This is a genomic window from Candidatus Pelagibacter sp. (assembly GCF_052049815.1).
In the GTDB taxonomy this organism is placed as follows: Bacteria; Pseudomonadota; Alphaproteobacteria; order Pelagibacterales; family Pelagibacteraceae; genus Pelagibacter.
This window is the reverse complement of sequence record NZ_JBNGZG010000003.1, coordinates 1-54820: the sequence shown is the minus strand read 5'-3', so window position 1 is coordinate 54820 and position 54820 is coordinate 1. Positions and strand designations below refer to the sequence as shown.

The following is a 54820-nucleotide window of genomic DNA, read 5'->3' as shown; positions in this document are numbered from 1 at the left end:
TTCATTTGGTCCCGTTACTATTGCTTTTTTAAGAGTTTTTTTTGGTGCTCTACCTGTATTGTTAATTTGTTATATTAACAAAATAAAGATAGAAGCTTTTTCTAAAGATTGGCAGTGGTTTGCATTAATAGGTTTTATAAACCTTGTTGCGCCTTTTTTCTTAATCGCATATGGCGTTAAATCTGTTCAAAGTAATTTAGCTGCAATTTTAATGTCTTCAACAACTTTAAGCTCAACTGTTCTTGGTCATTTTTATACCAAGAATGAAAAATTTAATTTTACTAGAACTATAGGAGTGTTAATTGGTTTTTCAGGTATCGTATATTTATTTTCTGATAATTTTTTAATCAATGAGAATAATTTTGGTTCTGCATTATTAATCTTATTAGGATCTACTTGTTATGTTATTGGAGGAGTTCTTACTTTAAAAATTAGTAAAAAGAAAAATGAAAATGTAACAGGTTCAATATTAATTTGGGCTACGATAATTTTAATACCTTTGGTATGTTTTATTGAACAACCTTGGAAAATTGTTCCAAGATTAGACTCGACTATCTCTGTAATTTATTTAGGTCTTGTTTCAACTGGAATTGCATGGTTATTAAGATTTAGAATTTTAACAACTAACGGATTAATCTTTCAGTCTCAAGTTTCATATTTAATTCCAATTTTTGGTGTTATTTTGAGTTACATCTTTTTAAAAGAATTAATTACAGTGAAAGTTTTAGTGGCATTAGTTGCTGTTATTATTGGAATTTATTTTGTAAAAAAAGCTGGGTTAACTAAAAGCTAAATTATTTTTTTAATAGCCTCTATGTGAGCAGGTGTTGTTTCACAACAGCCACCAAGTATTGTAGCACCACTCTCTTTGAATTTTTTGGCTATTTTAGCAATTACTTCTGGAGTTAAATCTTTTCTTTGTCCTAAAAATTCATTTGGATTACCATTACTTTTTCCATAACTAGCTGTGTATCCGTCTTTTGGTTGAGTTGTTTCAAAAGCATTAAACTTAAAACCACATGGGATATTTAAATTTTCAAGTTCATTAAAATTTTGTTCAAAGTTTTCAGGAGAAATACAAGTTAAAATTACTCCTAATAAATTTTCATCAAATACTTTTGTAATATCTGAAATTTTTTCTCCACTTGGAAGTTTAGTACCTTCAGATATATGTATTCCAATTAAATATGGTTTTTTAAATTCTTTGATAGCTTCTATCGCACATTCAAATTCTTTAATACTACTTAATACATGTAAGATAAAAAAATCTACATAAGGGTTAAGTATTTTTGCCTGTTCATTAAAACTTTTTGTAATTAAATCAGTCTCACGATTATCAGCCTCATAAGTAAAATTTTGTGGAGGTAACTCACCAGCAATTTTGATATGAGGATATTTTTCTTGAGCCTTTTTTGCTATTTCACCAGCTTTTTTATTAAGATATTCAAACTTATCTTCAACGCCATTATCTCTCAATCTTACTCTTCTTGTTGTGAATGTTGTTGTGCAAATTACATCGGCTCCTGATTTAATATAATCTAGATGTGTATTTAACAATAATTCATGATAATTTTTATCCAATAAAGCATTTGCACTCCATAAAGTTCCATTGGGCTTCATTCCTCTTGCTAAAAGTTCTTGACCCATACCACCATCAAGAATTCTTACTTTTTTAAAATAATCTATTTCCATTTATCTTTTATAAATTATTGAAGCATTAAATGAAAAAGACCTTCGCTCACCATCAACATTAAAAGGATATGCGGTGTGCATTAAATAATTTGGAAAAATAATTAAGTTTCCTACTTTCGGCACAAAGTTGAATATACTTTTATTCAAAAAACCTTTTTGTCCGTTAATAAAATCAATAGTTCCATTAGTTCTAATCTTCTTATTCTTAACATTCCTATTGATTGAAAAATTTTTAGGAAGTTTAAGATAACCAACCCCAGACAAGTCACCTTGATGATAATGAATAGGATTATATTCCCCTTTAAATTGTCTTACAATCCATAGAGATTTTATCTTAATATCTTTTACATTTTTCACATTTTCTTTATGGAGAAAATTTTTGATAATTTTTTTTAGTTCAGATGAAATATTTTGTTCAACAAATTTTTTTGAGAGAAGAACTTCATTTTTAATTTGGCTTGCAAGTTTTGATGAATAATCAATTTGTTTATATGAAGATTTTTTATCTAATTGATTATTTAACTTATTAATCAATCCTCTTGAAATTTTTGTTATCCCAATAGACGGTCCGAATGGTTTAATATTTTTCACACGTTTTAATTATAGTACTTTTTCGTATTATCAACCTTAACTTAATAATCTTAAACCTAATCTAATTGCCACAAATATAACTAATAGAGAGGTCATTACAGCAAGAATTTTATTGGATAAAAATCTAAGATTTAAGAGGTTCCCAAGTTGACCACCTATTAAAACAACAATAAAAAGAGGCCAGTAATTTAAAATCTCATTTATTACGTTTTCTTTTGTTAATTGACCCAATATTCCCGAAATAGAATTTATTAAAATAAAAAGAGATGCTGTTGTTGCAATTTGTTTTGGATACCCAGCTTTCATTAAAAAAAGTATTGGGCTTAAAAAAATTCCACCTCCTATACCGACTATACCTGAGATAAAGCCGAGCATTGAACCAATTAAGATAGATATAAAGTTATTAATTTTATTAATTTTTATATTTTCAGACTTAAAAGAATTACTATTTATTAATAGCAATATCCCAGCAACACTTAATACAAAAAATAATAAAATTTCAAAAATGTATTTATCAATATTTATTGAACCACCTAAGAAAGCAAACGGAATAGAACCTATTAAATAAGGAATTATTAATCTTCGATTTAGATTGCCAGCCCGCACATAATTAATTGAGTTTCCGGAAACAACGATAACGTTACAAAACAATGCTATTACTGGAAAGATATAATAAGGAACATCCCAAATAAGTAGAAGTGCTAAGTATGTTGAGCCACCGCCAAAGCCAACACTAGAGTACAAAATTGCAGTTACAAAGAATAATATAGATAGTATAAACATATTTATTTTATGAAAGTTAACATAGCATTATTAACAGTTACAGACACCAGAACTTTTGAAAATGATAAATCTGGTGGAATACTTGTAAAAAAAATTGAAGAAGCAAATCACAATCTAGCTGATAGAAAAATTTGTAAAGATAATAAAGAAGATATTAAATCAATAATTAATGAATGGATAAAAGAAAAAGATATAGATGTAATTATAACAACTGGTGGCACAGGTCTTACAGGAAGAGATATAACACCTGAAGCTTTAAATGATATTGCTGACAAACATATACCAGGATTTGGTGAAATGTTTAGATACATAAGTATTAAATCTGTGGGAACTTCATCTATTCAATCTAGAGCTTGTGCAGTATTAGCTAAAGGTAAATATATATTTGCTTTACCAGGTTCATCGGGTGGAGTTACTGATGCATGGGATGAGATATTAAAATATCAATTAGATATTAATCACAAGCCTTGTAATTTTGTTGAATTATTTCCTAGATTAAAAGAGAAATAAATAAGTATCTGGCAATTTTTCCAACACTTACAAGAATTATAAAAGTTAAAAATTTAGTTTTCATTGTCCCAGAAACAAATGTCAGCGGATCTCCAATTAATGGGACCCAAGCAAATAACAATGACCATTGTCCATATTTTTTAAACCATAAAGTAGATTTAGAAATTTGTTCATTGTTAAATGGAAACCAACTTTTACTTTGTAGTTTAATGAAATAAAATCCTAATAACCAATTAAAAACTGAGCCAAGAATATTTCCTAAGCTTGAAAATATAATTAACAAAGTTCGATTGTAACCTTCAATAGATAGCATTGAAGCTAACATTAATTCTGAAGAGAGAGGTAATATAGTTGCTGCTAAAAATGATATAGTAAATAAACTAAGATAACCAATTATCACTTTTAATTAGAAAATTACTTTTGATATTTCTCTTTCCACTCAGAGTAAGGCATTCCATAAACATGTTCTCTAGCATCTGGATCTGAAATAGTGATACCTTTTTTTTCTGCTTCTTCTCGGTACCATTTTGATAAACAATTTCGACAAAAGCCTGCAAGGTTCATTAGATCTATATTTTGAACATCTTTTCTGTTTCTTAAGTGATCTATCAATCTTTCAAAAGCGGCTGATTGAAGTTCTTTTTTTGTGTTCTCGTCCATAAAAATTATATATAAATACTTTATGAAACTTTCTGGATCTTATCAAATTAATTTACCTAAAGAAAAAGTGTGGGAAGCTTTAAATGATCCTGAAATATTAAAACAAGCTATACCTGGATGTGAAGAGTTTACAAAAAACTCTGACACAGAATTTACTGCAAAAGCTACAAATAAAATTGGCCCTTTTAATGCCAGCTTTACTGGAGATGTAGAACTAAAAGATTTAAATCCACCAAATAGTTACAAAATTTCAGGATCTGGAAATTCTCCAGTTGGTTTTGCATCAGGGGAAGCAAGCGTAAAGTTGGAGGATGAAAATGGAGGTACAAAATTAATATACGAGGTTGAGGCAAATGTTGGTGGAAAGATTGCACAAGTAGGCGCTAGACTGATTGATATGACTGCAAAAAAAATGGCTGATATTTTTTTTGGTAAATTTTCAGAACTAATTACACCTTCAGATAGCGAAGAAAGCGCAAATCAAAAACAATCTGATGAAAAAAATTTAACAGATTCATCCAACAAAAAATCATCAAACCAAAAAATATACATTTATGTTGGTATTGGTTTAGCTGTGGCAATTATCGCTTATTTAATTTTCTAATTAGTTAATATTTCCTCAATTTTTTAATATTTATCTCTACCCTAGGTAGTAATGCATCCAATTTATCAATTGCTTCTCTATATTAGTTATGATCAGATGTCTGTTAGGGAATAAGGTAATAGAGAAGGAGTAATTAATGACTAAAGTAACTTTAGAAGTTAATGGCAAAAAGGTAACAAAAGAAGTACCAGACCATACGCTTTTATCAGTGTTTTTAAGGGATAACCTAAATTTAACAGGAACACACGTTGGCTGTGATACAAGTCAATGTGGAGCTTGTGTTGTTCATGTAGATGGAAAATCTATAAAAAGTTGTTCAACATTAGCAGCAGATATTGATGGTTCGAAAGTAACCACAATTGAAGGTTTAGCTAAGGATGGAAAAATGCATCCAATGCAAGAAGCATTTAAAAAAACTCATGGGTTACAATGTGGGTATTGCACACCAGGAATGGTTATGAGTGCAGTAGATTTGTTACAAACAAAAAAAAATCCTAGTGAAAAAGAAATTAGAGAGTGGTTAGAAGGTAACATATGCAGATGCACAGGTTATCAAAATATTGTTGCTGCAGTTAAAGAAGCATCAACAAAAATGTAATTAAGATAAGGAGAAAATAAAATGCCAAGTTTAGTAGGATCAAGAGTTGAAAGAAAAGAGGATAAAAGATTTTTAACAGGAAAAGGAAGATACACAGCTGATATCAATATAGCTAATCAGACTTATGCTGTGTTTGTTAGATCTCCACATGCGAGAGCAAAAATTAAAAAAGTAGATACATCAAAAGCATTAAAGTCTTCTGGTGTCGTGTCTGTATTAACAGGAAAAGAAATAGCAGAAGATAAAATTGGAGGACTAATAGCAGGTTGGGCTATTAGAAGTGAAGATGGTTCAGAAATGAAAGTGCCTGCAAATCCACCATTAGCAGGTGAAGTTGCAAACTTTGTTGGTGAACCTGTTGCTGTAGTTTTTGCTGAAACATTAGATGAAGCAAAAGCAGGTGCAGAAAAAGTTGAAGTTGATTACAAAGTTTTAAAAGCAGTTGTAGATCCAGCTGAAACAATGAACAGTGAGGCTATTCATGATGGAATAGATAAAAATCTTTGTTATGACTGGTTGTTAGGAGATAGAAAAGCTGTTGATGAAGCTTTTGCAAAAGCTGACAAAATTATCAAAGTTGATTTAATTAATAATAGATTAGTTCCAAATGCAATGGAACCAAGAGCTTGTGTTGTTGATTACAATACAGCATCTGAGGAAATAACTTTGTATACGACAAGTCAAAACCCTCATCTATCAAGATTAGTAATGTCTGCATTTGGTGGTGTTGCTCCAGAAAACAAATTAAGAGTAGTTGCACCAGATGTTGGAGGTGGATTTGGTTCTAAAATTAATGTTTACAATGAAGAGATAGTTTGTAGTTGGGCATCAAAAAAAATTGAAAGACCAATTAAATGGGTTGCAGAAAGAACTGAGTCTTTCTTGACTGATACTCACGGAAGAGATCACGTAACACATGCTGAACTTGCTGTAACAAATGATGGTAAGTTTTTAGGTTTTAAAAATGAAACTATTGCAAACCTAGGTGCTTATGCAAGAGTGTTTGGAACAGTAACCCCAACATATCTATTTGGACCTTGTGCAACAGGTGTATACGTAATTCCAGCTGCATACTCAAATGTAAAAGCAGTTTATACAAACACAGCACCAGTTGATGCATACAGAGGTGCTGGAAGACCAGAAGCAACTTACACTATCGAGAGATTAGTAGAAAAAGCTGCAATGGAACTTGGAATTGATAAAATTGAGTTGAGAAAAAGAAACTTCCCAACTGAATTTCCATTTAAACAAACATTAGTTCATACAGTAGACTCAGGTGATTATGTTGCTGGTATTGAAAAAGCAAAAGAGATGGCAGATTATGCTGGCTTTGAAGCCAGAAGAAAACAATCTGAAGCTAATGGTAAGTTACGAGGTATTGGAGTTTCTTCTTATTTTGAAGCTTGTGGTATTGCGCCTTCAGCAGCAGTAATGTCACTTGGATGTGGAGTAGGTTTATGGGAATCTGCAGAAGTAAGATTTAATCCTACAGGTCAAGTCTCTGTATTTTCAGGTTCACACAGTCATGGACAAAGTCATGACACTACATTTGCTCAAATTGCAGCAGATGAATTAGGTGTACCAATTGAAAATATTGATCTAGTTCACGGAGATACAGATAAGAGTACATTTGGTATGGGTACTTATGGTTCAAGATCACTTGCAGTAGGTGGTATTGCAATTGTAAATGCTTGTAAAAAGATAGTTGCAAAAGGTAAAAGAGTTGCAGCTAAAATGCTTGAAGTTAGTGAAGACGAGATCGAGTTCAAAGATGGAGAGTTTATTGCTCTTAAATCTAATAAAAAGAAAACTATTGGTGAGATTGCTTTTGCATGTTACGTTCCAGGTCAAAGAGATGAAATGAAGTCTCCAATCCCTGAAGGAGATGAGCCAGGTTTAATTGAGTCTGCATTTTATGATCCACCAAACTTTTCTTTTCCAGCAGGTTCACACATTTGTGAAGTAGAAATAGATCCTGCAACTGGAAATGTGAAAGTTGAGAAATATACAGCGGTTGATGATTTTGGAAGAATAGTAAATCCAAATATCGTTGAAGGACAAGTTCATGGTGGATTAGCACAAGGAATTGGTCAAGCTTTGTATGAAAATACTAAGTACGATGAGACTGGTCAGTTAGTGACAGCATCTTACATGGATTATACAATGCCTAGAGCTGATAATTTCCCAGAGTTTAATCTAGGATTTACTTGTACACACGCAACATCAAATCCTTTAGGTGTTAAAGGATGTGGAGAAGCAGGTGCTATTGCTTCACCTCCAACTGTAATGAATGCAGTCATTGATGCATTGGGTGGCCAAGAAATTACAATGCCAGCTACACCTGAAAAAGTTTGGAAGGCTTGTAAGGCTCTTAAAAAATCTAACTCTAAAGCAGCTTAAGGAGGTTAATTATGAAATCATTTAATTATCACGCACCCAAAGATGTAAAAGAAGCATCTAAACTTGCATCTTCTAATTCTGCTTTTTTAGCAGGAGGAATGACTTCTATTCCTTCAATGAAGTTAGGGTTAGCAACTTATAAAGATGTAATTGATATAAAGAAAATAAGTAAACTTTCTGGCATCAAAGTAAGTGCTAAAACAGTTAAAATCGGAGCTACAACTAAGCATGCAGATGTTGCTTCATCAAAAGATGTTAAAAAAGCAATTCCTGCTCTAGCAAAACTTGCAGGTAATATTGGTGATGCACAAGTTAGGAATAGAGGAACAATAGGTGGCTCTATATCAAACAACGATCCATCAGCTTGTTATCCATCAGCTTGTATGGCTTTAAATGCAGTTATTCATACCAATGAAAGAAAAATTGAAGCAAGTAAATTTTTCAAAGGCATGTTTGAAACTGCTTTAAAAAAAGGTGAAATAGTTGAGGCAGTGGAGTTTGCTATTCCAGAAAAAGCTGATTATCAAAAACATCCTAATCCTGCATCAAGATATGCGATAGTGGGTGTGTTTGTTGCTAAACATAAAGATGGAGTTAATGTAGCTGTTACAGGAGCAAAATCTTGTGTTTACATTGATAAAGACTTATCAGGAAAACTTTCATCAGACTTTTCATCAGGTGCTATTGAAGGAATGGAACTTGATGATAGTGAAATGAACTCTGATATGCATGCGTCATCTGAATACAGAGCAAACCTAGTTTCATTATACGCTAAAAAAGCTGTTGAAGCTTGCTAGTATAGTTTTATATTTCATCAGATGAAAAATTCATTTGATGAAAAAATACTAGAAGAAGCGAATGATTGGATTAATACCAATCAAAAAGTTGTATTAGCTACAGTAATCCAAACTTGGGGATCATCCCCAAGACCTACTGGAAGCAGAATGATCATAAATGAAAAAGGTGATTTTTCAGGATCTGTTTCTGGAGGATGCGTAGAGTCTGCGGTAGTAAGAGAGTCTATGTCTTTAATAAAAGACAACAAACCATTCAAAAAATTAGATTTTAAAGTTTCTAATGAAAGTGCTTGGGAGATTGGTCTGGCTTGTGGTGGTGAAATAGCTGTTTATTTAGAGCAATTTAATTAATGCAAGTAGAGCTTAACAATTATTTTAAGTGCAAAATAGATAAATCTATTCTCAAAGAACTTTCACAAAAATCTGATATCAAAGGATTATTACATGTAAGTGGATACTTTATTATTTTATTAACTGTGGGTTTAGTTGCTTATTTTACATGGGGTACATATTGGTCAATTTTTTGGTTTTTAGTTTACGGAAATATATATAATTTTGTAAATGCAATTTGGCATGAAACTAGTCACAATACCGCTTTTAATTCAAAAGTTTTAAATTCAATTTTTTTTCATTTATCATCGTTTATGGCTATGTTCGAACCAACAAGGTGGAAGTTTACTCATTTTGTTCATCACAAAAATACATATTCAACAAAAGATCCCTATGATCATGAAATTTTATATGGCAATGATTTAAAAAAAACTCCAAAAAGTTTTTTAATTAACTGCATACCTTTTGCAGACTTGTTATATTTAAAAAATCACATTTCTTTTGAAATAATTAAGCATTCATTAGGTATTGAAACCAGAGTTATGAAAGAGTGTATTCCAGATAATGCAAAACCAAGAGCTATTTTAATTTCTAGGATTTATTTAACAATTTGGCTTTTAATAATATTTAGCTCAATAGTTTTTAAAACTTGGTTGCCTGTTTTGTTTTTGTTACTTCCAATATTTTATGGAAAAACTATGCATAGAATTGTTGCATTTGCCCAACATGCTGGCCTTGCTAGAAACGTAAAAGATCACAGATTATCTTCAAGGGATATGCATTTAAATCCAATATTGAGTTTTTTATATTGGAAAATGGAATATCATTGTGTTCATCACATATATCCAACTATTCCATCTTACAATTTAAAAAAATTGTATCATCATCTTGAAGATCAACTACCTAAAGCCAAAAATGGTTTAATTGAAACTTATAAAGAAATAATACCAGCATTATTGAAACAAAGAATTGATCCTAATTACAGCATCAATGTAAGATTAAATAAAAATGAAACAGTCACTGCTTAAAGAAATTATTAACCTAAAGAAACAAAAAAAAGAATTCGCAATAATTACAAATCTTGAGAATGGAAATTCTACAATTTACCATAATGACAATGAATTAACTGGAGAGTTTGAAAGTTATAAAGATCAGATAATAAATTTCTATAAATCAAAAAATAATGGTGTAATTGATGGAACAAATATTTTTGTTGAATCTTATGTAAGACCAATAAAAGTTGTGATTGTTGGAGCTGTACATATCGCACAATATTTAGTTGATTTTGCAAAAAGTTTAAATTTTGAAATTTCTATCATAGATCCAAGAGGATACTTTGCGTCTGAAAAAAGATTCCCCAATATGAAAATAATTAATAAATGGCCAGATGAAGCTTTTGAAGAATTAGATACAAACGAAAATACAGCACTAATTGCTTTAACACATGATCCAAAAATAGATGATCCTGCATTACAATATGGATTGAAAAATAAATTTTATTACATTGGTGCATTAGGAAGTAAAAAAACACACGCAAATAGATGTGAAAGATTGAAAGAAGCTGGATTTACTGAAGAGCAAATAAATTCAATACATGGACCAATAGGAATTAAACTTGGAGGTAAATCTGCACCTGAAATTGCTTTATCTATAATTGCTCAACTTGTCTCTGAAACTTACAAGAAATGATTACAGCAATCTTACTTGCTGCTGGTCAATCAAAAAGAATTCCTAAAGAAAATAAATTACTTAAAAATTTTAGAGGCAAAGTTCTAATAAATCATATTTTGAATCAATTAATAAAAAGCAAAGTAAAAAGAATTATAATTGTTTTGGGTCACGAACATTTATTAGTTAAAAAAGCAATAATAAAGAACAAAAAAATTCAATTTATATTAAATAAAAATTATAAATCTGGAATTGCATCATCAATAAAAACTGGCATTAAAAAAATCAATAAATTTTCTAAAGGTTTTTTAATAGTTCAATCTGATATGCCTTATATTAAAAAAACTCATATAAACAAAATCTATAACTCTATTGATAAAAAAGATAACCCTGTTCATCTACTTAAATATAAAAATAAAATTGGCAATCCAATTGGATTTAACTCATCAATAATGTCAAAATTTAAAAAAATTAAGGATGATGTTGGAGCAAAGTTTATGGTTAAACGATTAAAAAAAGATGCAGCTATAATTAATGTTAAGTCTGAAAAAATATTTAAAGATTTCGATAAATTAACTGATTTTTGAGAATAATTTAAAATTTATTCTAAATGCTAGTAAAACTAAAATTATAAATAGATAAATCAAAGGTTCTGTAAGATCCCTTTTTACCAACCAAATAAAATGAACTACAGCAAAAATTGCAATTACATAAGTTAATCTATGTAGTTTTTTCCAGTTATGTTTCAAAATACCCATCATTTTTTTTGATGATGTAATTGTAAGAGGAACTAATAACAGCCATGCAGCAAAACCTATGAAGATAAATTTTTTTGTAAGTATATCTTTTGAGATATTTTCTAAATCAAAACGATAATCTAGACCAACATAAGTCATTAAATGCAAAGATGCATAAAAAAAAGCAAATAAACCAAACATCCTTCGAAATGAAATCCAAATGTTTAAATTAGTAATTTTTTTTAATGGCGACATTGCAAGTGTAAATACAATAAACAATAATGCCCATTCACCAGTATGATGTGTAATTTCCTTAATTGGTTCAGGTCCTAAATTATTAGTGAATATTTTATAAACAATAATTATTAGTGGAATTAAACTAAGAAAAAATAATGACGGCTTATATATTTTTCTCATTAAAAGTTTTTCTTTAAATCCATACCGGAATAGAGATGAGCAACCTCATCGCCATATCCATTGAACATTAAAGTTTCTACTCTTGGAGAAAAAATATCACCATTAATAACTCTTTCAGTTGCTTGCGACCATCTTGGATGATTAACATTTGGATTTACATTAGAATAAAATCCATACTCCCTAGGTGATGCCCACATCCAGGCAGTCATTGGCATTTTTTTTACTAATTCTATTTTTACTAAAGCCTTTCCACTTTTAAATCCGTATTTCCATGGAATAAATATTCTTAGAGGAGCTCCATTTTGATTTGGTAATGGTTTTCCATATAATCCAGTTACAACTGTTGTTAAAGGGTGCATTGCTTCATCTAATCTTAATCCTTCAACGTATGGCCAATTTAAAACTGCTCGTCTTTGACCTACCATATTTTCAGGATCATAAACACTTGTGAATTTTACAAATTTAGCTTCTGGTTTAATCTTTACTTTTTTTAATAATTCACTTAGAGAAAAACCCATCCAAGGTATAATCATTGACCAACCTTCAACACATCTTAATCTTTGCACTCTTTCTTCTGATGGAAAAGAATTTAGAATTTCTTCTATAGATAAGTCTATAGGTTCTTCAACTTCACCTTCAATTCTTACAGACCATGGTCTTGTTTTAAAATCTTGAGATTTTTTATAAGGATCTCCTTTACCAGTACCAAACTCATAATAATTATTGTAGGTAGTTATATCTTTATATGAGGTTGGCTTAGATAAATCTGTATTAGCTAAAGCACTATTTGCAAAAGCAATACCACCAATTCCATAGCCTAAATTTTTTAAAAATTTTCTTCTATTATTATAAATTTTTTCTGGTGTGATTTCTGAATATTTAAATTTTTTCATTATTTATTGGATTACCTTTCAGCCATTTACTATCTTCATTTTCATAATGTTCTTTTTTCCAAATTGGTGATCTTTTTTTAATTTCCTCAATTATATATCTTGATAAGACATATGCTTGATCCCTGTGTTTACAAGCAACAGCGATAATAATACTCATCTCACCAAGTTTTACGTAACCTTTTACATGTTCAATATATACTGCTTTGTCTTTAATATTAAGTTTTTGTTCAGTTTCTTCATAGATTTCTTTAAAGCTTTTAATAACCATAGCATCATGGCTATCATATGTTATTCCTGTGACTTTTTTATTTTCATTAAAATCTCTGACTGTTCCAGTAAAGAAAATTGATGCCCCAAATTTTGATGAGGCAATAAATTTTTCAGCATTAGAAATTTCTATTTTTGCTTTTTCTGTGTCTATGATTTTAGTGTGAAGCATTAACCTCCTCCGATTGGAGGGATAATACCAATTTTTTGATCTTTTGTGATTTTATAATTGTCGCTTATAATTTCATTATCCTCAGAACAAAAAGCAGATGAATTAATTATTTTCTTAAAATTTTCATTTCCATTGAAAGTTTCATCAATAAAATTTAAGAGAATACCTTTAAAATCTTTAATTGTTATTTGAGATTTTAAATCAAATTCTAAAATATTTTTGTCACTGAAGTCTCTACTAGCACCAAATAATTCTAATATTATTTTCATTTCTTTAATTTAGATGAAAATTTTAAATTCTCATTAACAAATCTTGATTGATTTTTATTTATAAACTCATTCATTATTTTTAATTTTTCTTCTTCAAATTCTGAAACTTTACGAGTATTTAAATTCACATAAAGCGCTAGTGCTTCAAAAGTTGATGCTAAATACCCTTCTTTTTTGTTTATCATTTCCATTTTGTATTGAAGTCTTTTTTTATCATGATCAAAATATAATAAGTTTATGTCTACTTCATCATCAAGCTTAAGTTCTTGATTGTAAGTTATATTTGTTTCAACAATCATAGTGCTCATACCTGTATTTTTTGCAGACTCTTCACCCATCTTAAAAATTCTATTTAAATTATCTGCTCCAAACTTATCAAAAATTAAAAGATAATAAGCTACATTCATATGATCATTATAATCTATCCAATCTTTAATAATTTTTTGAGAACTAAGATGAACTGACATTTAAATTAAAAAATGTTTTCAAGAAATTTAGGTAATCCATCAGGATTGGTCCATAAACCACTTTTTCCACCTTCTTTAATAAGAAGCTTAACATTATCAATTTTTAAATGAGGATTTACAATTTTACTTAAATCATAAATTGTTGTTAATGCAGCATTCACACCCATTATCGCTTCCATTTCAACTCCAGTTTTTGCAACTGCAGACACCACACAAAATACTTCTAAAGAGTTATCTTCTTCATTCATAATTATTTTTGTAGCGGTATGATCAATTGGAAGTGGGTGGCATAAAGGAATTAATTCGCTAGTTTTTTTTACACCTAATACAGCAGAAACTTCAGCTAAAGTTATCGGATCACCTTTTGGCATTTCTTTGTTTTTGATTAATTCAAATACTTCTTTGCCTACATAAATTTTCCCTGAAGCTAATGCTCTTCTGAAAGTTTCTTTCTTTGAAGATACGTCTACCATGTTAAAAGAGTTTTTTTGAAATATCTCTTTTGCCCAATCTTTTAATGATTGTTGGTCTACAACTTTAAGATTTTTCATTATCCTCCAGTAGTTGATAAATTTTTAGTTAAACCTGTTTCACCAAGTTCTAAATAATGAGACTCTTTTTTAAAATTTAATTGTTTTAAAATTAAATCTTTTAGCTCTTCAATTTGTTCATCAGTTTGCATTAAATGTCTTATGTTTATTCCTGTATTTCCAAATAAACATAATCTTAAGTCACCTTTTGCAGTAATTCTTAATCTGTTACAGCTTTTACAAAAGTCTTTTGAGTAGGGCGCAATTACTCCAAACTTTCCTTTGAATTCTGAATTAATATAATTCTTAGAAGGTCCAGCATCTCTTCCTAGTGTTTGTATTATCCAATTATTTTTATTTAAATAATCAGTAAACTTTGTTGCAGGCACATGGTATTTATTGAAATAATCTAAGTTGTCTCCAGTTTGCATTAATTCAATATATCTAAAATCAATTTCATTGTTTTTTATAAATTGAGACCATTCATTAAAATCTTTTTCACTATCATTAACACCTCTTAGAAGAACAGCATTTACTTTAATATTTTTAAAATTAAGTTTTTGTAATTCTTCAATACCTCTTAATATTTCTGGTAATCTGTCATGACTTGTAATTTTTTTAAATGTTTCTCTATTTAAACTATCAATACTAATGTTAATTCCATCAAGACCACTTTCTTTAATTTTAGATGCAATTTTATCTAGATGATAACCATTAGTGGTAATCACAGTTTTCTTAATTCCAGAGTTTGATTTTATTAATTTTACTATATCAAAAAAATCTTTTCTTACAGTTGGTTCACCTCCAGTTAATCTAATTTTACAGACACCTAATTCGGATAAAGCTTTTGACAGTCTCCCAATTTCTTCTGCTCTTAAAAAAGTTCGATTGTCACTTTTATCTACTTGGTATCCATTTGGTAAACAGTATCCACATTTAAAATTACAAACATCTGTTATTGATAGTCTGATGTAAGGAAAGGATCTTCCAAAACTGTCTTTTAGAGTATTCATTTTTGATATAAGGTTAGCATAATTTAATTAAATTATCATGAATCAAATATTAGAAAAAAGCCTTATTGATGAGTATAACCAAAATGGCGCAGTCTTAATTAAAGGAAAATTTGATCATTACTGGATAAACAAATTAAAAGAGGGTTTTAAAAAAGCAAAATCCAATCCTAGCCCAAGGTTTGTTAATCATACAAAAGATAAAAACTCTCCAAGTTACTATGAAGATTTTTGGACATGGAATTTAATTCCTGAGTTTAATGATTTTGTTTTTAATTCGCCAACACCAAAAATTGCATCTGAACTTCTTAATGCAAAAGAAATAAATCTAGTTATGGATAATTGGTTTTATAGAGAAGCAGGCTCTAAATCGAAACCACCTTTTCATCATGATATTTCTTATTTTGATTTTGAGGGCTCAATGTGTGTACTATGGTTACCTTTAGAGCCAGTTAAAAAAGAAGAAGGAATTGCTTGGGTCAAAGGTTCTCATTTATGGAATAAATTATTTTTAAGAACAAGATTTAACGATGGCCATATGGTTGATGGTAAAGCTGGTATAGTTAATGGAAAAAAATATGAAGATACGCCTGATATTTTGAAAAATAAAAATGATTACGAGTTTTTAGAGTGGGATCTTGAGGTAGGAGATTGTGTTTATTTTGACATTAGAACTTTGCATGGAGGATTACATGAAAGTTCTCCAAAATCAGATATTCATAGGTTCACTCTTAGAATGGCTAAAGAACAATCAAAAATTGAATATCGAGGAGATTGGGCTCGTGATGAAAGAGCAATTATGGAGCAAAATGGCTACAAAAATGGGGATGATTTAGCTGGCAAAATGTTTCCAACTTTATTTAAAAATTAATAAAAAAAGTCTTCACATTTTATTTAAAATTAGTAAATAGAGCTCAAAATTTTTAATTAAATTTTTATTTTTTCTCTACCCTTATTCCCCTTTTGTTTCTTCAAAAGGGGAATTTTTTTTAACTAAATTATTTACCTACAGGTCTGTATGCAGATGCAGCTTTTGCAGCTTTCTCTGCAGCTTTATTGAAATCAACAGCTTCCATTATATTCATATCTTCAATTGTGCCAGTTGATTGCATCAACATTTTCATTCCAGCCATGGTTTCGAAATCTGGTCCTTCTATAATAGCGATGAAATCATATGCTCCTCTTAGAGTCATCATATCAATTAGTTTTCCACCAGCTGCTTCAGTTATTTTTTTTGCAGCTTCTTGTCTATTATCAGAAGGGTTCTTTACAAAACCAGCAAGACCTTGAGTTGAGTATTTACCTAATACAACAAACTTCATTCTACCTCCTTTTTTTAAGAATTTATTTTAACATTGTTACAAAAATATTATTATGTTTTAATTGCAAATCTGATACAACCTCTGTTATTAATTCTTTTATGTACGAAAAATTTGGTCAGTTTATTGATGGAAAATGGTCTCCTTCTTCAGACAATAACACGTATGAAGTGATTAATCCTGCAAATGAAGAAGTTTTGGGAAAAGCATCTAAAGCAACACCTGAAGATGTTGATAAAGCATTAAAAGCTGCAGAAAAAGGTTTGGAAGTTTGGAAAAAAACTCCACCTTGGCAACGTTCATATATTATAAGAAGAATTGCTGACAAGATGAGAGAAAAACAAGATGTGTTGGCAAAATGGATGACACTAGAAGTTGGTAAACCTTTTGCAGAAGCAAAAGGTGAAGTAGGTGCAGCTGCAGATATTTTTGAATGGAACGCTGAAGAAACAAAAAGAATTTATGGTCAAACAGTAGAAAGTAGATTTGAAGATACAAGAGTTCATGTTTACTATCAACCAGTTGGAGTTGTTGCAGCATTAACTCCTTGGAATTTTCCATTAGTTTTATCTTCGAGAAAAATTTCTACAGCATTAGCTGCAGGCTGTTCAGTAATAGTTAAGCCGGATACAATCACTCCAGGAACTGTAATGGAACTTGTTGATATTTGTAGAGAGTGCGGAGTTCCTCCTGGTGTTGTTAATTTATTATCAGGTGATCCACCAGCTATTGCTTCTCAATTGATATCATCTGATATTATAAAAAAAATTTCAATAACAGGCTCAACAAGAGTTGGTAAATTAATTTTAAAACAAGCTGCTGATAAGGTTCAAAGAGTGACTATGGAATTAAGTGGTCATTCACCATTCATAGTTTTTGATGATGCTGATTTAAATAAAGCAACAGATATGGCTATTGCTGCTAAATTTAGAAATAATGGGCAGGTGTGTATTTCTCCTAATAGATTTTATGTGCAAGAAAACAAAAAAGATGAATTTACCAATTTGTTTATTGATAAGATTAAAAAATTAAAAATTGGTGATGGTATGGATCCAGAAACACAACTTGGACCTTTAACAACACAAAAAAGATTAAATGAAGTTGAAGCGCTAGTTGAAAAAACAAAACAAGAAGGTGCTAAAGTTTTATTGGGAGGAAAAAGACCATCAGGTTTTAACAAAGGTTTTTATTATGAGCCGACTGTTTTTGATAATGTAAAAGATGATTTTACTATTATGAGAGAAGAGCCATTTGGACCTTTGGTTCCAATGTTATCATTTAAGTCATTTGATGAAGTTATTGAAAGAGCAAACAATAATGATTTAGGTTTATGCAGTTATATTTGCACCAACTCAATGGAGAAAGCTCACAGAACATCAGAGCTAATGGAAACTGGAACTGTAGCTGTGAACACACCGTTAGTTGCAATTGCAGAAGCACCATTTGGAGGAATTAAACAAACTGGCTACGGTCGAGAGGGCGGATCAATGGCTATTAAAGATTATTTAAATGTAAAGTATACGCATCTTGGTATTAAAGGTTGAAGAAAAGAGACTTATATTACGATAGAATTCCCACAAAGTTTTTAAGAGATGATATCAGGCTCCTAGGAAAAATACTTGGAGATGTTTTAAAAGAGCAAGAAGGTGATAAATTTTTCAAATTAGTTGAAGAAATTAGACTATTATCCAAACCAAATTTAAACAATTATGGTTCAAAAAATCCCCATGAAAGACTCTCAAAAAAGATAAAAAGTTTAAATTCAGAAACTATTTTTAAATTAACAAGAGCATTCAATCATTTTTGTAATTTGATGAACCTTGCTGAGGCTCATGATACTTCTCACACTCTTAATGAAATAGAACAAAATAAAAATAAAAAAAGTGACAGCCTTTTTATAGAAGATATTTTTGAAAATTTTTTTAAAAATAAGTCTATTCCTAATAAAAAAATTTATGATTTGGCTCAAAATCTAAAAATAGGAGTAGTTCTTACTGCACATCCAACTGAAGTAAAGAGAAGAACTTTAATTCAAAAGTATGCAAATTTAATTGAGTTACTTGAGCAAAGATATCTATACAAAAATTATCAAAAAAAAATAAATGAAATAGATAAAGCTTTATATAGTGAGATTACAATTATTTGGAAAACAGACGATATAAAAAGATCAAAGCCATCTCCTTTGGATGAAGCTAGATGGGGTTTAGCAATTATTGAAGATAGTTTATGGGACACTATCCCAAGAGTTTATAAAAGATTAAATAAAATTTTTAAGAAAAAATATGGAAAAGATCTTCCAAGAAGTTTTAATCCAATAGAGTTTGGATCTTGGATGGGCGGTGATAGAGATGGAAATCCAAACGTGACCTCAAAAGTAACTGAAAAAGTAATTTTGTTTTCTAGATGGCAAGCAGCAAAATTATATGAGAGAGAGTTAACTAAACTGATTCAAGATTTATCTATGCAAAATTGTTCAACTAAAATTAAAAAAATATCAAAAAATTCGTTTGAGCCTTATAGAGTTTATCTAAGACCTATCAGAGATAAAATTAGAGCCACATATATTAGTATAGAAGAACATTTGAATGAAAATAAAAAACTTAATCAGGATTTATTATTTAAAGACAAATATGAATTAATAAACATATTGAGGGATGTAAGGAAGTCTTTAAATGAAAATAAAGACAAAAGAATTGGTAATTCGGTACTTCTTGATTTATTAAGAAGAACAAGATGTTTTGGCATAAATTTAGCTAAATTAGACATTAGACAAGAATCTTCAAGACACTCTCAATTAGTTTCAGAAATTTTAAAAAATAATTTTAATATCAAATTCGATAATTTTGATGAAGATAAGAAAATTCAATTAATATCAAAATTAATAAATAATAAGAGAAAAATAAAAAACATTAAAATCAAAAATAAACTTAATAAAGAGGTTTGGAATACGTTTGAAGTTATATCCAAACAACCAAATGAATGTTTAGGTGCATATGTAATATCTATGACGTCAAATTCATCAGATATTTTAAACGTATATTATTTACAAAAATTAGCAAAAATTAAACAACCTTTGAGAGTTGTTCCATTACTAGAGACATTAGATGATTTGAAAAATGGTAAAAAAATAATGGAAAAACTTTTCTCTTTAAGTTGGTATAGAAAATTAACTAACCATAAACAAGAGGTAATGATTGGATATTCAGACTCCAGTAAGGATGCTGGAAAATTATCCTCCAGTTGGAACCAATATAAAGTTGAAGAAGAATTAAGAGATATCGCAAAGAAATATAAAATTTCATTAACATTTTTTCATGGAAGAGGAGGCTCTCCAGGAAGAGGAGGTGGACCAATTCAATCTACATTAAAATCACAACCAGCCAATACAGTTAATGGAAAAATTAGAATTACAGATCAAGGTGAAGTTATTCAACAAAAGTACGGTTACAAGCCTTTGGCAGAATATAACTTATGTAGTTATATAGGTAGCGTAATGGAAGCAACTTTAAATCCTCCTCCAAAATCAAAACCACAATGGAGAAATTTAATTGAGAGAATGACAGAATTGTCAACTGCATCCTACAGAAGAGCTATAAATTCAAATGAGGAATTTATAAGATATTTCAAAACAGTAACACCACATAAGGCACTTGGAAAACTTTCAATTGGTTCAAGACCAACAAAAAGAAAAAATGTAGATAATATTCAAAGTTTGAGAGCTATACCTTGGGTATTTGCTTGGACACAGATTAGATTATTGTTACCAGCTTGGTTAGGAACAAGTGAAGCTTTGAGATATGCAGGAATTAAAAAATTTAAAAAAAACTTAAATGATATGCAAAAAAATTGGCCATTCTTCTCTTCAACAATGGATATTCTAGATATGGTTATTTCCAAAGTTGATCCTGAGATATCGATAATTTATGAAAATAATTTAGCAGATGAAAAATTAAAAAGAGTAGGTAAAAAATTAAGATTTCAATTTGATCATTTAGTTAAATTACATAAAAAAATTACTCCAAAAGAGATCTTAAATGAAAGGAAAAAGTTTAGAAAATCTTTATATGTAAGAAATAATTACACAGAAGTATTAAATATTTTACAGGCAAAAATAATGGGTAAATTAAATTCAAAAAAATTAAGTAATTTAGATAGAAAATCACTTGAAGATGCTTTAATGACTTCCATAGCAGGTATATCTGCTGCAATTAAAAATACAGGATAATGTTAGAATTAATTATAGCTTTTGGAGCTGGTTTGATCAGCTTTCTTTCACCATGTGTATTACCATTAATTCCTGGATATATTTCGTTTGTTTCTGGTCAATCACTAAAAGATATTACCGAAAAAAAAGATTTTGATTTAAGCCCTTTAATAAAATTTTGTTTTGGATTTTCTATAGTATTTATAATCTTTGGTGCATCAGCATCGTTTTTAGGAAAAGTTTTACTTCAAAATTCGCAGTCGTTCAGATTGATTGCAGGTTTAGTGATCATATTTTTTTCCTTACAGTTATTAGGTGTTTTTAACTTTGGTTTTTTAAACATGGACAAAAGATTTGATTTTAAAAAATTTGATAGTTTCTTTTTTCCAGTCGTAATTGGATTTGCTTTTGGTTTTGGATGGACGCCATGCATTGGTCCAATTTTAGGATCTATTTTAGCATTAGCTTCAATTGAAGAAACATTGGCAAGAGCAATTTTACTCTTATCTTTTTATTCTTTAGGATTAGCAATACCTTTCATTATATCAGGATATTTAATTCAAAGATTTTTAATTTTTTCAAAAAATATGAATAAGCATATAAATACTATTTCAAAAGTTGGAGGAACTTTATTATTAATCACTGGAATATTGATTTTAACAAATAAATTGCAATTCTTAGGATTTTATTTATTAAACACCTTACCATTCTTACAAAGTTTTGGTTAAAAACTATTATGAAAATTTATCAAATAGATTCAAGTGCAAGAAAAAAAGGCTCAACTTCAAGAGCCTTAGCAAAAAAACTTTTAGATAAAATTAAAAAACCAGAAGATGAAATAATTTATAGAGATTTAGATGATGAAATGCTTTTTGTATCTGGATTAACAGAGTCTGGTATGAACATAGATGAAAAAGATCAAACATCTGAACATAAAAAGATGTTTGAGTTATCCGACAAACTTGTCTCTGAACTTAAAGAGAGTGATATTATAATTATATCAGCGCCAATATATAATTATGGTCCTCCAGCAACTCTTAAAGCATGGTCTGATCTTGCTGCAAGAGTAGGTGAAACTTTCAGATTTAAACCTAATGGAAGAAGAGAAGGACTTTTAAAAAACAAAAGAGCGTATTTGGTTATTACTTCTGGCGGAACAAAATTAAATAGTAATGAAGATTTTCTAACACCATGGTTAAAGTTTATCCTAAATTTTTTTGGTATAGAAAAAATAGATGTTATTAGTGCAGATCAAATGGCTTTAGACTATGAAAAATCTATTTCTGAAGCTGAGAAGCAAATAGAAAATTTGAAATAATGAATAAAGTAGAAAAAATTAATTATAAACTTTATTCCAGTTTTTTAAGTAAATTAGCTAAAGAATTAACTAATTTCTATTATTCAAAATTAAACAAAACTTTTAAAATTTCAAACAAGTTAAAAGGAAAAGGTTATGATCCTGTAACAACTTCAGATAAAGCATTTGAAAAATTTATAAGATCAAAAATTAATAAAAAATTTCCAGATCACCAAATCATAGGAGAAGAGTTTGGATTTAAAAGATCTAAAAGTGACTATTCATGGGTTATTGATCCAATAGATGGAACTAGATCTTATGTCATTGGCAATCCAACTTGGAGTAATTTAATTTCATTAAATTACAAAGGTCAGCCTGTAGTTGGTTTGGCAAATTTTCCAATATTAAAAAAATTTTATTTTAATGCTTCAAATAAAATTTCTTTTGTTGTTGAAAATGGAAAAAAGAGAAAACTTAAAGTAAATTCATCAGCAAAAATGAATAACGTTAAGGTTTCAGCTGCTTTTCATAATTATTTAACTCCAAATAAATTAAAAAAAATTCCAAAAATATTAAAACTTATGCAATTTCCATGTGTAGACGCTCTAAGCTATTCTCATTTTGCTGATGGAAAACTTGATATAGTTGCGCAATGTTCAAATAAAATTTGGGATATCCACCCATTAATTCCTATTATCAGAGCTGCAGGTGGAATTGTTACAACTTGGGAAAATGAAGATCCATCAAAAGCTGGTCACATACTTTGTTCAGCTAATAGAAAATTACACAATAATTTTTTAAAACTATTAAAACCTGTTGCAAAATAATTAGTTTAGTTTTCCTAAATAGTTTACCATTACAACACCAATGATAATTAGAATAATACCGATCGTGCCATATAGATTAGGAACTTGATTAAATTTAAGAACTGCAAACAAAACAACACCTGTTACGGTCAGTCCGCTATAGGTTGCATAAGCAAAACCAACTGGCAGAGCAGACATTGCTTTAGCTATTGAAAACATGGTAACACACATAAATAGAATACATAATATTGAAGGTGTTAATTTTGTAAAACCTTCTGAAATTTTGGCAAAACTATTTGAAGCTATACCAAAAATAATTCCATTAGCTAAAAATAAATATCCTAGAAATGGTTTCATAATTCATAATAATGAATTTTTGAATACTTTTGAATAATAAATAATTTAATTATTAAACAATTTGATATTCAAAGTTTTGAGTTGTTTCATTTATTTGCAACAGTTTTGCACCATTTTTGCTATGAAACTTTGTTGCCATTTCTGTAAGAGGAGACAGAGTTACAAGACGATTTAAATGATTAGAAGTTTTTATCTTTTTAAAAACTTCTTTAACGATTAATTTACCACCACCTTTTTTCTTAGACCAAACTGTATAAGCTATTGCAATTTGACCAACATTTTGATCTCTCATTGCACTTTGTAAAAATGCGTCGTGACTGAATTTATCAAGTTCTTCAACTGTCTTTGGTATTTCATTGGTATATGCAAAACACATAACAGCATGGATTTCACCCCCATATTCAACTCCAAATATTTTTCTTCCATAGTTTGATCTAAACTCATTATCCAATTCTGGTCTTACAGGATCTTCAGATGTATCACATTCATTGAGTTCAATTAATTTTGCACCCTTAACCCAATCAAAAAAATTTGTAACTTTATCTTTTAAAAATTGTTGTTGTTTTATTATTTTTGCTCTTATTTTGTTTGTTTCTTTAACCATTTATTTTTTTATCTTTTAATTGCTGGTAATCTTATCTACAAATTTTTGCACTAACGGAGCCACTATTGTTGTTGCTATCATTGCTACAGGTAGACTTATTGACCAAGCTTTTAAAAATCTTTTAAAATAAAGTTCATCATAACCTGTATTTATAAAAGTTATAATTAGTGTCATCATCAAACTCATTCCAAAACCCATAAAAAAAATGAATAAAAATTTGGAATATTTTTTTGAAATCATTTTTATTAAAAATAGAAAGAATTTCTTTTTTATTTATTAAGAAAGTTTTGTTGCACCAGTTTCTAAAGAAATAATTTTTCCATCTTTGTATTTGTAAACTGCAAGTACAGCTTCTTTGTTACCATCATTAAAAGTTACAAATGAGTGGTGAACACCAACTTCATTATTTTCATAGATAACTCTATTTTTTTCTTGATTAATATCACCGCTCATTGCCCATTTGATAACATCATTTTTGCTTAAAGAATTTCCTGATTTATGCATGGTGAATTTAAAATCATCGTGCAAAAGCTCATTCATAACCTTTTCATCTTTATTCTTTATTGCATTGATATATTTTTCTAATACTGACATGACTCACCTTTTAGTAAATAATATAAATTTTATCTGCAAATCCATAGCACATTAATGCGCTTAGAATTGTTAAAATTAATGGAGCATAGATAGCCTCATCTGAAGTTTTATCTGTATGCCCAAGTTTATTTATTTTTGTATTATAAAAACCAACAATGAACGCAGATAGATTTTGTAAAAATATAACGTTAAAAAAAGCCCATGTATCATCTAGACCATTAGGTCTAATGAATCCAACATAGATAGCCATAATTACAGAGCCAAAAAATATTGATCCAAAAAATCTGACCATTCCAGCACCAGTATCATCAATGCCATATTGATCTAAAAAGGATTTAGTTTGGAAGACACATCTAAATCCATAATAAGCAAATCCTATAAAATGAATTATAAAGATTGCAAAGAAAATTATTCCATTAAATTTTTCAAACATATTATTCCTTTCTTAATTTAATAAACACCAGAGTTTACTATTTTTAGTATTTCTTCTTTTGAATTTGAGATTGTTTTGTAGACAAAATCATCACATTTTTTAACTTTATCTTTATCATAGGGTTGCCCATATAGTTCATCTACTATAGCTAATAGATCCTTATTTAACTTATCCTCGTTAAGCCCTGCCTTTAATAAATGAGAATTGAGAAACTTTTTAGCAGCTATTGAATGAACTATCTTGTCTAATTCTAATTGACCTTGTGGTATCATGCTATAAGCATAATAAATTCCGGTGCAATCAACCAATTGTTTTTGATCTTTTGTTTCTGCAAATGAACAAAATGGATAAATTAAAATCCCTAAAATTATAAAAGTTTTTTTAATCATTGAAAATTATCCTAAATTCATCTTGCATTGTTCCTTCTTTAAATACACCTTCCATTTTTTTCATAAGTTCAGCATATTTTGGATCCGAGGACATGTTTGAGTCTCTTTCCATCGCTTTTTCATCAAAATGCTCACCAATAACAGTTTCCCTTATTGCTCTTGGGTTACCACCAATTTGTATTGAAAAATAAACCTCATGATCTGGATAATGTTTCTTTCTTACCTCAGCTAAGCCTTTTGATATTTCCATAGCTTCACTTAGCTTGTGATCATAAACACCGATTGTTCTTGTATATATTGCCTTCATTATTTATTTCCCTATTAAGTATTTAATTTAATCCTTCACAAAGTAAAAATGTACTTTTAGGATCAGTATTTTCTCTTCTGTGACCAACAATATTTTGGTATGCCTCTGAATTGTACCATTCTAATGCTTTTTCTTTATTTGGAAATTCACCGACAACGGCTACAGAAGGCTCGTCACCCTCAATAATTAATTTATTTGGATTAACTGCAAGAAATTTTCCACCAAAAGGTTCAAGTGTTTCTGCAACTTTACCTGCATATTCTTTAAAAAACATATCTTGATTAGTAACTTTTGGCATTGCAACTATATAAACTTTGGTCATTCAGGCTCCTTTTTTTATGAAGTATTGTATTTTTAAATATATTTTATTACTTGTTAAAATCCATTACATCGTCATTACACTCAACGAATTTGTGAGGTTCAAAAAAATCATTCATTTGACCTAGTTGATTTTTTATAGCTTCAGGATCAGTTCCTTTCCACCAGCAAAACATCTCCATAGTATCCCCTGGAGTATTCCAAGTCATTTGACATGCTGCTTTATCACTTGTCATTGATTTAACAATATCTTCCATTTTCATTGAAGCTACTGTTTCAGTAAATTTATCTTTCATTTCTTTTGATTTAAAAGTGTGCGTTACCATATAGTTTTTCATATTTTCTCCTTTTTGTAACTAACTTAAGACTAATCTATATTGAAAGTGTAACTGTTTTATTACAATGCTGCTATGTGCATTATAGCCAATTTGGAAAAGGTAGGTTTTTTGACTGTAAAAATTCTTTATTAAACATCTTCGAGTTGTATTTGTCTGATTTATCACAGAGAATTGTAACAATTGTTTTTCCAGGCCCAAGTTCTTTTCCAAGTCTAATTGCACCAGCAATGTTAATTCCACAACTTGTTCCTAAACTTAAACCCTCATTCTGAATTAGATCATATAAAATTGGTAAAGCTTCTGTGTCTTCAATTGAATAAGCATCATCTATTTTTGCATTTTCAAAGTTTTTTGTAACTCTGCTTGATCCTATTCCTTCTGTAATAGATCCACCCTCAGATTTTAGTTCACCATTCTTTATATAGTTATAAAGAGCAGACCCTTTTGGATCTGATAAATAAATTTTGATATCTTTGTTTTTTTCTTTTAATGCATTACTTACCCCTGAAATAGTTCCTCCAGTACCTGAAGAACAGACAAATCCATCAATTTTTCCATCTAACTGTTCCCAAATTTCTCTTCCAGTTCCCTCGTAATGACCTTTTGCATTAGCTGTATTATCAAATTGATTAGCCCAAACTACTCCGTTATTATTTGTTGGTCTTAATTCATCAGCTAGTCTCCCAGCAATTTTCACAAAATTATTTTCATCTTTATATGGTTTTGGCGCAACCAATCTAAGTTCAGCACCTAAATTTCTTAAAGTATCTTTCTTTTCTTGTGTTTGATTGTCATTCATTACAATAATAGTTTTATATCCTAATGAATTCCCTAAAAGTCCTAAACCAATTCCAGTATTTCCTGCTGTTCCTTCAACAACAATACCACCTTTAGAAATTAAATTTTTTTCCTGAGCATCTTTTAACAAAGCAAGTGCTGCTCTATCTTTGACTGAACCACCTGGATTTAAAAATTCAGCTTTACCATAAATATTACAGCCAGTAATTTCTGAGGCAGCTTTTAATTTGATTAACGGTGTATTCCCAATTGAATCTATAAAATTATTTTTTATATTGCTCATTTTTTATCTTCATCAGTTACAGCATAAGGTTTGAAACCTTTTGTTGCATCACCAACTTTAGTTGCAGGTATACCAGCCATAATAGATTTTTCTGGCACATCTTTTGTTACAACTGCATTAGAACCAATTAGAGAATTTTTTCCAATTATAATTGGACCCAAAACTTGAGCACCTGACCCAACTACAACATTATCTTCTAATGTAGGATGTCTTTTTGTGTTTCTTTGTTCATTTGAGTTTATGCTTGGAGCAACACCTCCTAAAGTAACATTGTGATAAATAGTTACATTATTTCCAATTTTAGAAGTTTCACCAATAACAACTCCCATACCATGATCTATGAATAAATTTTTTCCAATATCTGCACCCGGATGAATTTCTATACCAGTTAAGAATCTTGAAAATTGAGAGAAAATTCTAGCAATCAAATCAAATTTTGCTTGATAGAAAAAATTTGCAATTCTGTGAAAAAAAACTGCTTTAACACCTGGGTAAGTTAAAATTAAACTTATTTTTGACTTAGCAGCAGGATCTCTATCAATTATTGATTGTAAATAATCATTCATAACAATTTTGTCCGGTTGATATCAATCGGAAGATGCATATATAATGACTAATTAAGTAATTAAAAGACATATTATGTACAAAAATACTAACTGCTTTCATCTAGCAATCCCATGTGGAGATTTAGAAAAAGCTAAAAAATTTTATAGCGAGTCTTTAGGTTGTAGACTTGATAATGCAGATCAAGAATGGGCTGATGTAGATTTTTGGGGCAATGAATTAACTCTTCATGCAAGTGAACATAAGTTAGACAATGAAAGGCATGATGTAGATATGGGCAATGTGTCAGTTCCACACTTTGGGGTACATTTATCTAGAAAAGATTTTGATGCTTTGAAAGCAAGATTAAAAGAAAGAGGTGTTAAGTATTATGACGAGCCTTATTTGAGATTCAAAGGCACTAAGTACGAACAAGAAACTTTCTTTGTAAAAGACCCTAATGAAAATATTTTAGAGATCAAAACTCTAACAGCAAATCCAGAATAATTTTTTAAAGAAAAACAAGGTATTATTTTGTCCAAAGGAACAAATAAATTCTTTGACTAGCATCTTCAATTTTAGTTAACATTGGTTTTTAATTATAATTAAGGAGAGAGATAAAATGAGAATAATTAAGTCTACACTTGTAGCTGGATTAATTTCTTTATTAACTGCATTTTCATCATTCGCTGAAAAAGTTAAAATTGGAGATCCAGGTTGGACAGGTGCAACTGCTATAGCAAATTTACTTGCAGCAGTAGTTAATGATAAAATGGGTGGAGAAGCAGAATTAGTTCCAGGTAATAATACTGCAATTTATGCAGCTATTGAAAGAGGGAAAGGTGAGATTGATGTTCACCCTGATATCTGGCTACCAAACCAAGAAGCTTATACTAATGACTTAGTTCCTAAAGGAGCATTAAAGTTAAGTAGCAAACCTTATGAAGGAAACCAAGGTTACTGTGTAACACAAGACTTCGCTAAAAAAATGAACATCACTTCTATCTTTGATTTAGGTAGACCAGAAGTAGTTAAAGCTATGGACAGTGATGGAAATGGTAAAGGTGAGTTTTGGATTGGTGCAGACGGTTGGGCTTCAGCTAACGTAAATGAAATCAAAGTAAGAGATTACAAATTACTTGATGCTGGAATTGAGCCTATCAGAGCAGCAGAAGCAGTTAAGAATGCTAGAGTACTAGACTCCATTAAAAAAGGGGAAGGTTATGCATTCTATTGCTACAAACCTCATGCAATCTGGGGAATGGCTGATGTAGTAATGTTAGAAGAGCCAAAACATGATCCTGCAAAATATAAAATGGTACAACCAAAAGCAGACCCTGATTGGAAGAAAAAATCTTACGTTGCTTCTAAAGATGCTCTAAAGCAAATCCAAATTGGATGGGCTACCTCTTTAGAAAAACAATCACCAGCTATTGTTGAATTTTTCAACAACTTTCAATTAACAGCAGATGATGTTTCATCTATGGCATATGCAATCTCAGTTGAGAAAAAAGATCCAGCTGCAGTTGCTAAAGCTTGGATGGATGCGAATAAATCTACTGTTGATGGTTGGTTAGGTTTATAATTTTCAAACAAATCTTAGACCCGGCAGTTTAACTGCCGGGTTTTTCATATAAAATTTTCTTATGTCTAAAGAAACAGTCGGTTGTGAAATTAAAATCGAAAACGTTTGGAAAGTTTTTGGCAATACTGACAAAGATGCTTTAGATGCTATTCAAAATAAAAATATTTCAAAACAAGAAGCTTTAGAAAAATATAATTCTGTTATTGGTGTATCCAATGTTTCATTTGATGTAAATCCAGGTGAAATTTTTTGTGTCATGGGTTTATCAGGAAGTGGTAAATCAACATTAGTTAGACATATCAATCGATTGTTAGAACCTACCTCAGGAAAAATACTAATTGATGGTCAAGATGTAATGAAACTTGAAAAAGAAAAACTTCAAGATTTCAGAAATAAAAAAATTGGAATGGTTTTTCAAAACTTTGCACTAATGCCTCATCGATCAGTGATTGATAATATTGCAATGCCTTTAGAAATAAGAGGTGTAAACAAAAATAGAAGATACGATCAAGCCAATAAAATTTTAAATATTGTAGAGCTTCAAGGTTGGGGAAATAAATATGCGCACGAACTATCTGGTGGTATGCAACAAAGAGTAGGTTTAGCTAGAGCTTTAGCTGCAGATCCAGAAGTATTGTTAATGGATGAACCTTTTAGTGCGTTAGACCCATTAATTAGAAGACAATTACAGTTTGAGTTTATTAAACTCTCAAAACAAATGAAGAAAACAACTGTTTTTATTACCCATGATTTAGATGAGGCAGTAAAAGTTGGACATAGAATTGCAATTATGAGAGATGGAAAGGTAATTCAGGTTGGAACACCTGAGCAAATTGTAACAAAACCTGCTGATGAATATGTTGAGGATTTTGTAAAAGGAATTTCAAGATTAAAAGTTGTTGAAGCTAAATCAATTATGACATCGATTGATCAGTTTAAAAAAGAGAATGGCAAATTACCAGATAAAACAATTAAGATGAAGGAAAGTGATATTCTCAGTAAATTAATTGAACAATCAGTAACAAATAATGCATCATTAATTATCACTGATAAAAATGATAACGATGTTGGAGTAATAACCCAACAAGAATTACTTAAATCAGCAGTAGAAGGACAAGATGAGTAATTTAGAAATACAAAATAAAGATGAGATAAGAAATTTTGTAAAGACTAATCAAGATTATTATATCAATAACTTTGAAGCTATTGGTAATAGTTCAAAATATGTATTTTCGTTTAATATCGCGGCAACTTTATTAGGTTCTGTTTGGTTTGGTATTAGAAATATTTGGAACTATGCACTAGCCTTTCTAATAATCGAGACATTTGCGATCGTTCAAATAATAAGAGGGTTTTTTGGTAACATTAGCGCTGAAGCTTATGAGAAAATAGAAAAAATTGAGGCAACCATTGCTTTTAGAAAGAAGCAACTTCAGGCGGCTATAGAAAATAACCCTGATAAAGTTGAAATGTTTGAGAGGACAATTGCTTCTTTGGAAAAATCAGTAAGTGAATTTTTAGCTGAAGCTCAAAGAGTAGAAGCTTCAGGAGTTTGGATAGCAGTTGGAGGAATTTTATTATTTATTGTCATTAGAATTGTTCAAGGAATGTTTGCAAATACTATTCTAGAAAAAAGATTTTCTGAATGGTTATCAAACAAAACTTTAAGTCCTGGTATGGAAATCAAAAACTTTTTAATTAGTGGAGTATTTTCATTAGTAATTATTTTATTTTCAACAATTCATTATAGCTTTCCAAATTATATGGATGTAATGAAGGATTTTCCTACTCATCCAGATATTAGACTGAATTCAATAGCAGGAGTAGAAGGTGCATTTGATTATTTAGTTTTAAAAGGAGAGAGAGTATTTGATGCAATTACTTTTGGAATTAGATCGGTATTAGACTCATTAGAATTATTATTTGTTAAAACACCTTGGATAGTAATTATAAGTGCAATTGTTTTATTAACAGGTTTATCTGCTGGAGCTAAGGCTGCAATTTATTCAGCTGCATTTTTAGCTTATATGGGTTTCTTAGGTTTTTGGATTAAAGCGATGACAACACTAGCATTACTTGGAACTGCAGCATTATTAAGCATAGTAATTGGTATTCCACTTGGAATTTATTGTTCAACTCGTCCAAGATTTTATTCTTTTATAAGACCTATTATGGATTTCATGCAAACAATGCCAGCGTTTGTATTTATGATTCCAGTTATTGCATTCTTTGGAACTGGAAAGGTTGCTGCAGTTATTATTACAATGATCTTTGGTGGAACACCTGTTGTAAGATTAACAGTTTTAGGTTTAAGAGGAGTACCTCAAACAATAAGAGAAGCAGCAATTGCTTATGGCGCATCTAAATGGTATCTACTTACAAAAGTTGATATTCCACTTGCAATGCCAACAATACTTGCAGGTGTAAACCAAACTGTAATGTTAAGCTTAGCAATGGTTGTTGTTGCGTCGCTAATTGGTGCTAAAGGATTAGGCCAAGATGTATTAGAAGCGCTTCAGTATGCAAATGTTGGCCAAGGTATACTTGCAGGTATAGCTATATTATTTGTTGCTTTATTATTAGATAGGATTGTACAAGGTAAGAAAAGAGTTTAATAGAGCCTAATGGAGTTTTTGTTATTAGGTTTTTTCACTAGCCTAAGTCTGATCTTAGCTATAGGACCTCAAAATGTTTTTGTAATAGAACAAGGTTTAAAAAAACAATATGTTTTTTTAGTCTGTCTGATCTGTTCAATATCTGATTGCATTCTAATTTTTGTTGGTATTTTTTTATTTCATTATTTCAGTCAATATTTCAATTCATTCATTGAGTTATTATTTAATATCGTACTATTAGTTTTTTTAGGCCATTTTATTTATTCAAAATTTAAAACACGTAATGAATATGTAGATTTAAATCAGAACAAAAATACTATCCCAGTAATTAATATTGTACTTAAAACATTGGGTTTTACTTATTTAAATCCACACGTTTATTCAGATACTATTTTTATTTTAGGAAACTTTTCAAAAAATTTTGATATAACTCAAAAAATAATTTTTGGGATAGGTGCTTCATCAGCCTCATTTTTGTTTTTCTTTTTATTAGGCAATGCATCAAATTATTTTTCGCAATACTTAAATAGTAAAGAAATATGGAAAGTAATTAATTGGATAATTATAGGAATTATGAGTGTGTTAACTCTTTATGTTTTAAGAGAAATATATATTTCAATTATTTAAAAACTCTTCAATAATTTTATTTACTTTGTCAGGCTCTTCTAAATGAGCGTTATGACAACAGCCATTAATAACTTTAAGTTCATTATTCGGAATATTCTTACTTAAAGTTTCTACTTGTCCATAATTGTATGAAACATCTTTATCTCCCCAAATAATAAGAGTTTTATTTTTAATATTTTTTAAATTTGAAAAACCATTCCAATTTTTCATTGCATGAAGAGCATTATTAGCAGTTTCTTCAGAAACATTTTTTGCTGCATTTTCACACAGATAATATTCTTTATCATCATGTCCTTTAACAAACCATTTAGCTGGTACTCTATCTATAAACTTTTTAATACCTTCATCTTTTAATCTTAAAATAGATTCATCCATTGTTTCAAATCTACCCGGTATGTCACCAATAGAACTCGTTGCAAAACAGATTAATTTTTCAACTTTATCACCTAAAATTTTTGCTATTTCTTGAACAATCATTCCTCCCATTGAATGACCTATCAAATAAAATTTATCAATATTCTTTTGTTCAACTATATTTATAATAAATTTTGCCATATCGTTGATTGAATTTAATGATTGAGCTTTAAAATTTTCACCGAAACCAGGTAAGGCAGGTGAAATTATTCTATAATTTTTTTTAAAGTATTCTTTTTGATATCGCCACATTTCAGATGAACCAAGAAAACCATGAACAAAAACAAAAGGATAACCACTGCCATTATCGTCGATAAAGATATTACTCATGCAAAGATTTTATCATAAATCTTAAATCTTTGTTGTTTGAAATTACACATAATGAACACTTGATAAATTTGAAAAATTAAATTTTATAATATCTTAAATTATGGTTAAAAAACTAGTTAATGTTACACGTAATGGATCAATTGAAAGTGAACACTATGGCCATGGTGTAATTGTAGACTCATCTGGAAAAATTTTAAAAGAATGGGGTGATAGTTCTCATCTCATATATCCAAGATCTTCATTAAAACCTATTCAGTCACTCAATCTTTATAAAGATGGATACATGGAAAAAGCAAACTTATCAGCTAAACAAATTGCATTTTCAACGTCTTCTCATTTTGCAGAAGTAATTCATCAAGAATTAATTTTAAAATGGTTAAAAGAAATTAATACTGATGAAAGTAAACTTGCATGTGGTGAAGATTGGCCTTGGCAATTACCAGAAAAGTTTAAAGCTTATGATAAATATAAAAAAAGAAGAAAAATTTTTCATAACTGCTCAGGAAAACATTGCGCTCACTTAGCAGTTTGCTTAGATAGAGATCTATCCATTGAAAATTATAATTCACCTGATCACATCATACAGAAAGAACTTTTTTCAATGATAGAAGATTTAGCTGACTTCAAATTAGATAAAGTAGGAGTAGATGGGTGTACTCTTCCAAATCCATTGATGCCTATAAAAAAATTTGCTCAACTACTTGCTAACTTTGCAGATTTTAAAAAACTGGGAGAACTAAATGATATTGCTGAAAAAATTTATAATTCATGTGTTAGTGAACCAGAATATGCTGGAGGGAAAGAAAGTGATAATTCAATTCTAACTAAAATATTAAATAAAAAAGCTTTTTTTAAAAATGGAGCAGAAGGCGTTTTTGCTGCAATTATCCCTGAACAAAAAATTGCTGCTGTTGTAAAAATAGTTGATGGAAACTCAAGAGCTTCCTCAACTGCTATAGCTGGAATGATATCAGAGCTAAATCTTATAAATAAAAATGAACTAGAAAGTTTTTTGAATAAACCAGTTTATAATTCTACAGATCAAACTGTTGGAAGTATTTCTTGGTGCGGTTAGTTTGAATAACCGTATTTTTTCAGTCTCACATCACCAGTTCTTGCATGCGCTTCCATACCTTCATATCTAGATATTCTTGCAGCAGCTGCACCAACTAATTCAGTAGACTCTTTAGTCATTCTTTGGAAACTTAAAGTTTTAATAAATTTTCCAACAAATAATCCACCTGTGTATCTTCCTGCACCTTTAGTAGGAAGAATGTGATTTGTACCTGAACATTTATCACCATAAGCAACTGTAGTTTCTTCACCAACAAATAAAGATCCATAATTAGTCAATCTTTCATGGAACCATTTTAAGTTTTCAGTTTGTACTTCTAAGTGTTCTGGAGCATACTCATCACTTACTTGAACCATCTCTTCATCGGTATCACATAAGATTACTTCTCCATAATCTCTCCATGCAGCATCAGCATTTTGTCTAGGTACTTCTGGGAGTTCAGCGATTAATTCTGGAACTCTCTTCATTACTTTTTCTGCAAGCTCTTTACTTGTTGTGTATAACCAACAAGGAGAGTTATATCCATGCTCAGCTTGACCTACTAAGTCAACTGCAACAATTTCAGGATCTGCTTTTGCATCTGCAATTATTCCAATTTCAGTTGGACCAGCAAATAAATCTATACCAACTTTACCAAATAAAATTCTTTTTGCTTCAGCTACAAACTGATTACCAGGACCAACAATAATATCAGCAGGTGGATTGTTAAATAATCCATTAGTCATTGCAGCAATAGCTGGAACACCACCTAAATTTAAAATTACATCAGCACCACAAAGATCAGCTGTATAAACAATAGTAGGGTGAGCTCCAACACCTTCTTTTGGAGGACTACAAGCTATAATATTTTTTACGCCAGCAACTTTTGCAGTTGTAACACTCATTACCGCTGACGCTATATGAGCATATCTTCCACCAGGTATATAACAACCAGCTGTATTTACAGGAACTAATTTTTGACCAGCATACAATCCATCAGACAGCTCAACTTCAAAATCTTGTCCATAGTTTTTTAATTGTGCTTCTGCAAATTTTCTTACACGATCATAAGAAAATTGAATATCGTCTTTAGTTTTTTGATCTAAAGTTTTTTTTATTTCTTCAATTCTTTCTTTTGAAACAATAATTTCACCATCATATTTATCAAATTTCTTTGTAAGATCTATGCAACCTTGTTCTTTAGTATTTTCTAAATCTTTTAAAAGATCCTGAACGATACCAGTTGTTTTTGTGTCATCTGTTGATGATGTTTTTGGTGATTTTTTTAAATAAGTTATTGCCATTATTGTTCCTTTAAATTTTTAATAAAAGTGTTTTAGACAATTTAAATTTTATTTCAATGAAACTTTTAGTCTAATGCAACTACAGCTGCAGCAATTGACGCTAATCTTGCTTGAGCTTCATCTGATCTACTAGTAATCACTATTGGAACTTTTCCTCCAACAACTACACCTGCTGCACATGCACCACAAAAATAAATCATCATTTTAACCAATGAATTACCAGCTTCAACGTTTGGAACTAACAAGACATCAGCATCTCCTGCAACACTATTTTTTATACCTTTTATTGCAGCAGATTTTTTTGAGATACAGTTATCAAATGCTAAAGGTCCAAAAATATCTGCATCAAGATTTTCTTCTTTTGCTAACTTTGTAAGTTCTGCAGATTCTACTGAGCTTGGAACACTTTCTATCACTTCTTCTGTTGCAGATAAAAGCGCAATTTTTGGCTTATTTATTCCAATCCGATTTGAAAAGTTTACAACATTTTTTAAAATATGCATTTTTGTTTTAAGATTAGGTAATACATTTAAAGCACCATCAGTAATAATTAATGGTTTATCATCTTTGTTAATTGTCATATGCCATATATGACTTAATCTTGTTTTTCCTATTAACCCGTATTCTCTTTTAAGAACTTCTTTCATAAGAATATCAGTGTGAATATGACCTTTAACAATAATCTTTATTTCATTCTCACTTGCAAGTTTTGCAGCAATTGGTGCAGTATTATTTTCAACTGGTTCATCGATAATTTCATATTTTGAAATATCAAAAGTTAAATCTTCTGCACATTTTTGAATTTCTTTTTTATCTCCAATAAAAACTGGCACAATTAAATTTTCATTAACTGCATCTTGAACTGATAACATTGCCAAAGGCTTTCCGGCATTTACTATGGCAGCTTTAACACCTTTCTTTTTTGATGAATAGTCAAGAAGGTTGTTCGGGCATAAAATTTCTTTATTTGATAGCATGGAAAATACTTATATGTGATTTTTAATTTATATATAGTTTTTTTTAAGATCTTAAAAGTCTTATATCTTCAGCAATATTTGCAGGTATATTAATTTCTTTTTTTGAATTAATTTGAAATCTCTTAAATTTATTTTGTCCTGGATATAGAATTTCTTTTACTCCTTTAATTTTTGGAAGTTTTTTTATTACTCTAATGTTTTCTTTTATTCTTTGACTGTAGTTATTTACAAATAGGTTAGGTTTAAAAGTAAAAAATAAATGACCAATATTTTGTGGTCCTGAAAAATCATCAAATGGATCTTTTACTTTACCAGCATGATTACCGCCTGTTAAAACGCCACTTAAAATATCAACCATCCAAGCTAAACCTGACCCTCTAAAGCCAGCAATTGGTAACTGAACTCCTTTAAGAGCTTTTCTAGCATCTGTTGTTGGTTTCCCTTTATTATCAAGTGCAACACCTTCAGGTATTTTTTGATTATTTCTTGCAGCTACTCTAATTTTACCTCTGTTAATCATTGATATAGATGTATCTAGTATAAAAGGAACTTTGGATCCCGTTGGTGTTCCAAAACAAATTGGATTTGTTCCAAATAAACTTTTTAATGCACCATGAGGAGCAACAGCAGGGGGTGCATTAGTAAATATCATTGTTACTAAATTTTTCTTTGTTGCTTGTTCAGCGTAGTACCCAGATAAACCATAGTGACCGCTATTTTTTACTCCTACTAATCCAATTCCTGTTTTTTTTGCATTCTTAATGGCTGTCTTTATTGCAATGTCTGCAGCTACAAATCCAATACTATCATTTGCATCTATTTGTGAAATTGATTGAGAAATATTTTTGATTTTTATCTTAGGTTTTGCATTGATAACTTTTTTTTTTATTCGATCACAATACATTTTAAGTCTAGATAAACCATGACCGTAAGCTCCAACTTGTTCTGCATTTATTAGAGCATCTGCACAAATTTTTGCATGTTCTGAACTTAATTTATGTTTAATAAAAATTTCTTTTACTATTAATTTGATTTTGTTTGGCTTCATTTGCCTTTATTTCTTATTTTTTCTTCACAGAATTCTTTAGCTTCTTCGGCATTATTAAATGTTACTTCTTTATCTAATTGGCTACCAGCCATACATGCTTGAACAGCTCTTTTAAAGTTATGATCACTAAAGTTCATTATCACAACCACTGCAATAACAAGAAAGATAAAGATAAGAATGTTCTTAACCATTATCCTTTTCCACGCCATGGGATATATTTATCTATAAGTTTTCTCAATGTGATATCAAATAAAAGACCCAATAATCCCATAATAAAAATAGTTATCCAAATAACTTCATATTGGAAATATTTTTTGGCAACGTTTTCAACAAAACCTATTCCTGTTGTACCTGCTAAAAACTCAGCTGCAACCAATGTTCCCCAACACATACCAACAGCAACTCTAATTCCTGTTAAGATTTCTGGTAAAGAGTTTGGAAAAATAACATATCTTAATATTTGTTTCTTTGATGCACCAAGAGAGTGGGCTGCATGAATTTTTGAAAGTTGCGTTCCTGAAGCACCAGCTCTTGCTGAAATAATCATAATTGATAATGAAACCATGAATAATAAAAATATTTTTCCAGAATTATCAATTCCTAAAACTGAAATAATTAAAGGAGCCCATGCTAAAGGAGGAACAGGTCTATACAATTCAATTAATGGATCAAAGAAACCTTTAGCAAATCTATTTAATCCCATAAACAATCCAAGTGGAACACCAATTATAATTCCAAATACCAATCCTAAAAATACCCTCATGAAAGAATCCCAAATATGTCCATAGAGAACTGGTACCTTAAATAATTCAAAATCACCTGTTACAAGTTTTAAAACTCCACCTTTAAAGTTTTGTTCAACTTTTCCGTCCTTAGTGTGAACTGGGTATTCACCAGGTAAAATATCTGCAATCCAATCAGGTAAAATGAACCCAATCATTTTACTTACATCAACCATCTCAATCCAAAGAAGAGGAATATCTTTATAACCAACACTAGGCTTAAGCATTAAAATAAATTTATTAAAAGTATCTGATGGTTTAGGCAACCATCTTCCAGAACCTTGTTCTGAACAGTTATCACCACTTGCAACTATTGTTCCTGTTGGGAAGAAAATAATATCTATAAATCTTAATCCACCCTGAACATCTCTTTGAGCTTTATCAAATTCAACTATTGCTTTTTGCAAACCATCTAAAGCATTTGGGGGATAAATACTTGCAAATTCAATTCTTCTTGCAATCTTTACAATATCTTTTGCGTAAGTTGATGCAACTTCTTGATTGTCACCAAGACTTTTTCTGTATGCTTTAACATCATCTTTAATTTGTTTTATTGAATTTTTAAATTGTGGATTGTGATTTCTTAATTTGAAAAATTTATCACTTATTATCTTTAGCTCTTGAGCAGCAGCATTAAATTTTAATCCTCTATCAGTTGCAGGAACTGTAGGTACTTCTATAGTGTTCTCAATTGAACCACTTCCAGCATCAACTTTAACTAAACTCCATCCACCTTGTTCTTCAACAGCTTTTAGTCTAGTTGCTCTCTCAGAGTCTGTTTCAAAAGGATAATCTGGCTTTTGGAAATTTGAAGTAAGAAAGTTGATTTCTTCTGTAATTTCATCAATTTGTCTTCTAGTTTCCATCTCCATTAATTCATCATTGGTTAATAATGGAATTAGATTGATTGTATTATCAGTAAAAGAAATTAACTGAGTTTTTTCTTGGTTGTTTAAAACAGATGAATTTTCAATCTCAATTTTAACTTCTTTTAAATTTTTGTTTTCATTTTCAATTTGATAAGTGCTTTTGAATTGACGTTCTGCTATTGGAAACTGATACTTTAAACCAAGTAAAGAGTCATTTACTTTAGCAACTTGGCATAGTTCATTTGCAGATTGAGGATAAAAACCTTTAGCAATATCCCAAGAATAGTATAACCAGGTTAGTAAAATAGCACTACTTCCAACGATAACCCAGTGAACACCACCTTTAGCTCTTTCTGGATTACCAAAAACGGCATCAACTTTTTCAGTTCTTATTAATCTTCTTCCGTAAAGAATACATCCAATGATTGCTACAAATATTAGAAAAGTAACTATTTGAGTAAGCATTTAATCGTCTCTCCCCATGATTTCTTCTTCCATATTCCAAATCATCGTAAGTATTTCTTCTCTTGTTTTTGAAAACTCTTTATCTTTTTTGATTTCTCTTAAATCCTCTTTTAGACCTCTTGCAGCAAATGGAAGATTGTATTCTTTATGTATTCGCCCAGGTCTTGGAGCCATAACATATAATCTTTCACCTAATAATAATGCTTCTTCTACTGAGTGAGTAATTAAAATAATTGTTTTACCTGTTTCTTTCCAAATTTTTAAAACAAGCGATTGCATTTTTTCTCTTGTTAAAGCATCTAATGCACCAAGTGGTTCATCCATTAAAATTAAATCAGGATCATTTATTAAACATCTTGCTAAAGCAACACGTTGTTGCATACCACCTGATAATTGATAAGTAGGTGTGTTTCCAAATCCTTTTAAGCCAACAATTTCTAACCATTCATCAACTTTTTTTGCAGTAACATCTGGGTCTTCTTTTTTCATTCTTAGACCAAAGTTTACGTTTTCAGCAACTGTTAACCATTCAAATAAAGCTCCTTGTTGAAAAACCATTCCTCTTTCAACACCAGGTCCATCTATTTCATTGCTATTTAAAGTTATTTTTCCAGATGTAGGTCTTATAAAACCAGCTGTGATATTTAATAAAGTTGTCTTACCGCACCCAGAAGGACCTAGAACAGTAAGTAGCTCACCTTTTTTTAATGTGAAGTTAACATCTTTTAATGCGTGAACTGTTTCACCTTTTGGTGTTGTGAAAATCATATTTAAATTTTCAGAAATCAGATCACTCATAAAGACAACTTTATATTCGAATTTTGATAAAAAAAATAGGCACCAATTTTTAATTGGCGCCTATTTTAAATTTTTTTAATCTATATGATTAAAGAGGTAAGAAACTAGTATCTACGTTTCCTCTAGGTGTACCCATTCCTTTTAGGAACTTATGTAGGTTACCTTTAGTCATAGATTGAGCAGTTTCTTCTGCGTTTAAAAATTTGAAGCCACTTAAAGTATCTTTCATGTCTCCAACTTTCATTTCAGACTCTTTAGCCATAGCATTTAAATCACTTTTACCAGCAGCATATCTAGCATTTGCTTCGTGAGTAACTTCGATGAAAGTTCTTACCATTCCTGGGTTTTCTTTCATGAATTTGTCAGTCACAGAAGTAATGTCGATACCTAAAATTCCAGCATCTCTAGCTTCTTGTACTGTTAATAATCTTGATCCAACTGCAGTTGCAGCTTTAATAGAGTTACCACCAAATAAACACGCCATTACAACGTCACCGCTTACTAATGCAGCAGCACCTTCTTCAGGGTCCATTTGAATGATGTCCATTTTATTTCTGTCAGCACCAACAACTTTCATACTTTCGTCAAAAACGTACTCAGCCATTGTACCTAGTGGAACAGCAACTTTTTTACCTTCAAGTTCTGAACCATTTGCTTTTGTAATACCAGAAGCGTTAGATGTTACACAAGTAGTACCACCCATTCCGTATTCCATTGCAATATCAACTAGTTTGATAGGTGCTTTTGATTTAACAGCATTAATAAATGGAACTAAACCTTGTGAGTAAGAGATATCAATATCTCCAGCTAACATTGCGTCAGTCATTGCTCCACCATTTGTGAAGTTAGTCCATTTTACAGGCACACCAAGAGCTTTAGCGAATAATTTTTTATGCATATCCTCTAAGTTTGGAGTTGGCCACTCTAAGAAGTAAGCAACTCTAACTTCATTTGCAGCAGAGTTAGCAACTGAAATTGAAAGGTTAAGAGCTACGAAACAGCTTAGAATAAAACTAATTATTTTTTTCATTTATCCCTCTTTGTTGTTTTATAATTCTTAAGTTTAAAATTAATTTCAACCAGAAGTAAAACAAAAAAGTAGCACCAGAAAGTAGCAGATGCGACAACTTAAGGTTGTATAACAAATTTATGGTTTTAGCCTTGTTTTTAGTCTACAGATTTAATGTTTCAACAAATTTAAAAATATAAAAAGAGAGAAAAACATATGAGTTCAGAAAATAAAACTGCAATACCAAATTCATTAAATGAACACTGGATGCCATTTACATCCAATAAAGATTTTAAAGAAAACCCAAGATTAATTGTTGAAGCTAAGGGTGTATATTTAAAGAACCATCAAGGACAAACTCAAATTGATGCAAGTTCAGGATTATTTTGTAATCCATTAGGTCATGGAAGACCAGAAATTATTGAAGCAATAACTAATCAGTTAAAAACTTTAGATTATTGTCAACCGTTCCAACAAGGTTATGGAGGTTCATTTGAACTTGCAACAAAAATTGCAAAACATACACCAGGAAATTTAAACAGAATTTTTTATACAATTTGTGGATCTACAGCAGTTGAAACAGCTATTAAAATTTGTATCGCATACCACAGAGCAAAAGGTGATAGTCAAAGATTTAGATTTGTTGGAAGAGAAAGAGGATACCACGGAATGAACATTGGAGCTACTTCTGTAGGAGGCATGGTTAACAATGTTAAAACTTTCGCAAGTGTATTAATGCCAGGTGTAGTTCATATGAGACATACACATTTACCTGAACATAAGTTTATAAGCGGTCAACCAGAAACTGGAGCTGAACTTGCAAATGATCTTGAGAGAATTTGTATGAACTTTGGTGCAGAAAATATTGCTGCATGTATTGTTGAACCAATTGCAGGATCAACTGGAACTCTTGTTCCTCCAAAGGGATACTTGCAAAGATTAAGAGAAATTTGTGATCAACATGGAATACTTTTAATTTTTGATGAAGTAATTACGGGATGGGGTAGAACTGGTTCACCTTTTGCTTCTCATGAGTATGGAGTAACTCCAGACTTAATGACAATGGCAAAAGCAACTACAAACGGAATTAGTCCATTAGGAGTTGTTGCATGTAAAGAAGAAATTTATGATGCAATCTTAGATGAAGCTCCAAAAGGATCAGTTGAGTTATTTCATGGATATACTTATTCCGGAATTCCAATTTCAGTTGCAGCTGGTTTAGCTGTTCAAGATATTTTTGAAAAAGATGATATCTTTAATAGAGCAAAAGAATTAGCTCCGTATTTCCAAAAAGGTTTAATGTCATTACAAGATATCGATGTAGTAGATAACATCAGAGGTTATGGAATGATGGGTGGAATAGATATTAAGATGGATAAAAAACCAGGTGCTGCAGGTTATACTTGTTTCAAACATTGTTATGAAGCAGGGGTAAACTTTAAAGCAACAGGTGACTGTTTAATTATTGCTCCAATGTTTATTTGTGAGAAAAAACACATTGATGAAATCATAGATAAACTAAGAACTGGAATTACAAATTATTCTAAAAGTAAAAAGAATTAATTTTTTCTAAAAGCTATGAAAATTGGAGTTCCTAAGGAAATCAAGCCTCAAGAAAATCGAATTGGTTTAACACCTGATAGTGTTAAAACATTAGTGTCGGAAGGGCATGAAGTTTTAGTTGAAAATAATGGTGGCTTTGAAGCTGGCTTTGAAAACGAGCAATATACAAGTGCTGGCGCAAAAATAGTTGGTAAAGCAGAAGACATTTTTAATGATGCTGAGATTATTGTTAAAGTAAAAGAGCCTCAAAAAGTTGAAGTAGACATGATTAGAGAAAATCAGATTGTCTATACTTATCTTCATTTAGCAGCTGCTAAAGAACTTACTGAAGGTTTAATCAAATCAAAAAGTGTTAACATTGCTTATGAGACTGTAACTGATGATAACGGCAGATTGCCATTACTTGCTCCAATGAGTGCAGTTGCAGGAAGAATGTCAGTTCAAGCTGGTGCGCATTGTTTAGAAAAAAATCAAAAAGGAAGAGGGCTTTTACTTGGCGGCGCACCTGGTGTTACCGGTGGAACAGTTGTTATTTTAGGTGGTGGTGTTGTTGGTGAAAACGCTGCTGTTATTGCAACTGGTATGCAAGCTAAAGTTCATATAGTTGATAAGTCTGAAGCAAGATTAAAACAATTAGTTGGAATGTTTGGAGATAAAATCATTCCAGAACAAAGTGATAAAATTGATCTACCTAAACTAGTAGCAGAAGCTGATTTATTAATTGGTGGAGTTTTAATTCCAGGCGCAGAAGCACCAAAATTAGTAACTAGAGACATGATCAAAAGTATGAAAAGAGGTTCTGTAATTGTTGATGTAGCAATTGATCAAGGTGGTTGCGTGGAGACAAGCAAACCAACTACTCACGGCGAACCTACTTATATTGTTGATGATGTTGTTCATTACTGTGTAGCGAATATGCCAGGTGGTGTTCCAAGAACTTCAACACTTGCACTAAATAATGCGACATTACCTTATCTAGTTAAACTAGCTAATAGCGGATACCAAAAAGCATTAAGTGAAGATAAAAACTTTTTAGCTGGATTAAACGTGCATAAAGGAATGGTTACATATAAAGCAGTTGCAGACGTATTTGGTCATAACTTTGTAGATCCAGGAGAAGCTGTCAAAAATTAATAATGGAAAAGAATTACCCTTCGAGTACTAAAGTAGTAGTCATAGGAGGAGGGGTCATTGGTTGTTCTGTTGCTTATCATTTAACTAAGTTTGGCTGGAAAGATGTTGTTCTTTTAGAAAGAGATCAATTAACATCAGGAACCACTTGGCATGCAGCAGGATTAGTTAGTCAATTAGGTCCAACCGCAGCTGTAACAAAGATAAGAAAATATACTTTAGATCTATATAAAAAATTAGAAAAAGAAGTAGATCATTCTGCAGGTTTGAGAATTAATGGTGCACTTTCAATTGCACAGACAGAAGGTAGATGGCAAGAACTTCAAAGACAAGCAACAACAGCACAGTTATACGATGTAGATATTCAAATTTTGGATAAAGACCAAATGAAAAAGAATTATCCAATGATGCATACTGAAGATTTAAAAGGCGGAGTTTTAATGCCAGGTGATGGTGCTGCTGATCCAAGTGGAGTTACACATATGCTTGCAAAAGGTGCAAGACAAGGAGGAGCTAAAATTTTTGAACAATCACCTGTTGAAAAAATTCTAACTAAAAATGGAAGAGTTTATGGAGTTAGAGTTAATGGAAAAGATATAGAGTGTGAGTATGTAGTGCTTGCAACTGGAATGTGGTCTAGACAAATTGGAGAAAAGATGGGAGTTAGTATTCCATTATATCCTGCTGAGCACTTTTATGTAATTACTGAACCGATTGAAAATCTTTCGCCAACTTTGCCAGTAATTAGAGATTTTGATAGTAGCGTTTATGTCAAAGAAGATGCTGGAAAATTATTAATTGGGATATTTGAAGGTAAATCAATACCTGCATTTGATAAAACAAATAAAGTTCCTGAAGATTTTTCTTTTGGCGAGTTTCCTGAAAACTTTGATCATTTTGAACCTTATTTAGAAGCATCGATGAAAAGATTTCCTGTCTTAGAACAAGCTGGAATAAGAAAGTTTTTTGCAGGTCCAGAATCTTTTACACCTGATACTAATTCATTACTTGGAGAAGTTCCTGAAGTTAAAAACTTATTTGTAAGTTGTGGACTAAATAGTATTGGAATTGGAAGTGGTGGTGGAGTTGGCAAAGTAACTGCTGAATGGTTAATGACGGGTCATATCAATGAAGATATTTTTAATTATGACATTAAAAGATTTCAAAACTTCCACTCAGATCTTGGTTTTATTAAAGACAGAATTACAGAATCTTTAGGTGATTTGTATGGAATGCATTGGCCATATAAACAACATAAAACTTCAAGAAATGTTAAAACACTTCCTTATCATGAAAACTTAAAAAGTTTTGGAGCATGTTTTGGTGTTTCAGCAGGCTATGAAAGACCAATGTGGTTTGCATTAGATGGAGAAAAAGCCGAATACGAATACAGTTATAATTATCAAAATTGGTATCCATCTGTTGAATATGAAACAAGTAATACAATGAAAAATGTAGGTCTTTATGATCTAACTCCTTTTTCAAAATTTGAAATTAAATCAGACAAAGCACATCAAGAATTACAAAAGATATGCACTTCAAATATTAAACATGAAATTGGTAAATGTACTTATACCCACATGCTAAATGTGGACGGTGGTATTGAAACTGATTTAACTGTTGTATGTGTAGATCAAAATCATTTTAGAATTATAAGTTCAGCAGCAACAAGAGAAAGAGATAAATTTCATATCAATAAACATTTATCTGAAGGTGTTGAGTTGGTAGATGTTACTGATGATTATTGTGTGTTTGGAATATTTGGTCCAAAAAGTAGATCTTTATTACAAGGACTTACTAAAGACGATATCAGTCATGATAAATTTAAGTTTGCTACTTCTAAATATATTGAAATTGAGGGAATTAAAATCTGGACACAAAGATTATCTTATGTTGGTGAATTAGGTTTTGAATTATACGTTAAAACTACTGATGCAAAAAAGATCTATGAACTTCTAGTAGATAAAGGTAAAGACTTTAACTTATCTAATTGTGGTATGCATGCAATGGATACAATGAGAATGGAAAGTGGGTTTTTACACTGGGGGCATGATATTTCTCCAGAAGAAAACCAATATCAAGCAGGTTTAAATTTTACAATTAGCTATAAAAAAGATGTGAACTTCATTGGTAAAGAAGCACTCCTAAAGATTAAAGATCAAAAAGTAGACAGAAGATTTGCAATGTTTACTCTAAAAGATAACAAGCCAGGAGCGCCATTATTACTTCATGATGAACCAATATATTTAGAGAATAAAATTATCGGTAGAACAACTTCAGGAAATTATTCATTTAACTTTAAAAAGAACTTAACTTTTGGATATATAAAGAATGATCAATCAAATGAAGAGCTTCAATCTAAAAATTTATTTGTAGAAGTAGAAAAGAAAAAATATCCAATTGATTTAATTACCAAGCCTTTAAAACAAACTGATTTTAAAAATAATTAAGATTTATTTTTTAGAATATAAACAAATATAAATCCAGTAATATACATTATAAATGCATATGCTCCTGTTGGGATCGCATACAAAATATCTGTTCCAAATATTTGAGTAGATACAAAAATCGCTAAAGTACCATTTTGAAGACCACATTCTAAAGCAATGCATTTTTTTTGCTTAACTCCAGTTGCAAAAGTTTTAGCCAGATAATATGCAATAGCCATCATGGTTAAGTTTAAAATTAAAGCAATTAACCCTGCTTGTACTATAAAATTTAATAAATTATCTCTTTCTTCATAAAAAGCAGCCACAAAGAAAATTGCAAAAAATACCATGTTTAATTTGTTAAACATTTCAACTTTTGAAGCCACAAAGTTTTCAGCAAATTTTCTAATAATCATTCCAAGAAAAACAGGAACTGTTACAACTAAAAACATTTTCATAGCTATTCCAGTCATTGAAATATTTTGAGATATATTTGTAATTTCAAAAAGATCTGCGGATGTAAAAACAATTAATGGAACCGTAACTATACTAATCAAACTAATAATAGCTGTTAATGAAATTGATAAAGCAACATCACCATTAGCAAATCTTGTTAAAATATTAGATGTAACTCCTCCTGGAGCAGAAGCAATTATCATAACCCCAATTGCAATTTCCGGTGGAGTTCTTAAAACTAAAATTAAAATGTATGCAACTATTGGAAGTATTATTAATTGCGAAATAAGACCAACAAAAAAATCTTTAGGAGTTTTAAATACTCTTGTAAAATCTTCTAGCTTAAGCCCTAATCCTAATCCAAGCATTATAAGCGCAAGGATGATTGGAACTATTTTTGTAACGACTTCCATTTTTATGTTATACTTTAGTTTAACTTACTTCTTCAACTAAAATTAAATTCATTATTTTTGCAATAAAATCACTTTTTAATTTAAAATGTTTTTTAATTAATGGACTTACTTTAAAAGGTGTAAAATCTGAGAGATAATATTGTTTTTTTTTATTCATCCTTACTAATTTTTCATTTTCAAGATATTTCATTTTTCTTATTACAGTTGCTCTTGGTATATTTGTCATTTCAGAAATTGACATAATGTTTAATCCAGCACCAGAGTCGGCCAATAAAGTTTCCAAATACTCATCAAATACAATCGACTCAATTTCATCTAAATTAGATTTATTTTTTTGATTATAAACTTGATTCAAACCTAAAGTACCCCAAATATATAATAAATGTATATCCTCAAAAAATTTTTTCCAACTTATCATTAATGGCAATTGAAATTCATAAAACCACAACCATGCTTTTGAAAATTCATTTTGTATTTTTTTTTTTATTTCTTCTTCAGTGATAACTTTGTGAATTAATTTTTGTTTAAATAATAATTTAGATAATTTCGCTATATATTTTGAGGTAATTCGAATTTGATTAATTGGTTTTATTAAATTATAATTAGATCTATTCAAAATAATTTTCTTTCCATCTTTTCTAATTACTTTTGCTTTTTCAAGCTCTAAAACTTTTCTTCGCATTGTTTCTTTTGGAAGTTCAAACTCTTTTGCTAATTCAGAAATATTAAATTCACCTATTTGAATTTCATTACGAGCATAATATTCTTCATAATTATACTTAAAACCATTTTGATCATAAAATCTTAAAGTGTTTCTCACTAAAGAGATTGCCACAAAGTATTTAATTAAATCATTAAATGCCGAGTAATTTTGGTGAAGCCAATTCCATTGATGATAAATCCAGTCTGATGAAAAATAACTATAATTGTCTAGCAAACAATTACAGACATCTTTGCTTTGAATTCTTTTTGATATGTTGATGTCTTTTTTCATTAAGATCGATGAGTATGACCCAAAATGAACAGCCGTCAATCTAAATATGACCCATTTTGAACTTTAGCTTTATAGATAAAGTTTTCGATAAATGTTCTCATTGGTAATGGCAAAAACGTTTTTGAAAAAAAAAGTTGAGCAAGGTGTATCTGAAGAAGAGTTAAATAATGAAGAGATAACACCAGATAGAGTAGATATAAACGTTCTTAAGTCTAGAATTAGAGCGGAAGAGAATAAGCTCTTTAGAAGAAATCTTTACATATTTATCAGCTGCATGATTGTGATCGTTATTGCTGGTGTGTATGTGACGTATTTGTAGATAAAAAAAAATTGTTGTTTGAGTATTAAGTTCATGATTAACTTTCAATATGAGAAATACAGAACTACAAACTGAAATGACTTCTCAAAATAATCTAATAGAAAAAGATTTTAATACTTCAAAAAAAGTTGATGTTAATGTTTTACTTAACAGGGTAAGAGCTGAAAAAAACAGCGAAGTTAAAAAAAACTTAATTATAACAGCTGGCGCATTAGGAACGCTTGTAGTAACTGGTATAATTGCGATTTTATAAGATTATTAAAGAGAATTAATATTTGATTTTAATTACAAATTGATTGTAATTAACAAATGTCTCTAAAAATTTTCCCAAAAAAAAAGAACACAGCAGCAGAGATTGTTTGTAATTTATCCTCAATTAACAAAATAGACTTAGTAAACATTAAAAGAGCACTCAATAAGTTTGGTATGGTTTATTTTAGGAACCAAAAATTAAATTCAAAACAATATTTGTCTTTTGCAAAAAAAATTGGCAAACCTGCTTTGTATCCAAGACTTAAAGGTTTAAATAAAAAGTTTCCTGAAATTACTGTTGTGCAAAGAAAGAAAAAAGACAAAGGCCCAAGTTTTGGTGAACAATTTCATACAGATTCAAGTTACACCAAAAAACCCCCAACATTTACGATGTTATTTTCTAAACTTGTTCCAAGAAAAGGTTTGGCTAATACAGAATTTTCTTCGCAGTATTTAGCTTATGAAAATTTACCTAAGAAATATAAAACACAAATAAATAAATTAATTGGAACTTTTTCATCTAAAGGACCTATTGCAATTACAACTGTTGAACGAGTAAAAGAAAAAGGAAAACTTAATAAAGAACTTAAAGCGAATCACAAGCTTGTAAAAACTATAGGTAAAAAGAAATCTATTTATTTTAGTGCTGGTCATTTTATAGGTTTTAATTCACGTCAAAATAGAAAATTAAATGAGTTAGAAAAGTATTTAAAAAAACATCAGATTAAAAAAAAATTTCAATTCTCACTCGAATGGGAAAAAAACCAATTAGCTATTTGGGATAACAGATCAATGTTGCATCAGGCAACTCCCTTTAATGGAAATAGAATAATGCACAGAATTACTATAAAGTAACAATGTGCAAAGAATCTTAAAAGTAATTATAATTTTTTTTAGTTTACAAACTTTTGTTAATGCTGATCAAAAAAATTTAGATCAATTATTTCAAAAACTTAAAAGTGAAAATAATCAAAACATCGCTCGAAATATTGAAGATCAAATTTGGGAATTATGGACTACACATAATTCAGACAATAGCCTCACTCAAATGATGAGTTATGGAACTATTTTAATGAATAACAGAAATTATGATGAGGCAAATAGAATTTTTACAAAGATAATAAATGCGGATCCACAATGGGCTGAAGGTTGGAATAAAAGAGCAACTGTATATTATTATCAAAAAAAATATAAATTATCTCAAGCAGACATTGATAAAGTGATTGAATTAGAGAATAGACATTTTGGAGCTTTATCAGGACAAGGAATGGTTCAAATTAAATTAGATAATTTAGAAAAAGCACTAGATAGTTATAAAAAAGTTTTAGAAATTTATCCTTCTAACAAAGCAGCACAAACTTTAGTGGATGAAATTGAAAAGACTATTAAAGAGGAAACTATTTAATTTTTCCTAATTGTTTTTGTCTCAAGATAATAATTAATCCACTGATCACAATCATTACAGCACCTAAATAAGTATTGTATTCTGGAGTTTCATTGAAAAAGAAATAACCATATAAAATTCCCCAAAGTATAGCTGTATATCTAAAAGTTGAAGTAACAGAAACTAATGCGGCTTTGATTGTTTCAACTGAAAAAATGTAACCAAATGATAAAAAGAACGCAGATATAATTAAGATTATACTTTGCTCCAAATTAAATGAATAGATTTTATAAATTGATAAAAATCCAAAGAAAATTGTAACAACTAAACAAGTTATAAATGCTATTTGAAGACTATTGTGTTCAGTCTTCATATTTTTTGTAACTAGATCTCTTATTGATAAAAATAATGCGGATAGAAGTGGGAATATAAAGTAGTAACCAAATTTTAATTCTCCCGGGTTAATTACAACAACTACACCAGCAAATCCTACTATTACTGCTGTCCATCTTTTCCATCTTACTTTTTCATTTAGAAATAATGCTCCAAAAGTAGTCATTATTATTGGTGCCAAACTTAATAAAATATAAACCATAGCAAATGGTAATTTTGCAACTCCTATAAAAAAACCAACAGCAGCTAAAGCTTCAAGAAATCCTCTTAATGTAAGTTTATTAGATGAAAAAATTAATTTTACATTAAATTGATTTTTAATACTTAAGAAAATTCCAATAAATATCAAACAACATATCCCTCTTAAAAAAATTATTTGATTTAAAACTGCCAACTCATCAAAACTTTGATAAATATGTTTTACTAACGCATCATTAGTTGCGAATGAAAATTGAGCAATTATCATATACAATATGCCTAACAATTCATTGTTTAATTTCATTAATAAAGATTTTTAAATGATATTGTAACTTACAAGTGCGCCATAAAGATAATAGAGAATAGAACCTGCTATTATTAGTTTTACAATTGAAGACCAAAACCAACCATCTCTATTAGATGCACTTCTCCAAAGTCCAATTGTTACAATCAAAGTGTAAATAAGGAGAAAAAAGATTTCAAAAAGTATGGCTAGCAGATAGCCAAGATGCATTCTCTCAATTACTTCATCAATAATTTTTTGTTTATCAGGCTGGGTATAATCAATGCCAGCAGTGTCAATTGACATTACACCGAAGTAAATTGTAGCAATCATAATTGCCCCAATTAATATTTGGTATAAAGTTCCATAGACCCAAAAAGTCATAGGTAAACTATACTCACCTCTATACAATTTTGATAAAAAATTCATATTTGTGCGTCTTATAGATATTTTGTTTTAAAAAATCTATAAAATAAAATAATTATTAAGTTATGAAAGGCATTCATTTAATTGGTCATGGTGGTTTTGAGAAATTAGTATTTAAGTCGGATATACCAAAACCAGAACCTAAAAATGACGAGGTTTTAATTAAAGTTTCTGCAGCAGGAGTTAATAATACAGATATCAATACTAGAATAGGATGGTATTCAAAATCAGTTACAACTGACACAAATGATGGTGGTGAAAAAGGTTTTTTTTCATCTAACGAAAAAGACGCTACTTGGTCAGGTAATCCTTTAAAATTTCCAAGAATTCAAGGCGCAGATGTGTGTGGAAAAATAATTTCTGTTGGTAAAAATGTTGATCAATCAAGAATAGGAGAAAGAGTAATAGTCAGATCAATGCAATCTGATCCAAATAATTTAAATGAAATTTCAACATATGTAATTGGATCTGAAATTGATGGAGGATTTGCAGAATATGTTGCAGTAAGTTCTTCTGAAACTTTTAAGATTGATTCCGACTGGTCTGATGTGGAACTTGCATCTATTCCTTGTGCTTATTCTACAGCTGAAGGAATGCTTCATAGAGTGAATTTAAAAAAAGAAAAGGTGCTAATTACAGGTGCCTCTGGAGGTGTTGGTTCTGCAGCAATTCAATTAGCAAAAAGAAGAGGTGCTTTTGTAATAGCACAGTGTTCAAAATCTAAGTTTGAAGAGATAAAAAAAATTGGAGCAGATCAGGTATTTGATAGGAGTGAAAATTTAATTAATAAGTTAGATGCAAACAAAATTGATGTAGTTGTGGACTTAGTCGCGGGTAGTAACTGGGAACAATTGTTAGATATTTTAATGCCAGGTGGAAGATACGTTACAGCAGGAGCTATAGCAGGCCCAATTGTTAATTTAGATGTAAGAACCCTATATCTTAAAGACTTAACTTTTTATGGTTGCACTTATCAACCTATAGAAGTTTTTAAAAATCTCATTAAATACATTGAAAATAATGAAATTAAACCTTTGATAGCTAAAGTTTTTCCATTAGAAAAAATTATAGAAGCTCAAAAAGAATTTTTATCAAAAAAATTTGTAGGAAAGATAGTTTTAGAGCTATAATACTGAGATGGAACTTTTATTATTTTTAGGAATTGGGTTATTTATTGTGTATTACTTGTTTAGACCTACTTCAAAAATTGAAGAAAAGAATTTTAAGTCTAAAAATAATTGGCGAGGTGGATTTTAATATTATTGGTATTTAGCAGCAGTAATAAATTCATTAAAACTTTCACACCAAATCACTACAGTATTAAATTTGCTTACATCAACATTTGATGGAACATTTACAACGAAGTTTTCGAAACTTTTTACTTCAGCAACATATTGGGCCATATCTTTAATTGGTAAAAATTCATCCTCATGTTGAGTGAATTCACTTGTTAAATAAAGTTTATAATCTGGTCCAGGAGCTATTGAACCATTAACTGTAATTTGTTTATCAGATATTGTTACTTTTGCTTCACCCCAATGAAAAGGATCACTTCCCCTTAAATCTTTAACAAATTCTGTTTGGTACAACGATTTATTCTCGTATTCATTAATTTTACTGATTTCAACTGATTTTGGTGCTGTTATTATTGGTAAAAAGTATACACCTAGTCCAAAGCCAATAGCCAACACAAAAGAATGGGTGAATAATAATATTAAAATTTTTTTCATTTAAAGTTCTTGTATTCATTTTTCTAAAAAAATCACTTAAAACTTTCTGTATTATGAATAAATATTTTTTATTAATTATATTCTTAATTTTATCATCAAATTCATTTGCAGATTCATTAGGCACAAATAAAACAATTAACGATTATCTATCTGATGGATATCAATTACAGTCAATCAGTGTAATAGATCAAAGTAAACTTTTGTATAATCTTATAAATGACGGTTCTGAGGAAAAAATTTTTGAGCCAAAATTAATAAGCTGCATTTACAATATAAACACTCAATTAGCTGATTGTTTTAAACCTTAGCAAAAAGTATATTGAAATTTAACTCAAAGCCATTATAAGTTCATTCTCTATGGCGGGGTAGCTCAGTTGGTTAGAGCGCGGGACTCATAAGCCCGAGGTCAGTGGTTCGATCCCACTTCCCGCTACCACAATATCAATGCCCAGGAAACTCAATCAAGTTTTCTACTTTATAACCTTTTTTAATAAGATTATCACATCCTCCTAGATCAAATAGATTTATTACAAACATAAATCCTTCAACTTTAGCTTTAGAAACTTCAACAAGTTTTGCTGCTGCTTCTGCAGTACCGCCGGTAGCAATAAGATCGTCAATAATCAAAACTTTCTCATTTTCGTTGAAAGAATCTTTATGAACTTCAATAGTGGCAGTGCCATATTCAAGTTCAAAATCAACTGAATGGACGTCAGCAGGCAATTTATTTTTCTTTCTAAGCATAATAAAAGGTTTTTTTAATAAGTAAGACATTGCAGATGCAAAAACAAATCCTCTAGATTCTATCGCAGCAATTTTGTTGAAATCATATTTTTTTTATCTTTCAATTAATTGATTAATTGTTTCAGCAAAAGCTTTTTCATTTTTGATCAAAGTAGTAATATCTCTAAATAAAATACCTTTCTTAGGATAATCTAGTATCGATCTAATATGTTCTTTTAAATCCATAATTCTAAACTATAAATA

The 54820-nt window shown here is 30.0% G+C and carries 68 protein-coding genes, 1 tRNA gene and 1 pseudogene (1 of these 70 cut by a window edge); 32 read left to right on the top strand and 38 right to left on the bottom strand.

Going from position 1 to position 54820, the window contains the following annotated elements; genetic code table 11:
• A protein-coding gene (locus ACTT9D_RS01355) for a DMT family transporter (RefSeq protein WP_440930091.1) crosses the window boundary here: on the top strand, nucleotides 1–793 show its 3' portion. It extends 92 nt beyond the left edge of the window; only the last 793 of its 885 coding nucleotides appear in the window; its start codon lies off the left edge, out of view; its stop codon occupies nucleotides 791–793.
• Here ACTT9D_RS01355 and ACTT9D_RS01350 read toward each other — a convergent pair.
• The 3 genes from ACTT9D_RS01350 to ACTT9D_RS01340 are packed head-to-tail and all read right to left on the bottom strand — an operon-like array spanning nucleotide 790 to nucleotide 3066.
• Nucleotides 790–1692 carry a homocysteine S-methyltransferase family protein gene (locus tag ACTT9D_RS01350; protein WP_440930090.1) on the bottom strand — a complete coding sequence of 301 codons (903 nt, stop codon included), beginning with the start codon at nucleotides 1690–1692 and terminating at the stop codon, nucleotides 790–792. The genes ACTT9D_RS01355 and ACTT9D_RS01350 overlap by 4 nt on opposite strands.
• Nucleotides 1693–2283 (bottom strand): putative 2OG-Fe(II) oxygenase, encoded by a 591-nt coding sequence (locus tag ACTT9D_RS01345; protein WP_440930089.1) that lies wholly within the window; start codon nucleotides 2281–2283, stop codon nucleotides 1693–1695.
• A 36-nt stretch (nucleotides 2284–2319) separates the two neighbouring features.
• A complete protein-coding gene (locus ACTT9D_RS01340) occupies nucleotides 2320–3066 on the bottom strand; it encodes a sulfite exporter TauE/SafE family protein (RefSeq protein WP_440930088.1) in 747 nt (248 codons plus the stop codon).
• Nucleotides 3067–3075: 9 nt separating this feature from the next.
• On the opposite strand from ACTT9D_RS01340, the gene moaB reads away from it, so the two are divergent.
• Nucleotides 3076–3576, top strand: coding sequence for a molybdenum cofactor biosynthesis protein B (moaB, locus tag ACTT9D_RS01335; RefSeq protein ID WP_440930087.1), 501 nt, complete (start codon nucleotides 3076–3078; stop codon nucleotides 3574–3576).
• Here the strand turns inward: moaB and ACTT9D_RS01330 are convergent.
• Nucleotides 3557–3976 (bottom strand): YqaA family protein, encoded by a 420-nt coding sequence (locus ACTT9D_RS01330; protein ID WP_440930086.1) that lies wholly within the window; start codon nucleotides 3974–3976, stop codon nucleotides 3557–3559. The genes moaB and ACTT9D_RS01330 overlap by 20 nt on opposite strands.
• Nucleotides 3977–3990: 14 nt before the next feature.
• Nucleotides 3991–4236, bottom strand: coding sequence for a DUF1244 domain-containing protein (locus ACTT9D_RS01325; protein ID WP_440930085.1), 246 nt, complete (start codon nucleotides 4234–4236; stop codon nucleotides 3991–3993).
• Nucleotides 4237–4258: 22 nt separating this feature from the next.
• Between ACTT9D_RS01325 and ACTT9D_RS01320 the strand changes: the two genes are divergently transcribed.
• From ACTT9D_RS01320 to ACTT9D_RS01285, 8 genes are all read left to right on the top strand, one after another.
• Nucleotides 4259–4840 carry an SRPBCC family protein gene (locus tag ACTT9D_RS01320; protein ID WP_440930084.1) on the top strand — a complete coding sequence of 194 codons (582 nt, stop codon included), beginning with the start codon at nucleotides 4259–4261 and terminating at the stop codon, nucleotides 4838–4840.
• A gap of 136 nt (nucleotides 4841–4976) precedes the next feature.
• Entirely contained in the window at nucleotides 4977–5438 is a 462-nt protein-coding gene (locus ACTT9D_RS01315) for a (2Fe-2S)-binding protein (protein WP_440930083.1), read from the top strand.
• A gap of 21 nt (nucleotides 5439–5459) precedes the next feature.
• Nucleotides 5460–7838: a xanthine dehydrogenase family protein molybdopterin-binding subunit gene (locus tag ACTT9D_RS01310; RefSeq protein WP_440930082.1), complete on the top strand. Its 2379-nt coding sequence runs from the start codon at nucleotides 5460–5462 to the stop codon at nucleotides 7836–7838.
• 11 nt (nucleotides 7839–7849) lie between these two features.
• Nucleotides 7850–8635 carry an FAD binding domain-containing protein gene (locus tag ACTT9D_RS01305; protein ID WP_014952944.1) on the top strand — a complete coding sequence of 262 codons (786 nt, stop codon included), beginning with the start codon at nucleotides 7850–7852 and terminating at the stop codon, nucleotides 8633–8635.
• Between the two features lie 21 nt (nucleotides 8636–8656).
• Nucleotides 8657–8986 (top strand): XdhC family protein, encoded by a 330-nt coding sequence (locus ACTT9D_RS01300; protein WP_440930081.1) that lies wholly within the window; start codon nucleotides 8657–8659, stop codon nucleotides 8984–8986.
• Nucleotides 8986–9993: a fatty acid desaturase gene (locus ACTT9D_RS01295; RefSeq protein ID WP_440930080.1), complete on the top strand. Its 1008-nt coding sequence runs from the start codon at nucleotides 8986–8988 to the stop codon at nucleotides 9991–9993. Before ACTT9D_RS01300 ends, ACTT9D_RS01295 begins: the two co-directional genes overlap by 1 nt.
• Nucleotides 9974–10654, top strand: coding sequence for an XdhC family protein (locus ACTT9D_RS01290; protein ID WP_440930079.1), 681 nt, complete (start codon nucleotides 9974–9976; stop codon nucleotides 10652–10654). The genes ACTT9D_RS01295 and ACTT9D_RS01290 overlap by 20 nt, the downstream gene beginning before the upstream one ends.
• Nucleotides 10651–11220 (top strand): nucleotidyltransferase family protein, encoded by a 570-nt coding sequence (locus ACTT9D_RS01285; RefSeq protein ID WP_440930078.1) that lies wholly within the window; start codon nucleotides 10651–10653, stop codon nucleotides 11218–11220. Before ACTT9D_RS01290 ends, ACTT9D_RS01285 begins: the two co-directional genes overlap by 4 nt.
• On the opposite strand, the gene ACTT9D_RS01280 is transcribed toward ACTT9D_RS01285, so the two are convergent.
• Genes ACTT9D_RS01280 through moaA form a run of 7 tightly spaced genes read right to left on the bottom strand, consistent with a single transcriptional unit; the run spans nucleotide 11206 to nucleotide 15398 of the window.
• Complete coding sequence (locus ACTT9D_RS01280) at nucleotides 11206–11787, bottom strand: sulfite oxidase heme-binding subunit YedZ (protein ID WP_440930077.1); 582 nt, start codon at nucleotides 11785–11787, stop codon at nucleotides 11206–11208. The genes ACTT9D_RS01285 and ACTT9D_RS01280 overlap by 15 nt on opposite strands.
• The gene (gene msrP / locus ACTT9D_RS01275; protein ID WP_440930076.1) at nucleotides 11787–12680 is read right to left on the bottom strand and encodes a protein-methionine-sulfoxide reductase catalytic subunit MsrP; all 894 of its coding nucleotides are present in this window, start codon (nucleotides 12678–12680) and stop codon (nucleotides 11787–11789) included. Before msrP ends, ACTT9D_RS01280 begins: the two co-directional genes overlap by 1 nt.
• Nucleotides 12667–13119 (bottom strand): molybdopterin synthase catalytic subunit, encoded by a 453-nt coding sequence (locus ACTT9D_RS01270; protein ID WP_440930075.1) that lies wholly within the window; start codon nucleotides 13117–13119, stop codon nucleotides 12667–12669. Before ACTT9D_RS01270 ends, msrP begins: the two co-directional genes overlap by 14 nt.
• Nucleotides 13119–13388, bottom strand: a complete 270-nt coding sequence (locus tag ACTT9D_RS01265) for a molybdopterin biosynthesis protein MoeD (RefSeq protein ID WP_440930074.1) — start codon at nucleotides 13386–13388, stop codon at nucleotides 13119–13121. The genes ACTT9D_RS01270 and ACTT9D_RS01265 overlap by 1 nt, the downstream gene beginning before the upstream one ends.
• Nucleotides 13385–13855 (bottom strand): thioesterase family protein, encoded by a 471-nt coding sequence (locus tag ACTT9D_RS01260; RefSeq protein WP_440930073.1) that lies wholly within the window; start codon nucleotides 13853–13855, stop codon nucleotides 13385–13387. Before ACTT9D_RS01260 ends, ACTT9D_RS01265 begins: the two co-directional genes overlap by 4 nt.
• A 5-nt stretch (nucleotides 13856–13860) precedes the next feature.
• A complete protein-coding gene (moaC, locus tag ACTT9D_RS01255) occupies nucleotides 13861–14406 on the bottom strand; it encodes a cyclic pyranopterin monophosphate synthase MoaC (protein WP_440930072.1) in 546 nt (181 codons plus the stop codon).
• Nucleotides 14406–15398, bottom strand: a complete 993-nt coding sequence (moaA, locus tag ACTT9D_RS01250; protein ID WP_440930071.1) for a GTP 3',8-cyclase MoaA — start codon at nucleotides 15396–15398, stop codon at nucleotides 14406–14408. The genes moaC and moaA overlap by 1 nt, the downstream gene beginning before the upstream one ends.
• Before the next feature lie 37 nt (nucleotides 15399–15435).
• Between moaA and ACTT9D_RS01245 the strand changes: the two genes are divergently transcribed.
• Entirely contained in the window at nucleotides 15436–16266 is an 831-nt protein-coding gene (locus ACTT9D_RS01245) for a phytanoyl-CoA dioxygenase family protein (protein ID WP_440930070.1), read from the top strand.
• A 127-nt stretch (nucleotides 16267–16393) separates the two neighbouring features.
• Here the strand turns inward: ACTT9D_RS01245 and ACTT9D_RS01240 are convergent, their stop codons facing one another.
• Complete coding sequence (locus ACTT9D_RS01240) at nucleotides 16394–16717, bottom strand: GYD domain-containing protein (RefSeq protein ID WP_440930069.1); 324 nt, start codon at nucleotides 16715–16717, stop codon at nucleotides 16394–16396.
• 98 nt (nucleotides 16718–16815) lie between these two features.
• Between ACTT9D_RS01240 and ACTT9D_RS01235 the strand changes: the two genes are divergently transcribed.
• The 5 genes from ACTT9D_RS01235 to ACTT9D_RS01215 are packed head-to-tail and all read left to right on the top strand — an operon-like array spanning nucleotide 16816 to nucleotide 23042.
• On the top strand, nucleotides 16816–18258 hold the full coding sequence (locus ACTT9D_RS01235; RefSeq protein ID WP_440930068.1) for an NAD-dependent succinate-semialdehyde dehydrogenase: 1443 nt from the start codon (nucleotides 16816–16818) through the stop codon (nucleotides 18256–18258).
• Nucleotides 18255–20939, top strand: coding sequence for a phosphoenolpyruvate carboxylase (gene ppc, locus ACTT9D_RS01230; protein ID WP_440930067.1), 2685 nt, complete (start codon nucleotides 18255–18257; stop codon nucleotides 20937–20939). The genes ACTT9D_RS01235 and ppc overlap by 4 nt, the downstream gene beginning before the upstream one ends.
• Complete coding sequence (locus tag ACTT9D_RS01225) at nucleotides 20939–21646, top strand: cytochrome c biogenesis CcdA family protein (RefSeq protein ID WP_440930066.1); 708 nt, start codon at nucleotides 20939–20941, stop codon at nucleotides 21644–21646. The genes ppc and ACTT9D_RS01225 overlap by 1 nt, the downstream gene beginning before the upstream one ends.
• Nucleotides 21647–21654: 8 nt before the next feature.
• Nucleotides 21655–22236, top strand: a complete 582-nt coding sequence (locus ACTT9D_RS01220) for an FMN-dependent NADH-azoreductase (protein WP_440930065.1) — start codon at nucleotides 21655–21657, stop codon at nucleotides 22234–22236.
• Nucleotides 22236–23042 (top strand): inositol monophosphatase family protein, encoded by an 807-nt coding sequence (locus ACTT9D_RS01215; RefSeq protein ID WP_440930064.1) that lies wholly within the window; start codon nucleotides 22236–22238, stop codon nucleotides 23040–23042. Before ACTT9D_RS01220 ends, ACTT9D_RS01215 begins: the two co-directional genes overlap by 1 nt.
• Here ACTT9D_RS01215 and ACTT9D_RS01210 read toward each other — a convergent pair whose 3' ends face one another.
• The 11 genes from ACTT9D_RS01210 to epsC all read right to left on the bottom strand — a co-directional run bounded on the left by ACTT9D_RS01210 (nucleotide 23043) and on the right by epsC (nucleotide 28008).
• A complete protein-coding gene (locus ACTT9D_RS01210; protein ID WP_440930063.1) occupies nucleotides 23043–23378 on the bottom strand; it encodes a DMT family transporter in 336 nt (111 codons plus the stop codon). It lies immediately after the preceding gene.
• Between the two features lie 52 nt (nucleotides 23379–23430).
• A complete protein-coding gene (locus tag ACTT9D_RS01205) occupies nucleotides 23431–23982 on the bottom strand; it encodes a hypothetical protein (RefSeq protein WP_440930062.1) in 552 nt (183 codons plus the stop codon).
• 15 nt (nucleotides 23983–23997) lie between these two features.
• Nucleotides 23998–24222 carry a DUF2798 domain-containing protein gene (locus ACTT9D_RS01200; protein WP_440930061.1) on the bottom strand — a complete coding sequence of 75 codons (225 nt, stop codon included), beginning with the start codon at nucleotides 24220–24222 and terminating at the stop codon, nucleotides 23998–24000.
• Nucleotides 24223–24258: 36 nt separating this feature from the next.
• Entirely contained in the window at nucleotides 24259–24576 is a 318-nt protein-coding gene (locus ACTT9D_RS01195; RefSeq protein ID WP_440930060.1) for a nuclear transport factor 2 family protein, read from the bottom strand.
• A 10-nt stretch (nucleotides 24577–24586) separates the two neighbouring features.
• Nucleotides 24587–25009, bottom strand: a complete 423-nt coding sequence (locus ACTT9D_RS01190; RefSeq protein WP_440930059.1) for a hypothetical protein — start codon at nucleotides 25007–25009, stop codon at nucleotides 24587–24589.
• A gap of 17 nt (nucleotides 25010–25026) precedes the next feature.
• Entirely contained in the window at nucleotides 25027–25398 is a 372-nt protein-coding gene (locus ACTT9D_RS01185) for a hypothetical protein (RefSeq protein ID WP_440930058.1), read from the bottom strand.
• Nucleotides 25391–25705, bottom strand: coding sequence for a hypothetical protein (locus tag ACTT9D_RS01180; RefSeq protein WP_085114457.1), 315 nt, complete (start codon nucleotides 25703–25705; stop codon nucleotides 25391–25393). The genes ACTT9D_RS01185 and ACTT9D_RS01180 overlap by 8 nt, the downstream gene beginning before the upstream one ends.
• 22 nt (nucleotides 25706–25727) lie before the next feature.
• The gene (locus tag ACTT9D_RS01175) at nucleotides 25728–26027 is read right to left on the bottom strand and encodes a DUF1330 domain-containing protein (protein ID WP_440930057.1); all 300 of its coding nucleotides are present in this window, start codon (nucleotides 26025–26027) and stop codon (nucleotides 25728–25730) included.
• A gap of 46 nt (nucleotides 26028–26073) precedes the next feature.
• Nucleotides 26074–26361, bottom strand: coding sequence for a hypothetical protein (locus ACTT9D_RS01170; protein ID WP_440930056.1), 288 nt, complete (start codon nucleotides 26359–26361; stop codon nucleotides 26074–26076).
• Nucleotides 26362–26440: 79 nt separating this feature from the next.
• Nucleotides 26441–27442, bottom strand: coding sequence for a cysteine synthase A (locus tag ACTT9D_RS01165; protein ID WP_440930055.1), 1002 nt, complete (start codon nucleotides 27440–27442; stop codon nucleotides 26441–26443).
• Nucleotides 27439–28008: a serine O-acetyltransferase EpsC gene (epsC, locus tag ACTT9D_RS01160; protein WP_440930054.1), complete on the bottom strand. Its 570-nt coding sequence runs from the start codon at nucleotides 28006–28008 to the stop codon at nucleotides 27439–27441. Before epsC ends, ACTT9D_RS01165 begins: the two co-directional genes overlap by 4 nt.
• Before the next feature lie 73 nt (nucleotides 28009–28081).
• Between epsC and ACTT9D_RS01155 the strand changes: the two genes are divergently transcribed.
• The 5 genes from ACTT9D_RS01155 to ACTT9D_RS01135 all read left to right on the top strand — a co-directional run bounded on the left by ACTT9D_RS01155 (nucleotide 28082) and on the right by ACTT9D_RS01135 (nucleotide 32812).
• Nucleotides 28082–28492, top strand: coding sequence for a VOC family protein (locus ACTT9D_RS01155; protein WP_014952984.1), 411 nt, complete (start codon nucleotides 28082–28084; stop codon nucleotides 28490–28492).
• A gap of 115 nt (nucleotides 28493–28607) precedes the next feature.
• The gene (locus ACTT9D_RS01150; RefSeq protein ID WP_440930053.1) at nucleotides 28608–29570 is read left to right on the top strand and encodes an ABC transporter substrate-binding protein; all 963 of its coding nucleotides are present in this window, start codon (nucleotides 28608–28610) and stop codon (nucleotides 29568–29570) included.
• Between the two features lie 61 nt (nucleotides 29571–29631).
• On the top strand, nucleotides 29632–30696 hold the full coding sequence (locus tag ACTT9D_RS01145) for a quaternary amine ABC transporter ATP-binding protein (RefSeq protein WP_440930052.1): 1065 nt from the start codon (nucleotides 29632–29634) through the stop codon (nucleotides 30694–30696).
• Nucleotides 30689–32185: an ABC transporter permease gene (locus ACTT9D_RS01140; protein WP_440930051.1), complete on the top strand. Its 1497-nt coding sequence runs from the start codon at nucleotides 30689–30691 to the stop codon at nucleotides 32183–32185. The genes ACTT9D_RS01145 and ACTT9D_RS01140 overlap by 8 nt, the downstream gene beginning before the upstream one ends.
• A 9-nt stretch (nucleotides 32186–32194) precedes the next feature.
• Entirely contained in the window at nucleotides 32195–32812 is a 618-nt protein-coding gene (locus tag ACTT9D_RS01135) for a LysE/ArgO family amino acid transporter (RefSeq protein WP_440930050.1), read from the top strand.
• Here the strand turns inward: ACTT9D_RS01135 and ACTT9D_RS01130 are convergent.
• A complete protein-coding gene (locus tag ACTT9D_RS01130; protein ID WP_440930049.1) occupies nucleotides 32801–33556 on the bottom strand; it encodes an alpha/beta fold hydrolase in 756 nt (251 codons plus the stop codon). The two genes, ACTT9D_RS01135 and ACTT9D_RS01130, sit on opposite strands and share 12 nt — an antisense overlap.
• A gap of 100 nt (nucleotides 33557–33656) precedes the next feature.
• Between ACTT9D_RS01130 and ACTT9D_RS01125 the strand changes: the two genes are divergently transcribed.
• Complete coding sequence (locus tag ACTT9D_RS01125) at nucleotides 33657–34631, top strand: asparaginase (RefSeq protein WP_440930048.1); 975 nt, start codon at nucleotides 33657–33659, stop codon at nucleotides 34629–34631.
• Here ACTT9D_RS01125 and hisD read toward each other — a convergent pair.
• The 7 genes from hisD to ACTT9D_RS01090 all read right to left on the bottom strand — a co-directional run bounded on the left by hisD (nucleotide 34628) and on the right by ACTT9D_RS01090 (nucleotide 41883).
• Entirely contained in the window at nucleotides 34628–35914 is a 1287-nt protein-coding gene (gene hisD / locus ACTT9D_RS01120; RefSeq protein WP_440930047.1) for a histidinol dehydrogenase, read from the bottom strand. The genes ACTT9D_RS01125 and hisD overlap by 4 nt on opposite strands.
• 65 nt (nucleotides 35915–35979) lie before the next feature.
• The gene (locus ACTT9D_RS01115) at nucleotides 35980–36891 is read right to left on the bottom strand and encodes a bifunctional enoyl-CoA hydratase/phosphate acetyltransferase (RefSeq protein WP_440930046.1); all 912 of its coding nucleotides are present in this window, start codon (nucleotides 36889–36891) and stop codon (nucleotides 35980–35982) included.
• 43 nt (nucleotides 36892–36934) lie between these two features.
• Nucleotides 36935–37939: an Ldh family oxidoreductase gene (locus ACTT9D_RS01110; RefSeq protein WP_440930045.1), complete on the bottom strand. Its 1005-nt coding sequence runs from the start codon at nucleotides 37937–37939 to the stop codon at nucleotides 36935–36937.
• Nucleotides 37936–38130: a hypothetical protein gene (locus tag ACTT9D_RS01105; RefSeq protein ID WP_014952990.1), complete on the bottom strand. Its 195-nt coding sequence runs from the start codon at nucleotides 38128–38130 to the stop codon at nucleotides 37936–37938. Before ACTT9D_RS01105 ends, ACTT9D_RS01110 begins: the two co-directional genes overlap by 4 nt.
• Nucleotides 38130–40055 (bottom strand): ABC transporter permease subunit, encoded by a 1926-nt coding sequence (locus ACTT9D_RS01100; protein ID WP_440930044.1) that lies wholly within the window; start codon nucleotides 40053–40055, stop codon nucleotides 38130–38132. Before ACTT9D_RS01100 ends, ACTT9D_RS01105 begins: the two co-directional genes overlap by 1 nt.
• Nucleotides 40056–40853: a taurine ABC transporter ATP-binding protein gene (locus ACTT9D_RS01095; RefSeq protein ID WP_440930043.1), complete on the bottom strand. Its 798-nt coding sequence runs from the start codon at nucleotides 40851–40853 to the stop codon at nucleotides 40056–40058. It abuts the gene before it with no gap.
• 88 nt (nucleotides 40854–40941) lie between these two features.
• On the bottom strand, nucleotides 40942–41883 hold the full coding sequence (locus ACTT9D_RS01090) for an ABC transporter substrate-binding protein (RefSeq protein ID WP_014952993.1): 942 nt from the start codon (nucleotides 41881–41883) through the stop codon (nucleotides 40942–40944).
• Nucleotides 41884–42078: 195 nt separating this feature from the next.
• On the opposite strand from ACTT9D_RS01090, the gene ACTT9D_RS01085 reads away from it, so the two are divergent.
• The 3 genes from ACTT9D_RS01085 to ACTT9D_RS01075 are packed head-to-tail and all read left to right on the top strand — an operon-like array spanning nucleotide 42079 to nucleotide 47006.
• Nucleotides 42079–43425: an aminotransferase class III-fold pyridoxal phosphate-dependent enzyme gene (locus ACTT9D_RS01085; protein WP_440930042.1), complete on the top strand. Its 1347-nt coding sequence runs from the start codon at nucleotides 42079–42081 to the stop codon at nucleotides 43423–43425.
• Between the two features lie 15 nt (nucleotides 43426–43440).
• Nucleotides 43441–44559 carry an alanine dehydrogenase gene (gene ald / locus ACTT9D_RS01080; RefSeq protein ID WP_440930041.1) on the top strand — a complete coding sequence of 373 codons (1119 nt, stop codon included), beginning with the start codon at nucleotides 43441–43443 and terminating at the stop codon, nucleotides 44557–44559.
• Between the two features lie 2 nt (nucleotides 44560–44561).
• Nucleotides 44562–47006 (top strand): GcvT family protein, encoded by a 2445-nt coding sequence (locus ACTT9D_RS01075; RefSeq protein ID WP_440930040.1) that lies wholly within the window; start codon nucleotides 44562–44564, stop codon nucleotides 47004–47006.
• On the opposite strand, the gene ACTT9D_RS01070 is transcribed toward ACTT9D_RS01075, so the two are convergent.
• Nucleotides 47003–47854 carry a bile acid:sodium symporter family protein gene (locus ACTT9D_RS01070; protein WP_440930039.1) on the bottom strand — a complete coding sequence of 284 codons (852 nt, stop codon included), beginning with the start codon at nucleotides 47852–47854 and terminating at the stop codon, nucleotides 47003–47005. The two genes, ACTT9D_RS01075 and ACTT9D_RS01070, sit on opposite strands and share 4 nt — an antisense overlap.
• A 19-nt stretch (nucleotides 47855–47873) precedes the next feature.
• Complete coding sequence (locus ACTT9D_RS01065; RefSeq protein ID WP_440930038.1) at nucleotides 47874–48848, bottom strand: hypothetical protein; 975 nt, start codon at nucleotides 48846–48848, stop codon at nucleotides 47874–47876.
• A gap of 106 nt (nucleotides 48849–48954) precedes the next feature.
• Here ACTT9D_RS01065 and ACTT9D_RS01060 point away from each other — a divergent pair, with 106 nt between their 5' ends.
• Genes ACTT9D_RS01060 through ACTT9D_RS01045 form a run of 4 tightly spaced genes read left to right on the top strand, consistent with a single transcriptional unit; the run spans nucleotide 48955 to nucleotide 50824 of the window.
• Complete coding sequence (locus tag ACTT9D_RS01060; RefSeq protein ID WP_440930037.1) at nucleotides 48955–49167, top strand: hypothetical protein; 213 nt, start codon at nucleotides 48955–48957, stop codon at nucleotides 49165–49167.
• Nucleotides 49168–49216: 49 nt separating this feature from the next.
• Complete coding sequence (locus tag ACTT9D_RS01055; protein ID WP_440930036.1) at nucleotides 49217–49420, top strand: hypothetical protein; 204 nt, start codon at nucleotides 49217–49219, stop codon at nucleotides 49418–49420.
• Nucleotides 49421–49476: 56 nt separating this feature from the next.
• A complete protein-coding gene (locus ACTT9D_RS01050) occupies nucleotides 49477–50274 on the top strand; it encodes a TauD/TfdA dioxygenase family protein (RefSeq protein WP_440930035.1) in 798 nt (265 codons plus the stop codon).
• 4 nt (nucleotides 50275–50278) lie between these two features.
• Complete coding sequence (locus ACTT9D_RS01045) at nucleotides 50279–50824, top strand: tetratricopeptide repeat protein (RefSeq protein ID WP_440930034.1); 546 nt, start codon at nucleotides 50279–50281, stop codon at nucleotides 50822–50824.
• Here the strand turns inward: ACTT9D_RS01045 and ACTT9D_RS01040 are convergent.
• Both ACTT9D_RS01040 and ACTT9D_RS01035 read right to left on the bottom strand, forming a co-directional pair.
• Nucleotides 50817–51698 carry a DMT family transporter gene (locus ACTT9D_RS01040; RefSeq protein ID WP_440930033.1) on the bottom strand — a complete coding sequence of 294 codons (882 nt, stop codon included), beginning with the start codon at nucleotides 51696–51698 and terminating at the stop codon, nucleotides 50817–50819. The genes ACTT9D_RS01045 and ACTT9D_RS01040 overlap by 8 nt on opposite strands.
• Nucleotides 51699–51710: 12 nt before the next feature.
• The gene (locus ACTT9D_RS01035; protein WP_440930032.1) at nucleotides 51711–52106 is read right to left on the bottom strand and encodes a hypothetical protein; all 396 of its coding nucleotides are present in this window, start codon (nucleotides 52104–52106) and stop codon (nucleotides 51711–51713) included.
• Nucleotides 52107–52168: 62 nt separating this feature from the next.
• Between ACTT9D_RS01035 and ACTT9D_RS01030 the strand changes: the two genes are divergently transcribed.
• On the top strand, nucleotides 52169–53233 hold the full coding sequence (locus ACTT9D_RS01030; protein ID WP_440930031.1) for an alcohol dehydrogenase family protein: 1065 nt from the start codon (nucleotides 52169–52171) through the stop codon (nucleotides 53231–53233).
• Nucleotides 53234–53362: 129 nt separating this feature from the next.
• Here ACTT9D_RS01030 and ACTT9D_RS01025 read toward each other — a convergent pair whose 3' ends face one another.
• Nucleotides 53363–53833, bottom strand: a complete 471-nt coding sequence (locus ACTT9D_RS01025) for a DM13 domain-containing protein (RefSeq protein WP_440930030.1) — start codon at nucleotides 53831–53833, stop codon at nucleotides 53363–53365.
• Nucleotides 53834–53886: 53 nt separating this feature from the next.
• On the opposite strand from ACTT9D_RS01025, the gene ACTT9D_RS01020 reads away from it, so the two are divergent.
• Together ACTT9D_RS01020 and ACTT9D_RS01015 are read left to right on the top strand one after the other, a co-directional pair.
• The gene (locus ACTT9D_RS01020; RefSeq protein ID WP_440930029.1) at nucleotides 53887–54141 is read left to right on the top strand and encodes a hypothetical protein; all 255 of its coding nucleotides are present in this window, start codon (nucleotides 53887–53889) and stop codon (nucleotides 54139–54141) included.
• 51 nt (nucleotides 54142–54192) lie between these two features.
• A tRNA-Met gene (locus ACTT9D_RS01015) sits at nucleotides 54193–54269 on the top strand.
• A 5-nt stretch (nucleotides 54270–54274) separates the two neighbouring features.
• Here the strand turns inward: ACTT9D_RS01015 and ACTT9D_RS01010 are convergent.
• A pseudogene (locus tag ACTT9D_RS01010) lies at nucleotides 54275–54802 on the bottom strand (adenine phosphoribosyltransferase).
• Between the last annotated feature and the right edge of the window lie 18 nt (nucleotides 54803–54820).

Bases quoted from the DNA above. Each gene is read 5' to 3' on its own strand.
- ACTT9D_RS01220 (WP_440930065.1), top strand. From the start codon at position 21,655: ATGAAAATTTATCAAATAGATTCAAGTGCAAGAAAAAAAGGCTCAACT.
- ACTT9D_RS01245 (WP_440930070.1), top strand. From the start codon at position 15,436: ATGAATCAAATATTAGAAAAAAGCCTTATTGATGAGTATAACCAAAAT.
- ACTT9D_RS01280 (WP_440930077.1), bottom strand. From the start codon at position 11,787: ATGAGAAAAATATATAAGCCGTCATTATTTTTTCTTAGTTTAATTCCA.
- ACTT9D_RS01270 (WP_440930075.1), bottom strand. From the start codon at position 13,119: ATGCTTCACACTAAAATCATAGACACAGAAAAAGCAAAAATAGAAATT.
- ACTT9D_RS01100 (WP_440930044.1), bottom strand. From the start codon at position 40,055: ATGCTTACTCAAATAGTTACTTTTCTAATATTTGTAGCAATCATTGGA.
- ACTT9D_RS01130 (WP_440930049.1), bottom strand. From the start codon at position 33,556: ATGAGTAATATCTTTATCGACGATAATGGCAGTGGTTATCCTTTTGTT.
- ACTT9D_RS01070 (WP_440930039.1), bottom strand. From the start codon at position 47,854: ATGGAAGTCGTTACAAAAATAGTTCCAATCATCCTTGCGCTTATAATG.
- ACTT9D_RS01350 (WP_440930090.1), bottom strand. From the start codon at position 1,692: ATGGAAATAGATTATTTTAAAAAAGTAAGAATTCTTGATGGTGGTATG.
- ACTT9D_RS01040 (WP_440930033.1), bottom strand. From the start codon at position 51,698: ATGAAATTAAACAATGAATTGTTAGGCATATTGTATATGATAATTGCT.
- ACTT9D_RS01020 (WP_440930029.1), top strand. From the start codon at position 53,887: ATGAATAAATATTTTTTATTAATTATATTCTTAATTTTATCATCAAAT.
- ACTT9D_RS01110 (WP_440930045.1), bottom strand. From the start codon at position 37,939: ATGAAGCCAAACAAAATCAAATTAATAGTAAAAGAAATTTTTATTAAA.
- ACTT9D_RS01260 (WP_440930073.1), bottom strand. From the start codon at position 13,855: ATGTCAGTTCATCTTAGTTCTCAAAAAATTATTAAAGATTGGATAGAT.
- ACTT9D_RS01225 (WP_440930066.1), top strand. From the start codon at position 20,939: ATGTTAGAATTAATTATAGCTTTTGGAGCTGGTTTGATCAGCTTTCTT.
- ACTT9D_RS01285 (WP_440930078.1), top strand. From the start codon at position 10,651: ATGATTACAGCAATCTTACTTGCTGCTGGTCAATCAAAAAGAATTCCT.
- ACTT9D_RS01075 (WP_440930040.1), top strand. From the start codon at position 44,562: ATGGAAAAGAATTACCCTTCGAGTACTAAAGTAGTAGTCATAGGAGGA.
- ACTT9D_RS01050 (WP_440930035.1), top strand. From the start codon at position 49,477: ATGTCTCTAAAAATTTTCCCAAAAAAAAAGAACACAGCAGCAGAGATT.
- ACTT9D_RS01035 (WP_440930032.1), bottom strand. From the start codon at position 52,106: ATGAATTTTTTATCAAAATTGTATAGAGGTGAGTATAGTTTACCTATG.
- ACTT9D_RS01175 (WP_440930057.1), bottom strand. From the start codon at position 26,027: ATGACCAAAGTTTATATAGTTGCAATGCCAAAAGTTACTAATCAAGAT.
- hisD (WP_440930047.1), bottom strand. From the start codon at position 35,914: ATGGCAATAACTTATTTAAAAAAATCACCAAAAACATCATCAACAGAT.
- ACTT9D_RS01190 (WP_440930059.1), bottom strand. From the start codon at position 25,009: ATGTTTGAAAAATTTAATGGAATAATTTTCTTTGCAATCTTTATAATT.
- ACTT9D_RS01295 (WP_440930080.1), top strand. From the start codon at position 8,986: ATGCAAGTAGAGCTTAACAATTATTTTAAGTGCAAAATAGATAAATCT.
- ACTT9D_RS01340 (WP_440930088.1), bottom strand. From the start codon at position 3,066: ATGTTTATACTATCTATATTATTCTTTGTAACTGCAATTTTGTACTCT.
- ACTT9D_RS01055 (WP_440930036.1), top strand. From the start codon at position 49,217: ATGAGAAATACAGAACTACAAACTGAAATGACTTCTCAAAATAATCTA.
- ACTT9D_RS01105 (WP_014952990.1), bottom strand. From the start codon at position 38,130: ATGGTTAAGAACATTCTTATCTTTATCTTTCTTGTTATTGCAGTGGTT.
- ACTT9D_RS01030 (WP_440930031.1), top strand. From the start codon at position 52,169: ATGAAAGGCATTCATTTAATTGGTCATGGTGGTTTTGAGAAATTAGTA.
- ACTT9D_RS01115 (WP_440930046.1), bottom strand. From the start codon at position 36,891: ATGCTATCAAATAAAGAAATTTTATGCCCGAACAACCTTCTTGACTAT.
- ACTT9D_RS01240 (WP_440930069.1), bottom strand. From the start codon at position 16,717: ATGAAGTTTGTTGTATTAGGTAAATACTCAACTCAAGGTCTTGCTGGT.
- ACTT9D_RS01320 (WP_440930084.1), top strand. From the start codon at position 4,259: ATGAAACTTTCTGGATCTTATCAAATTAATTTACCTAAAGAAAAAGTG.
- ACTT9D_RS01290 (WP_440930079.1), top strand. From the start codon at position 9,974: ATGAAACAGTCACTGCTTAAAGAAATTATTAACCTAAAGAAACAAAAA.
- ACTT9D_RS01215 (WP_440930064.1), top strand. From the start codon at position 22,236: ATGAATAAAGTAGAAAAAATTAATTATAAACTTTATTCCAGTTTTTTA.
- ACTT9D_RS01210 (WP_440930063.1), bottom strand. From the start codon at position 23,378: ATGAAACCATTTCTAGGATATTTATTTTTAGCTAATGGAATTATTTTT.
- ACTT9D_RS01060 (WP_440930037.1), top strand. From the start codon at position 48,955: ATGGCAAAAACGTTTTTGAAAAAAAAAGTTGAGCAAGGTGTATCTGAA.
- moaC (WP_440930072.1), bottom strand. From the start codon at position 14,406: ATGAAAAATCTTAAAGTTGTAGACCAACAATCATTAAAAGATTGGGCA.
- ACTT9D_RS01200 (WP_440930061.1), bottom strand. From the start codon at position 24,222: ATGATTTCAAAAAAATATTCCAAATTTTTATTCATTTTTTTTATGGGT.
- ACTT9D_RS01315 (WP_440930083.1), top strand. From the start codon at position 4,977: ATGACTAAAGTAACTTTAGAAGTTAATGGCAAAAAGGTAACAAAAGAA.
- ACTT9D_RS01150 (WP_440930053.1), top strand. From the start codon at position 28,608: ATGAGAATAATTAAGTCTACACTTGTAGCTGGATTAATTTCTTTATTA.
- ACTT9D_RS01090 (WP_014952993.1), bottom strand. From the start codon at position 41,883: ATGAAAAAAATAATTAGTTTTATTCTAAGCTGTTTCGTAGCTCTTAAC.
- ACTT9D_RS01305 (WP_014952944.1), top strand. From the start codon at position 7,850: ATGAAATCATTTAATTATCACGCACCCAAAGATGTAAAAGAAGCATCT.
- ACTT9D_RS01180 (WP_085114457.1), bottom strand. From the start codon at position 25,705: ATGAAGGCAATATATACAAGAACAATCGGTGTTTATGATCACAAGCTA.
- ACTT9D_RS01325 (WP_440930085.1), bottom strand. From the start codon at position 4,236: ATGGACGAGAACACAAAAAAAGAACTTCAATCAGCCGCTTTTGAAAGA.
- msrP (WP_440930076.1), bottom strand. From the start codon at position 12,680: ATGAAAAAATTTAAATATTCAGAAATCACACCAGAAAAAATTTATAAT.
- ACTT9D_RS01185 (WP_440930058.1), bottom strand. From the start codon at position 25,398: ATGATTAAAAAAACTTTTATAATTTTAGGGATTTTAATTTATCCATTT.
- moaA (WP_440930071.1), bottom strand. From the start codon at position 15,398: ATGAATACTCTAAAAGACAGTTTTGGAAGATCCTTTCCTTACATCAGA.
- ACTT9D_RS01235 (WP_440930068.1), top strand. From the start codon at position 16,816: ATGTACGAAAAATTTGGTCAGTTTATTGATGGAAAATGGTCTCCTTCT.
- ACTT9D_RS01125 (WP_440930048.1), top strand. From the start codon at position 33,657: ATGGTTAAAAAACTAGTTAATGTTACACGTAATGGATCAATTGAAAGT.
- ACTT9D_RS01095 (WP_440930043.1), bottom strand. From the start codon at position 40,853: ATGAGTGATCTGATTTCTGAAAATTTAAATATGATTTTCACAACACCA.
- ACTT9D_RS01025 (WP_440930030.1), bottom strand. From the start codon at position 53,833: ATGAAAAAAATTTTAATATTATTATTCACCCATTCTTTTGTGTTGGCT.
- epsC (WP_440930054.1), bottom strand. From the start codon at position 28,008: ATGAATGATTATTTACAATCAATAATTGATAGAGATCCTGCTGCTAAG.
- ald (WP_440930041.1), top strand. From the start codon at position 43,441: ATGAAAATTGGAGTTCCTAAGGAAATCAAGCCTCAAGAAAATCGAATT.
- ACTT9D_RS01140 (WP_440930051.1), top strand. From the start codon at position 30,689: ATGAGTAATTTAGAAATACAAAATAAAGATGAGATAAGAAATTTTGTA.
- ACTT9D_RS01300 (WP_440930081.1), top strand. From the start codon at position 8,657: ATGAAAAATTCATTTGATGAAAAAATACTAGAAGAAGCGAATGATTGG.
- ACTT9D_RS01310 (WP_440930082.1), top strand. From the start codon at position 5,460: ATGCCAAGTTTAGTAGGATCAAGAGTTGAAAGAAAAGAGGATAAAAGA.
- ACTT9D_RS01265 (WP_440930074.1), bottom strand. From the start codon at position 13,388: ATGAAAATAATATTAGAATTATTTGGTGCTAGTAGAGACTTCAGTGAC.
- ACTT9D_RS01145 (WP_440930052.1), top strand. From the start codon at position 29,632: ATGTCTAAAGAAACAGTCGGTTGTGAAATTAAAATCGAAAACGTTTGG.
- ACTT9D_RS01155 (WP_014952984.1), top strand. From the start codon at position 28,082: ATGTACAAAAATACTAACTGCTTTCATCTAGCAATCCCATGTGGAGAT.
- moaB (WP_440930087.1), top strand. From the start codon at position 3,076: ATGAAAGTTAACATAGCATTATTAACAGTTACAGACACCAGAACTTTT.
- ACTT9D_RS01065 (WP_440930038.1), bottom strand. From the start codon at position 48,848: ATGAAAAAAGACATCAACATATCAAAAAGAATTCAAAGCAAAGATGTC.
- ACTT9D_RS01165 (WP_440930055.1), bottom strand. From the start codon at position 27,442: ATGAGCAATATAAAAAATAATTTTATAGATTCAATTGGGAATACACCG.
- ACTT9D_RS01085 (WP_440930042.1), top strand. From the start codon at position 42,079: ATGAGTTCAGAAAATAAAACTGCAATACCAAATTCATTAAATGAACAC.
- ACTT9D_RS01135 (WP_440930050.1), top strand. From the start codon at position 32,195: ATGGAGTTTTTGTTATTAGGTTTTTTCACTAGCCTAAGTCTGATCTTA.
- ACTT9D_RS01195 (WP_440930060.1), bottom strand. From the start codon at position 24,576: ATGTCAGTATTAGAAAAATATATCAATGCAATAAAGAATAAAGATGAA.
- ACTT9D_RS01170 (WP_440930056.1), bottom strand. From the start codon at position 26,361: ATGAAAAACTATATGGTAACGCACACTTTTAAATCAAAAGAAATGAAA.
- ACTT9D_RS01205 (WP_440930062.1), bottom strand. From the start codon at position 23,982: ATGGTTAAAGAAACAAACAAAATAAGAGCAAAAATAATAAAACAACAA.